Source organism: Paenibacillus sp. FJAT-26967 (assembly GCF_001541095.1).
Lineage (GTDB): Bacteria > Bacillota > Bacilli > Paenibacillales > NBRC-103111 > Paenibacillus_F.
Genome location: NZ_LMXH01000007.1, coordinates 68,062 through 125,732 on the forward strand (window position 1 = coordinate 68,062; position 57,671 = coordinate 125,732).

The following is a 57,671-nucleotide window of genomic DNA, read 5'->3' on the forward strand; positions in this document are numbered from 1 at the left end:
AGTTCCGCCTTTGGCCGTCTCCGACCAGACCAGCACTTCCTCCAGAATCTCGCGCACCCAGAAAGACAACTTCAGTCCGTCCAGTACTTCCAGCGTACGCTCTACATAATCCAGCACCGGATTCGCATTTGCCAGTTCCTGAAGCGATTGAATCCGCTCCAGATTCACCACACGTTCCTCCGCAGAGACGAGATAATGGAGCCACGGAATATCCTTTTCGGATACAGATTCATCTCCATGACGGTAGGCCGAAATAGCAGATAATGCTCTAAGCATAAGAAACACCTCACACCTCTCCACACCAAATTAATATAACTCCACGTACACCAGACATTCATTCTCCTGATATTCTCCTAATCCCCGTCCCCATCGCTGTGATGATCGCCCGAATCTCAAGGTTAAGCAGGATTTTGTCCAGACGTGCCTTTCCGGGCCAAGATCGCCTGTTGGCCTTGCTAAGCGTACTTACCCGCCATCGGTAGAATCAGTTCAGTTTTCTCATCGATAAAAACGACTGTGCTGCCGGCTCTCTCCGAACGGCTGAACGCCATGCGTACGCCCGTACCCACAATAATGCCGAATACGTCCGGCAGAATCAGGCTGGTCAGCAACCCGGCTCCCATGGCCGTGCCGGTCTTGGCCGAGCGTGTAAGAATCGCCGGGAGGACTTGCTGGAAGCTGCGCTTGCCCGTGATGAGATGTCTGCCCTCGCCGACAGCGATCAGCACGAAGGGAAGCCCCGGGAGCAACGCCTCCAGAATATCCTCGCTGACCGAGTCGAACAGGGAAGCCATCGGCGCTTCAACGGCCTGCTCGATATCTCCGTTATATAGGCCGCTTCCAATGATCATATCCGCCGTGCCGTCCACATCAGCCAGCACATCGTCGGTCACGAGCACTGCAATATCCGGATAGCGCTCAAGCGCCTCCTTCACATAGCCGATCGACTCCGTCGCCTTCAGGGAGAGTTCCTCCACAACCGCTCCGCTGTCATCCGTGATGACAAGGTCCCACCCGGGCTGTACAGCGGATTCCGCAAGCTCTGCCGTCTGTCCCGGCTCCAGGTGGATATCCCCTACATATTCGCCTTCGTTGAGCTTGTCCCTTACCAGCACTTCAAAATATTTGCCCTTCCAGGCGCTCACAAGTCCCGCGAGCTGCTCTGCCCCCATCCCCGCTGCTTCATCCAGGCTTGTGGTTGGGAAAGCCAACTGGAAGGCTTCGTCCATTTGCGGGGTGATGAGAGATTCGTCCAGACGATCTCCATAGAAAATCGAAGATAACCCGGTTGCCAGTGCCGCACTGTCGAGCAAGGCCTTCTCGCGTCCTGCGAGGTGCTTTTTATATAAATCCTGAACGGTCTTCCTGCCCTGATGTCCCTCTGACCGGACCTTAGCTCCATAGTAGGAGGATAACTTAATCAGTTCAGCATCCATATCATTCCACCTGCCGCCGCAGCGGATATACATGCCGAAATAAGAACGGCATACAAAATCAGCTTACTGTTCTGCATCCGGCACGCATTCGTCTGCTCCCTCATATCCTTGGTAAAATCAGACAGGGTTTGTTCCAGCTCCGCCGCCTGCTTCTCTAAACTCGCCATCCGATCCCGGATACCACTCAGTTGATGCGAATGAGCGCTCAGGGTCTGCTGTGCATCATCTATACGGCTGCTGAGCTCGGTCAGCCTAGTATCCGCTGTATCGCGAGTCTGCTTCAATTGTCCCCGCAGCGTGTCGATCTCCCGGTCCACACCGATCAGAATCTCACCGTACACTTCACCAAACTCCGCAATTTTTTCTTCTACGTTTTTGCCGGTCAGGCTGTTATAGCCCTTTTTAACCTTATCCAGAATTTTCATGATAATCTTCCTTCTTCCTGCTGTCCTACGGGTCTTAAAGGCCCGATCTTTTTTGCTCTTTTTCGACAAAAAGGAGATGATTTCCTTCTTCCTGTGACTGCCTTCCCCAAGAAGTCTCTATGCAAGGGGGCAGCAAGAGTTCTGCCCTTTTCTGGGAACAGGATTTGTCTTGCACATTGGTGGAATTGCCGCTACAGTTAAACTAATTAGGACATAAGGTCTTACCTATCCGCTCGAAGCGGGAGTTAGGCTTGCTGCCAGATTAGCTTTTCTACAAACGAATCGGAGGGACGCACCATGAATGTACTCATTATGGGCAGTGCCAGCGCAACGGGAAGCAGGGAAAGAGACAATACCTACCTGCTTCTTCAGCATGAACTCGGGGATTGGCTTATTGACACCGGAGGCAATCCGCTCGGGAAGCTTAAGCAGGCTTCGATACCTCTTGACCGTATCCAAGGAGTCATTCTGACTCATTTTCATATCGATCATATCTATGGGCTGCCTTCCTTGCTGTGGGGAATGTGGCTCGGCCAAAGAAAGCAGCCGCTGATCATCTGCTGCCCGCACGACCACCAGGACCAGCTTCAAACTATTCTGGATGCGTACGGCACGGAGAAATGGCCGATTGGTTTCGAAATTCAGGTGCGTCCTTACGACTGCGCAGAGGAAACTCTTCTGCTCCGGCAGGGGGACCTGAGCGTTACTTCGTTTACCAGTCTGCACTCCGGTTCAACAGCGGGGATGAAGATCTGCCAGCAGGACAAGGTCCTCATTTATTCTTGCGACACAGCCCCGAACCCATGGATTAGAGATCAAGAGCAGGTGGATGTCCTGATCCATGAAGCTACCGAGGCACGCGGTTCGATGTCGATTCACACAAGTCTGGAAAACATCTTCCAGTACTATCCGTTAGAGCGGATCGGACAAGTCATCGCGATCCATCTGACCGATGATGAACCTTATGAAGAAGTTATCGAACAGTACAAAGAAAGCGGCACCTTTAACGTAACACTGGCACAAGATATGATGAGGGTGGATCTGTAGAAGATTTACCCAGATTCTCCAGAGGAACATACTTTCGCTGGCAAATAGGTCGGATAACCTTGCTATCATGCAGGTATTAACACATAAGAGGTGGAAACATGAAATTTATCGTGTATGATCTGGAAATGACAGTCACACGCAAAAAGATCCAGGTCTCCGAGATTATCGAAATCGGTGCCGTTCAAATCGAGCTGGTCGACGGCAAGCCGGCGGTCACAGGTACCTTCCAGTCATTCGTCAAGCCCGACCGCTCCCCCGTTATTTCAGCATCGACCCGGGCACTTACGGGTATCACGCAGAGCGAGCTGCAGTCGGCGGAAACCTGGCCGCTCGTGCAGGAGCGGCTGCTGGAGTGGATTGGCGGCGGCGAGTACTACTTGTGCGCCTGGGGGCCGGACGATCTCATTCAGCTCGGCAGCGACTGCCGCATGCATGGGACGAAGACGGACTGGATCCGCAACCACAACAACCTGCAGAAGCTGATGGCGGGCCTGGTCCAGCAGGATAAGCAGCAGCAGATCGGCCTGAAGACGGCGCTGGAATACTGGAACATTCCGTTTGACGGCTCCCATCACCGCGCTCTGGACGATGCCATCAACACAGCCAAACTGTTCGTTCACCTGTATGACCAGCTGACGCTCGAAACCAACGAAATGAGCGATCTTCCGCTCTACTCCACCGAAGTGGTTTATAAGACGGGGACTTTTACGAATTCACCGTTTGAAAAGCTCGCCCTGTTTGCAGAAAAGGAACCTACGGCTTAACGTAGGTTCCTTTTTCTTGTATGCATTTCTTGTATGCAATTATATAGGGTATAACTCCGCGTTACAGCACGGCCTCGATCTCCTGCTCCATATCAAGCGGATCAACCGTGGATTCGAACCGCTGGACGACCTCACCCTCACGGTTAACCAGGAACTTGGTGAAGTTCCATTTCACGTCGTTACCGTGCAGCAGGTGGGGCTGCTTCTCCTGGATAAACGCATTCAGCATTTTACCCGAAGGGTGATTCAGGTCAAAGCCTTCGAACGGCTTCTGCTCCGTCAAGTAAGCGAACAGCGGATGCTTACCCTCTCCACGGACGTCGATTTTCTCGAAGAGCGGAAAACTCACGCCATAGGTAAGCTGGCAGAACGTATGGACCTCTTCGTTCGTGCCCGGCTCCTGCTCGCCAAACTGGTTGCATGGAAACCCGAGCACCATGAGTCCCCGGTCGCGGTATTTGTCGTATAGCTTTTGTAAATCCGCATACTGGGAGGTGAAGCCGCATTTGCTGGCTGTATTCACCAGGACGAGAACCTTGCCCTTGTATTCTTCGAGCTTCGTTTCTGTGCCGCGAATGTTGCGGGCCGAATATTCGTAAACGCTCATGGTATGGGACGCCTCCGTTGGTCCGGGACATGTCGAAGTCGTTTGCATGTCCCGGATTTTTTATATACACAATTTAATTGCGCGCAATATATGTACTTCATTCAATTTAGCATATTCAATTCAAGGAGTCAATTTTTACCGGTATACTCATATAGATAGAATCTTTTCTCCCCCTTCTCCAAAATTTACAATCATCACCTAAACAAGGTATGATAGTATACAAATCGACTCAATAAGGTGGTATGAAGATGACAGGCAAGCGTAGAAGTACAGTAATTCTGATGGCCATGCTCATGACCGTGCTGCTCATCCTGGCAGGATGCGGGAAAGCGGCGCCGGAAGCAGGAACAGGAGGTGCCACGGCGACTCCTCCGGCAACAGCTACACCAAGCCCATCCCCAAGCGATCAGCCGAAGACCGACGGCAAGAATCCGATCGTCACGATCGAGATGGACAACGGCAAGAAGATCAAAGCCGAGCTTTACCCGCAAGTCGCGCCGAATACCGTCAACAACTTTATTTCCCTGATCAAAAAGGGCAAATATGACGGTACGATTTTCCACCGTGTCATCCCAGGCTTCATGATTCAGGGCGGCGATCCTGAAGGCACCGGTATGGGCGGCCCCGGCTACGGAATTAAAGGTGAATTCACCTCGAACGGCTTCAAAAATAACCTGAAGCACACACGCGGCATCCTGTCGATGGCACGTGCGCAGGATCTGGATTCCGCCGGTTCCCAGTTCTTCGTAATGGTAGCCGACGCCGAGCACCTGGATAACCAGTATGCTTCCTTTGGCAAAGTAACCGAGGGTATGGAAGTCGTGGACGAGATCGTCAACTCGCCTAAAGGCGCGCAGGATCGTCCGAACACCCCTCCGGTAATGAAGAAAGTAACGGTGGATACACTCGGAGTTGAATACCCGGAACCGCAGACCGTAAGCAAGTAATTTTACTTTTACTCAAGTGAGAGCCTCATCTGAGAAGGACAAGCTGTCCCCGATTCGTTCGGGTCCGCTTGTCCTTTTGTTTGTGCGGGCGCAGCTACGTTATATCCGCAAGAATAGCCTCGGAAGCCGCTGCCAGATCCGTCCCCTTCACAAATATTTGAAGGCCTCTGCGCCCCGCGCTGATGCTGACCGGATCAACCTGAAGCACCTGCTTGTCGAGATACAGCGGATATTTCTTCTTAGCGCCGAGCGGCGATACTCCGCCCCGTATGTAGCCAGTCAGAGCTTGAATTTCTTTGACAGGCACCATCTCGACCTTCTTATTGCCGCTTCCTGCCGCAAGTGCCTTCAGATCAAGTTCCCGGTCTCCGGGAATACAGGCCATCACAATCCCGGTTTTGTCGCCGCGGAGAACAAGCGTCTTGTATAGATGCTGCACATCAAGCCCGACCTTGCCGGCAACCGTCCCTACGTCGAGATGATCTTCGTCCCATTCATACTCATGCAGCGTATATGAAATGCCGAGCTTGTCCAGCAGGCGGCAGGCATTTGTTTTAGCGCTCATCGATTTCACTCCTTTTTTAGTTGGGTTTTTCGTAGTCCGTCATTAACAAATAAGCTTCTGACTGAATTATAAGAGGAGTCATGATAGAAGAAGGATAGTTTACATTATGGCACATAAGGAAATAAACGTGCAGATCTACAGCCCTATTATAAATACTTATGGTACAAGCGATGTTCTGCGGCCATCAATAAGCGAACGGGCAGTTCTGCGAAGCAAGAGGATTTATAGAATATGTGATAAAATCTGGATTATAGTGAGGTGATAGGATGCTAAACATGCGAAATGCTAATATGTCTGACTATAAGTTTCTGGTTCATATTGACTTAAAAAACGATGGTTACACAGTTACAAATCAGGCTGAAATGACTGAACGAGAAAATGAGGAACATAATAAGAAAATACAAAGGTATCTCACTGATCCAGATAAAGGTGCATTTATTATTGAGGACTCCGTTTATAACAAACCAATTGCTATGTTAATGTATTCCGTAGCAAACAGGGATTCCATGTATCCTTGGAAAACAATTTTCAACGAAATAGACCGAAAATTATTTCAAAGTGATGGTCGATTTATTCAAATATTTCAATTATGGGTTCATCCGAACTATCGTAGACGGGGATTAGCCACAAAGCTAAAACTCAAGTTGGAAGAAGAAGCTCTATATCATCATGTTGATTTAATTTACACTCATACCGAACTAACAAATAGCCACGTCATCGAACTCAATATTAAAATTGGGTATGTAGCCCATCAATCATAAAAAAAAAGCATCAGTAAATATTCTACTGATGCTACCAAACAATTACATAAAACAAGTTTTTATTTTATTTCCGATATCAATATCCATACCGTAAACTTCAAAATACGAAGTATCAAATGGACGAATTTCTATTTCTGCCTCAGGATGTTGTAATCCTTCACCTTCTTCAGTTTCCGGTAATGTATTAGAATCCCATCCAATCTTTTTGCCCTTCTTAATCCCAATGAACACCCCCGAATGGAACTGGATTATTTCTTCTGCCTTTTTAATCAGTTCATATGTGCTTAAAATTTCTGAATATGGATTGGGAAATAACACTTCAGATACTTGATTACCGCTACCAAACACATCAAAAGCAAACCAAGTAAGATTAGAAGTTTCATGTTGTATACAGGTTAGTATTTGAACTAACTGTTTTCCTGAGCAACTTATCTCACTTTGGAAATGCCCCCTACTTAATCTAAGTATAAACGTAGGTTTTTTGAGATTATTGTCCTCCAAATTCCCCACCTCCATCACTTAAAACTCCAGGACCCATCTTGAAAGACTGCGGGATGGTCATGTGGATTGGTATGATTCTGCGGACGACCATGGTCAGTCCAATCTGTACGTTTCACTGGAACACCATTTTCTCCCCACTCAAGGGTTTGAATATAATCTCCTTTTCTACCTTTTTGCCATCCAATTTGAGTATGGGGATTCATTGATTCAGGCACATGAACAGTACCATTTATCATTGTTCCGTCAGTTCTAGGAAGAGGTATGGGGTTGTCGCTAGCATCCTTGGGAACATACTTCGGTGTTGGAACTTTACCCGTTCCCTCACCCACACTCCGTCTACCGTTACCCGGAATAATCCCCAGGTTCATGTCACCTTTGCGGTGGGCTCTGCTGTAAATATTGCGCCAATCCATACTGCCGATGAAATGATATAAGTTCACACCCACATCATAGCAGTCAGACATGTTGCTAAGGGCCTGAGAAAGATTCGATCCTATATTGACGAGTTCGTAGGCATCCTGAGCCCGATCACTCCATTTAGCGGCGTTACCTGCTGTCTTACCGACATAAGAACCTGGGACAAACGGAGTCAGTGCGGCACCCGCATCCCACGCTAAATACAAACCGTTAGACAAGCTCGGGTCTTCATAGAGCTGAAACGCACTATACCCTATACTTGCCATGTCAGCAAGGGTCTCAATCACGTTACCGCTTGGATCATAATATTTTACCGGATTACCTTCCCCGTAGGTGTAACGATTTAAGCTTGCCGGTCTGTTCGTAGAACCCCGGTAGGAATCTTCTGTTAAAAATCTCCCTTTGCCCGGATCGTAATACCTCGCCTTAAGATATTGAAGCCCCGTCTGATCGGTGTATTGTCCAGCATATCCGATAGGCTGATGAATGGATCCTGTCTGCCCGGTTACTTGTCCCCATGGATCATATTGATAGGTGGCTGCAATTTCACCTGCGGGAGTTGCAACACCTCTTACATCTCGATGACCGTCATATAGATAATTTAAATTGTCCTGCAGTGAAGGTCCCTGGGCTCTACCTTCTAATTGGTTGCCGTATAGACCAAATCAATAATAATTTATTGACATATCTAAAAATCTCATGATTAATTATATAATCTGGATATTGTACAAATATGTGTTAAATAATGACTAGTAAATTTATTGATTAATAGAAGGGAGAGATTAATGTGAAATTAAAGAGGATTATTCTTGCTGGCTCATTTTTACTAGCCATAGCTGGCGTATCATTTTTCTTCGGAAATTCAGGTGAAGCGAATACGCTGGCCATACTCCCGGATCAAGCTCAAACTACTGTGAATAAGATGTTAGATTCTATCGATCATTTCAAAACGGTTAAAACGAAAATTAAAACAGAGGGAGTCCATGAACAATCGAATGTGACGGAGATTGAAATAAATACCGTACGGAAATTCACAGCTTCGGCTACAACTACCTATACAGATGGAAAAGTAATAAACGAATATCAGAATGATCAATTTTTAGTGGAGGATCCTGTTAAAAAGGAATTTACTCAACATAAAATTTCCAAAGAGAATAGTGAAAAGTGGAAAGAAAAACCGAAGAAAAGAGTGGAGTTCAACGAACAGGGCGAAATACAATTTCATCCTAGAAAAAATCCTATTTTTGTAGGAACGGCGACCTCTAACAACTTAATATTTCCACAAGATCTGGCTCTAGGTATCATGATGAGAGCAGAAAAAGTGGACTATCTAGGGACGGAAAAACTGCTGAACAGAAATGTGTCCGTTTTGTCTATCATCCCTATGGACATTCAGCAATCCAGCCTTGGAAACTATATTAAAATTTGGGTCGATGACCAAACCGGGATTGTAGTCAAGTACGTCTCCTATAAAGACAACACTCTGTTCCTATCCAATGAAATGCTAAGTCTAGAAATCGATTCCGAAATCTCCGTTAAAAGCTCGCCCGATTTATCCGCCTATAAAAATATAACGAATCAATAAAGGCTCTACGTGTTAAAGGCAATAGCACGATCCTGCCAAATACGAAAGGATCATTCGTCCGATAAAGGACAGAATGATCCTTTCCCTGTAGATTACTCGGGAAGAACGATACCTTGAGCAGAGAACAGTTCCCGCGCCTCGTTCCAAGTCAACTGGATATCTCCGTTTGCATAGGGCAATTCAATATCATACAACTCCTCAGACTTAAACGTATCCGTACGGAAATTTTCCTGATGATATGTTATATCGCCTTCGAAGCTTAATGTTCCTATGGCAACGCCGTTGCTGATTTCTCCCGTGAACAGAATTTCTCTGGATGTATACTGCACATTGTCGCGATCATTGCATCTCCATGTGGCATATACCTTCGACCCTTCAGCGGGCAACGCATATTCCTTGACCCAAATAGTGCGGTATACTTTGCCGTTGCCGTCAAACTCTCCGTCATTGCCCGGCTCCCTGCCCGTACCGTCCCTATTCTCCGAACCGAAGAGAACCGACTGTTTGTATGTATAAAATTTCAGCTGGCTTTTGTCTTCCTGGCCACCGGCCACAACCAGCGTTTCGGCGAATTTTTTGGCTTCTTCACTGACCGCGAACCAAATGTTAGCTAGCGAATCCGCAGGCATCATATAAACGCCATTAATTTTTTTTATCGTCATCTGGCCGTTCAGAGGTATTTCTTCTTCCTGCACAAGCGGACCATCGGGATTGTAATGGACAAAATGCTCTGTCTCCTCTTCTCGGAAAGTGTTTGTTTCCTTCCTGTTCGTAGTCGTGACGCTGCCGTCGCTATTTTCACGGTACCCGATTCCGAATGCCGAACTGATTTCTTTTACCGAGAAGTAAGCAAGGCCTTCATGCATGACGGGCTTTGTACGGAAAACAACAGGCTGATTGTCCAGTTTAATCACGGGAGCGGCATCTTCCACAGACGAATTCTCCGCTTCGGTCCCGGTGAGTTCGCTTGGCGGTGAGAGGATGGGCAACCAGCTTGTGTCGGACACTTCGCTTGGTCTCGCCTGAAGTTCGCCCAAGCCTTGATCCGCCATATTTTTGATAAATTGCACGGCTTCGGCGCGGGTAAGCGTCCTAGCGCCTTTAAATCCCGCTATCGACGGCTCCGCTTCCTCTCCTTGAGCGAGATTTTTGCCGTATAAATACCGGATGGCGTCCTCTCCTTCGTAATGCTCGCCATGTGTCGAAGCTATAAGCTCGGCGACGCGGATACGTGTAATCGGCTCGTTTGGCTCGCGGCCGTTTGCCGTACCCACGGGATAATTCAAGGATGCCGCCAGATTGTAATAAGGCTCCGCCCAGTCGTTGCCCTTGCCGCTCTCCAGATCGGGTTTGTACAAATGAATAAGCAGGGTCAAAAATTCAGCTTCTGTCACAGTCCGTTCCGGTCTGAACGTCCCATCCTCGTATCCGCTGACGATATGGCTGCTTATCGCCCAGGCCACGGTTTCGGCAGACCAGTGTGAATTTACGTCCGGGAACGAAACGATTACCCCGGGATTTTTAGCGCTTGCCGCATGCGGCGGCAAAGCCGCGGTGGCAAGCAGGATCGCCGCTTGCACCGATCCTAACAGCTTCCATGATTTTTTCATCTTCTTCCCTCGCAGTTTATTCATGATGGCATATTTGCAGCTTCAGTGCCCGGAATTCGGGAACTGAAGTTTCTGTATGTAGTATAGCCGCTGACGCAAAAATGCGGAAGGAAGATTTCAACAATTAACTTACATAATGTAAAAAGAAGATAGATTCGACACACTTCTCGCTAGTCCTTCTCAAATTTTCACGCGGTAATAACCAAGCTGTTCTTTTTGGGAGTTTAATAAACCGAAATCAATGCTTGGCGGAATAATTGAAGTATGGGAATGTAATCGGCATCGGACGGATTTAATCGTCAAGCATGGTTTAAGGTTTAGCTTAAAACTCAATCCGTCGTCTCCATCAAATAAACCTTCGCCTTAAATCCGCCTCTCTCCGCTGCTTTACCGTCCCGCACGGCTTCCAGCTCCTGAACGGAGCAGTGGTGTACACCGGCTAGAGCTTGTATCACTTCAAGCAAATCGGCGAGTTCCTCTACCGCATGACGGTCGTCCTGTGCGGAGGCCTCCAGATATTCCCGAAGCTCTTCATGCAGCTTCTTGTGCAGCTCCTGCTTATATTCCGCTTCCGTTAAGATTCGTGTCTGACACGTTTGACCGTTGCCGCGAATCATTTCCGGTATACGATCCCGGACTAGTTTATTGTAGACAGCCACTTAGATTCATCTCCATTTTTCATAATAAGTCTCTGCATGTACTGCATATTTCCTTCGACATCAAGCCTGCTATACACCTCCCGGCTTTACAAAAAATCACTTACAGAACCGTCACAGGTAACGATACCAAGGTGAGCGGCGAATCCGCCCCAATGGTTCATTGCACCTGCCCCGGTGGTAAATTTGCCATGTAAGAATCAACGATAACAAGGAGGCTGAATCATGGCGGATAAACGGCTGGATGGCAAAGTTGCTGTGGTGACAGGAGGCGGCTCGGGGATCGGCAAAGCGGGCGCCATCCGGATGGCGGAGCAGGGTGCGAGGATCGTGATGCTGGACCGCACACCGGAGAAAGCCGAAGAAACGAAGAGGCTGATTGAGAGCGCGGGCGGTCAGGCTCTTGTAATCGGGTGCGACGTATCCAAACCGGAGATGATCGAGCAGGGTATGAAGCGGGCCGTGGATACATTCGGCAGGCTGGATATCGTATTCGCCAATGCCGGATTGAACGGCAAGCTGGCCCCCATTGAGACGATGGAAATCGACGAATGGGACTACCCGATGAACATCAATCTGCGCGGCACGTTCGCTACCGTTAAGTATGCCATTCCTTTTCTGAGAAAAAGTGGCAGCGGCAGCGTCATCATCACCAGCTCGATTAACGGCAACCGCGTTTTCTCCAATATCGGATTCTCCGCCTATTCGACAACCAAGGCCGGGCAGATCGCTTTTATGAAAATGGCCGCGCTGGAGCTCGCGAAGTACAAAATCCGTGTCAACGCCATCTGCCCGGGAGCGATTGCCACTAACAGCGCAGACAATACCTACCGGTCCGATGACCTGAAGCAAGTGGAAATTCCGGTGGAGTTTCCCCAAGGAGGACAGCCACTCAAGGGTGAATCCGGGAAACCCGAAGAGGTCGCCGATCTTGTCCTGTTCCTTGCCTCGGATGAGTCCTCTCATGTGACCGGAACCGAGATTTATATTGATGGCGCGGAGTCGCTGCTGGTCGGCTGAGTCCGCAAGAGACAGACGTATAGGATCTCCAGCGCACTTATACGGCAGCACGTTAGGCCCTTCACCTGTGCATAGCAGGATAAATGAAGGGCTAATTTCTTTTATAGGATAAGGAGTCACGCTATGTCTCTGCTGCTATGCATCTACTCCGTATGCTCCATCCTCGCCTTGATCGACCTTGCATACTCGGTTGGACTCATACCGGCCGCTTGCTTGAACATCCGGGAAAAAGAATGTACACTCCCGTATCCGAGCTGCTGCGCGATTTGCGAATAGTTGCAGGTTTCTTCCCGGATCAGCCGCTTCGCCCTGTCGATTTTCAACCGGGTCCAATATTTCATGAGAGTCATTCCTGTCCGAGACTTAAACAACTCCTTGAGCCGGGTCGGGCTCAGATGAAACTGTCTGCTGAGTGCCTCTACCGTCAGAGGTGCTTCCAAATTCCCCTCCATATAGCGGACAATCCTGTCCGTCAATTCGGCTTGGCTGCGCTCCTGGGCAGGTGTGGACAACTGCTTGCTGGCAGTGGAATGCCCACACTCCAGCAGAGCACGTCTTATCAGTCTCAGCAGAAAGATTTCCAGGTAACAGCGAAGCAGCTGTTCCGCGCCTTCCGGAGCACTCTGCTTTCGCCTCAGCGGATATTCGAACGGAAACTCGAACGCGTTCTCGCCTTCTTGTATAAGCTGAGCCAGGACATTCCGCTCCTCATCCTCCAGCCGGATGACTTGTCCGCTCAAGATGTCCATAGCTGCTGAATCGCAATCAAAGGTCAGCACGATGACATTGGGAGCTGTGCCCGGGGCCGCCCGGAAGCGGTGAAACTCATTGGGACGGTGAAAAATAACCGTTCCCTGCTTCAGCAGATGGCTCGCATGATCGGTCCACACTTCAATTTCACCTTTATCCACATAGAGAAACTCCCAGAAATTATGGCGTTCCCCCTGAAATACATAATCTTTGCCATGCTCAAAATAATACATCGTAATGATCCGGCTGATCGTCAAAATCTGTTTCAGATATGTTCTCTGCATCCCGTTCAGCTTGGCCTCACGCTCATCCATTTTCATCCCCCCGGCTGTCTAAATCTTTAAACGTGATGATTCAGGATGGTTTCCTTCGTAAGCCTTCTATACTTCTTATTACCACCCTATCGTTTGTTAAGGACAAAAAAACCGTCGTTTGAGACAAAGATAAAAATAAATCCCTCTTTTATACTAACGGTAATAGCTTCACATTGAAAAAAAGGGGGACGCACGTCATGAAATTAGGTGTTATCGGGTACGGAGCCCGGATTCGTCACGTCATCGCAGAAATAATCAGACAGGACCCTGCCTGCCGGGTCACCGCAATAGCCGATATCCGGATGGAATCAATCCGCAGAGAACTTAGCAGCAGCGGCCCCACAGACATCCGTTTCTACGAATCGCCAGCCGCCATGCTGGAAGCGGAAGAACTGGATGGTGTTCTCATCGGGACGCGCTGCTCTTTGCATACGGTCATGGCGCTTCAAGTACTGGCCCGCAGCCTGCCGCTCTATCTGGAAAAGCCGGTTGCCACTACGATGGAAGATTTGCTCCGTCTCAAGTTGGCCTATGAGTCTTCGCGTTCACCCGTCGTAGTCTCTTTCCCGCTGCGCGTTACTTCTATAGTAAGCGCTGTGAAGGAAATTATCGACTCCGGCAGGATCGGAACCGTAGAGCATGTACAAGCCGTCAACAATGTTCCCTACGGATCGGTCTATTACCAGAACTGGTACCGGGACGAAGCCGAAACCGGCGGACTTTTTCTTCAGAAGGCCACTCATGATTTTGACTATATCAATTATATCCTGGGAATGCGGCCGACTGCCCTGTGTGCCATGACCTCCAAGCAAATCTTCAAAGGCACAAAGCCTGCGGGACTGAAATGCACAGTGTGCAGCGACAACAAAACCTGTCCGGAAAGCACCGCTTTCCGGGAAGACCTCCCGCCGGAATGGGAATACTGCTGCTACGCGGAAGACACAGGCAATGAAGACTCCGGCAGTGCCCTGATCCGTTATGAGAGCGGCATGCACGTCGCGTATTCCCAGAATTTCTTTGCCCGCAGAGAAGCAGCCGCACGCGGTGCGCGTTTTCTCGGGCATAAGGGGACGGTCGAGTTCGATTTCTATACCCGCCTAGTAAAGGTGATCATGCACCATATACCACGGGTAGAGACGATTGAAATCGGAGCCGGTGAAGATCATTTTGGCGGGGACGCCTACTTAGCCCGCAATTTCACTGAGGTTATGCGGGGCGAAGCCGCCTCTGCCGCTACTTTAGATGAAGGAATCACCAGCGCGCTCCTTTGCCTGAAAGCCAAACATTCCGCGGAAACGGGCACTTTTCAGAACATTTCATTCGATTAGGCCGGATCACACTTATTCAATTAAATGGCCCAAGTTGTCTAGTATTTTCCAGACATTGCGAATATAATTGGAATAAATATTCACTACTTACGAAGGAGTACGAAAATGAACGCCATCCAGAAAAAGATCCACGATCTTCACCACAACAAGCGTCCGCTGACGCTGGAGCCCGAATCCATTGACCGCTTCTGGGATGAGACACTGGCTAAATTCAAGGACAAGCCCCTAGAAGCCGAAGCCGTTCAGCGGGAAACCTTTATGGCAGGCGTGGACGCCTATCACGTTACCTTTCAGGGGTATGATGATACTCCGCTCAAAGGATGGTTTCTGGTCCCGTCTTTTCTGCGAAAGGAAACCTATCCCTGCCTCGTTTGTTTCCCCGGTTATACGGCCGATAAGGGAATTCCTGAGAGACATGCATCCTGGCTGCTCCAGGGATTCGCGGTTTTTGCGCTGGATGTAAGAGGCCAGGGGGGAGAAACCGGCAACAACCTCGACTACGATGCGGGGACAAGTGTAGGCTGGATCACCCAGAATATTCTGGACAAAGAACGCTGCTACTACATGGCGATTACGATTGACGCATTCAAAGCCGTGGACTGGGTGATGAGCCGCCCCGAAGTCAACAAGGACAAGATCGCCGTCATGGGAGGAAGCCAGGGAGGCGGCCTGTCCCTGATTACAGGCGCGCTTCATGACAGCGTCTCCCTGATCATCGCCGACATCCCGAACATGTGCTATCTGGATTACGGCGTGCTCAACTCGGTCGGCTCGCTCAAAGAAGCGGCTGATTACGTTAAGCGAAGTCCGGACCGGATGAGTACGGTCCTGGATACGCTCGCTCATTTTGATATCATGAATCTGGCTCACCGAATCCAGGTTCCCGTCCGCATGAGCGCGGGTCTCAAGGACATGGTCTGCTGGCCGGAAACGATCTTCGCCGCCTACAACCGGATCGTCTCGGAGAAGCATATCGACGTGCATCCGTTCTCCGGGCACGAAGTCAGCGAATGGCAGAAACGGAGCCATATGCGTTATCTGGAGGCATGGAAAGAGAGCTGATTCACAGCGCTCCTTAGTTAAAGCAGCACATAAAAGGACCTTCAAAACCACTCCAAAAGTGGGATTGAAGGTCCTTTTATCTTTGCTTATCCATCCGCTGCTGGATTTCCGGCTCTCCATCCGGGGAACCGCAGCTGTTTTTACACGACCTCGCCTCTGCTCTGAAGCGACTCTGTGTACAAGGCAATCTGGTCGACCGTACGAACGAGTTCTCTGGTTAAGATGTCCAGTTTCTGCAATGCGACTGGTTCAATGGTCCCGCTTCCCGCATCAATCTGAGCTTTATCAATCACAAGCTGATCCGCGAGCACATTCGCATAAACACCACGCAGGACGGTACGGAGATTATTCAGCGCATTAATGCCCCCTTTGCCGCCCCCGGCAGCCGCAACGATTACCGATGGTTTTCCTTTGAAATGCGGGAATCCCAGAAAATCGAGCGCATTCTTCAAAGATCCGCTGATGCCGCTATGGTACTCCGGTGTACAAATAATAAATCCGTCTGCCTGGTCCGCGTAAGATCTAAGTCTCTGCACTTCCAGATGGCTCTCTTCGGATGGGTCTCCCGCATATAAAGGAAGCGTATGAACCGCCACGTCAAAATTCAATACTTCTATAGACGGCCCTTTAAGCAGGGTACGGATATTCGAGGCAATAACCCCTGTGCTGGATTGTTTTCTTGCACTACCGCTAATAACCAAAATACGCATATCTATTCCTCCTTGAAATAAGTCTTTATTTGTAATGCCGAACAGGAAATATTTGCCTTATACCAACAACTATAATAAAATTGAACACAGATTAATAATATCTATTTCGCTATGTATACATATACTCCAGTATATGTATTAGGAAGGTGATTTCTATGGAAATGCTTCAACTCCGTTATTTTCTGACCGTTGCCAGGCTTGAACACATCACCCGGGCAGCGGAGGAGCTCCGAATTGCGCAGCCTGCGCTTAGCAAAACCATCGCAAGATTGGAGGAGGATCTGGGCACGCCTTTGTTCGACCGTCAAGGCCGGAATATACGCCTCAATCCTTACGGCCGGGCTTTTCTGGCCAAAACCCAGGCAGCGCTGCAGTTACTGGAAGAAGGCCGCAGAGAAGTGGCGGACATGGCAGGCCTTGAGCAAGGACGCATTCATCTGGCCCTGACCAACATGGAACAGATCAGAGAACCCTTGAAAGAGTTTCTCTCCAGACACCCGCAAGTTCATTTTCACATTCGTCAAGCCTCAATGGAGGAGATGGATCAGCTTATCGAAACGAATGAAACGGACTTCTATATGACTGCGATGGCTCTTCACCATCCCGGCATCCGTCAGATGCCTCTCTTAAAAGAGGAAGTGTACCTCGCTGTGCCACCCGGACATCGTCTGGCTGGTAGAGGGAGTATTAACTTGATCGAAGCCGCTGACGAATCGTTCGTGGGCTACAAAGAAGGGCATCCGCTGAGAAAAATGAATGACGAGTTTTGCCGCCATGCAGGCTTTGTCCCCAAAGTGGTGTGCGAAGTGGAAGATCCCGCCAGCATTGCGGATCTAGTCCGTTCCGGGTTCGGCATCGCGTTCATCGGATCGTGTAGAAGCAGCGAAGATCTGAAGCTTATCAAACTATCCGTCAACAAACCTATCTGTCAAAGGACCTTCCATATCGCCTGGCTGGATAACCGTTATTTGTCCAAAGCGGCCATTGCCTTCCGTGAGTTCCTCCTGCAGCATTTTGAGGGTCCATCCCGGCAAAGCCTCCGGACAAGTGAAAGCTCATGCTTTCTTGAAACGGGGGCGCTGATCTGATAACAAATCTCCGGCAGCACAGCCTCTCATGAGAAGACTTCCCGGGCGGATGACGTCCGGTCCTTTTTAACTGGTTCAGACACCTTGCCCTAAGGGTAATTTCATGAAAGATCAACTGAACTTGCACAGGCTAAAGGAGGATATCATCATGTCAGATAAACGCTTAGAAGGTAAAGTTGCTGTGGTATCGGGAGGCGGCTCAGGAATCGGTCAAGCATCGGCGATCCGTCTTGCGGAGCAGGGCGCTAAGGTCGTTATGCTGGACCGGACGCCCGAGAATGCGGAGAAAACCAGACAAACGATCGAGCAAGCGGGCGGCGAGGCCATCGTGATCGAATGCGATATTTCGAAACCGGAGACGGTTGAGCAAGGATTCAAGCAGGCGGCCGAGAAGTTCGGACAGATCGATATCGTCTTTGCGAATGCCGGGATCAACGGTACCAAAGCCCCCATCGAAACAATCGCAGTGGAGGAATGGGATCAGACGGTTAACATCAACCTGCGCGGTACTTTTGCCACTGTGAAATATGCCATCCCTTATTTGAAAGACAATGGCGGCAGCATCATCATCACCAGCTCCATCAACGGAAACCGTGTCTTCTCCAATATCGGATTCTCTACGTATGCGTCTACGAAAGCCGGCCAAGTCGCTTTTATGAAAATGGCCGCTTTGGAGCTCGCACGGTATAAAATCCGCGTCAATGCGATTTGTCCGGGAGCCATCGAGACGAATATTGATGACAACACGTATCCATCGGATGATTTGAAAGAAGTGGAGATTCCCGTTGAATTCCCTGAAGGCGATCATCCGCTGAGAGACGCTCCCGGCAAGCCGGAGCAGGTCGCCGATCTGGTGCTGTTCCTTGCGTCGAACGAATCGACTCATATTACCGGTACCGAGATTTATATTGATGGCGCGGAGTCTTTGCTGCGCGGATAAAGATATGTAGAAAGCCCTGTCCGTCTGCGGACACGGCTTTCAGGCTGCACTCCTTATGCGGGAGCGCGGCTTTTTTATTTCTGCGTCTTGGTGCTCACCGGACGAATCTGCTTTCGGACTGCTTCCGGTAAAGGCCGGACATAAGCATGGTTGCCTTGGGGAGCAGGCCCTTTACTCCCGCCTGCTTTAAATGTGCCGCCTGGGGCCGGTGCGGCTACGCGTAATCCGAATGCAGATAAGACACTGGCAATCGGTGTGCTGATCGAGCGGTTTCCGCCGCCTGCGAAGTTCAGCGCCGCTGCAAATCCGTCCCTCGTAATCCATACGGAGCCCGAATCGCCGCCTTGCGAGACAGGACTGCTGCCCACAATTACCGTCTGGTTGCGGAACAACAGAGTTGCATTACCGACCTCCCTGTAAGGCCCGACCATCTGGTCTGTCCCGATACTTTCGACGACACCGCTGACAAATCCGGTCGTGCGTCCGGATTTAACCAAGCTCGTTCCCACGCGGTAGCTGAGCAGATGGCCCCGCAGTGTAATGAGCCGGCCTGAATTAATCAGATATCTCGGATTCAGAAAACTGTTGGTGATAGGCTGCGCGATAGCAGCGTCCATGAAGTTCACTCCGCCGACACGGAAAGGAACAAACCTCACTGACACACCGATCCGGTCGCTTGCCTGTCCTCCATCCAAAGGCCCCGGCTGCAGAATATTAGCTGCGAAACGGTTGGCAGCCACAATCACATGATTGTTGCTCAGTACATATAATTGTCCATTTCGGATAGTGATAAGGCCTCCCGTTCCCGTAATTCCAAGCGAGCCGGTAATCCGGCCGATACTGACTCCTCCCGGAACCGGACGCAGACGACTGCGGAAGAACTCCGCCTTCACCCTTTTGCGGGGTGCCGCCCTGCGGCGGGATACACTGCCGGATTGAGCCTTGGAATGAGGTTTGAACGGATCGGTGTTAATCAGACGGAAAGGATAGCTCACTCCCGCCTTTTTTAACATCGTGCTTTTAATTTCAGCCGCTTTAACATTGGGATGCGAATAGACGATAATGGCCGCTCCGCGGTCCGGTTTGTCCGGGTCCGCATAGCCTACCCCCACTCCATAAATACCAGGTTTGCGCAGCAGAGTGAGTGAAAGCTGGTTTTTGAGCCGCATCGTTTCATAGAAATTCGCCATGAACAGTCCCCCTATTCTAGGATGCTATCAATCTATGTCGATTGAACTGAGAGGGAACTAGCTTCCGTCTATGAAGCAGGCTGAAATCGGCTGGAGCCGGGCCCTTTTCTTGATATAATGCAGTGTCCATACTGACATTGGAGAATATCTGACTGATTTCAGTGCTTTCAGGCAAAGCTACTGACAAATTGAATTGGCAAGTATGGAAAATAAGCGAGCCCTTAGTCGCATTGCGGTTTAAACAACTCAACTTACAGAATTTTAAATTTGTATTGGAATGCAGGACACCAGTAAAAAGCATCCACATTCGGAATCGCCTCATCAAATTCATCTTCCCTTTGAAACCACGGTTTATTAGGATTCAATTCCCTTACCTCCCTAAAGCAAAACCAACTATGACGCAGATCTTCTCCACCGTCGGACTTAAAGTCGGACCGTAGGCAGTACGCGCATATGTGAAATTCTACCTGTAACTGATTTCTCAAATCTTGTAAGGCTATCGAGAAATCGTTTACCGCCGCCGTATTATAGTGTATCCCCTTGTAATTACACCCTAAACTAAAAGATAGCGTTTCCTCTCCCAAATCATCTGTTGATAAAAATAACTTTTCCTCGATAATTATTTTCTCCAACGACGCTTGGTTTGTTCGAATAAATAGGGCATCTTCTAATAGCAACGTAGAGTTTGTTTTCTTCAATAACTTCGTCATGCAATCGCAGTAATCAATGCCTTCAAAACAAAAGATTTGAGTATTTATCGCGAGATGAAATTTAAACCCATCCTTGTATTCCTGAAATAGTCTTGCGTCCTCTACCTGCCCATCTGCAAATATGATCTTTCCGCAGCGAGATTTTTCATGATTCATATTCCCTTCATCCCTATCAATAAAAATAATCAACTATTTTCGTAACCGTTTGATTTTTTGCAGCTCAGTAGAGTAAGTTTTACTATTAAAAACTGGCTCATAAAAGATTCTATTGTTAAATTTTTTTACTCTCTCCTTACTGTTGCCTGTGTTATAAAGGTTACGATCTTCTTCTCTTCACAACCAGCAGCACCGTCCCCACAACAAGCACGCCGGCAACTGAAAAGCCTGCATAAGGATGCTTTAACAGCCGGTGGTATGCTCCGGTTACAGAAGCGAATGCATTCGTATACCTCAGCCTGCTCATATCATCTTGATAGTCTGCTTCTACTAGCGGCTTCTCCCCTTGCCCGATTTGCTCCAAGACGGCACTCGCGCCAGACCATTCCGCCGTCAATGAGCAAGTGCTCGTCTGTAAGAACGGCAGTTTGTCATACCGGTTAGCAAAAACAAGATACTTCCGGCCCACTTCGTATTCATTGCCGCAAGCGTCTGATCCGCCGTAACTCGTGTTTACGATCACCTGATTCTCGGAAATCCCTTTCCACGCAGCGTGCACCTCAAATAAAACAGCGTTCTTATGCTCAAGAATACCGGCGCTTTCTATAACCTGTTTGCTTACTTCTCTTACTTTTCCCGAAAACACGGCATCCGATTTTTCCAGCGCTTGAGCGGGGTCCTGTCCTGTTCATATTCGCAGCTGCAACCGTAAGTTCTACCCGGAATAACAACCATCATAGAGACAAACCCGAATACAGTTAAAAGCAGGAGTAAGGATACTTCTTTAATAGATTTTCTCATATTAACCAGCCTTCCATATCTAGCAGTTCTACCCAATAGACGTGTGCCCGTTTCAAAAGTTTCATGGACTTCAAAGGGGTACTGCTAAATACCAGCCGCGGGCCCCTTGAAAATGACTAGACAAATTCAGCAGATAGATGAAAACACCCGTCCTTTATTAAAACGAGTGTTTTCACTTACTAATCTATTTAATTCGCTGGAATATCTAACTCTTTACGTAATTCTTTCACTGTTTTTCCTGGTTGTTCTTTGTTTAGATATGCCCGTTGTTCTTTTTCATACCTGGCAACTTTCTTCTCCAGCTCTTCAGCTTTCTTCAGATACTGACTATCTTTTGTCTCTTCCGCCATGTGTTTTAGTTCACTTACCGAATCTTTCATACCAGCTATATAACTTCTAAGTTGATTCGCAAATTCTTCTTCACGATCGGGATCAACAATTCGCTCTACTTTTGCCACTTCCTTACCCAAATCTTTGAGCTCTTTACCAGCTTTAACCGTAGCCTCAATTTCTTCTGGTGTTTGATTCGGCATCTCGTTTAATTTCTTTTTCTTTGATTCAAATTCTGACTTTAACTCATTCAGATTTTTGATGTGATCTACGTCCCCGAAAGCTGCTCCGGCTAGAATACTGCTTCCAATAATACCGACAACGATCATGATAACAGTTAATTTATTTTTCATTTTTGGTCCCCTTCATCTAATTTGAAATTAACATGCGGCTTGTTTAACGATATACATAGGAAACCGTGCCTTCATCCATTTTTCCCGCATGTACCACCCTTCCATATCTAGCAGTTATACCCAATAGACGTATCCCGGTTGCAAAAGTTTCGAAGGGATACGCCTAAACACCCAGCCGCAGCGGGTCCATTCCTGTATCACCACAAAAATGAACAGGCCGCCGGGCATATCCCCGGCAGCCTGTTTTCATTCTTTTGATCCTAACCTAACGCTTAAATCGCTTTCTCTTGAATTCTCTATCTGGTTATCCGGAATCAGCATCCGTAAGTCCATACAGCAACAACCAGCCGCAGCAGCTCTTACGGCTGCCTAAGATGTACATTCTCCCACTTATTCATCATCACCTCGTACACCTCTTCCAGAGGATAAGGCAGACTGGCTTGCGTAATATTGACTGTAGCCTTCACAAGTCCACGGTTCGCCTTCATCAGCATCCTTGTCATGCTTTTCTGACGGGCCAGATAGGCTTCCGTGTCGTACAGGTTCAGGCCGATAAATCGCTGGCCCATGTAGTCATACAAAATAATTTCCTCGATATCCTGCCACGGGATCAAGCCTCCGCTAATGGCTGAAGAATTGTCAGTGACTCCTTCATCGTTAACGATCAGGGACGGCTTCTTGTTAAAAAGCTGGAAAACCAGATAAAGCAGACACAGACCGAAGAAGACAATACTTATGATTCCCACAACCATTAGAACCGCCGATTCTTCTTCATCGGTAAGCCCTACCCAGAACAGGAATCCTCCAGCTACTACAAAAGCCAGTGCAGCTAATACGAGAACGAATACTTTCTTGGGACTGGAATGAATGACCAATTCATTCTCATTATACGCCTCCAATATTCATGACCCCCTATAATTTACCTTTAAAAAGCGTATAAACCAAAAAGGGTGAGATTGAACCAGCCTATACTTTTATTCACCATATGGAATCAGGATAAATACATCCGGCTTTCGTATAACCGGGCGATCTGCCTGGAAGTTCCCTCCAGCACATCCTCATCCAGCCCCTCCAATTCATGAAGGTGTCTAAGCCTCTCCTCCAAGGTAATATCCTGAAAGGCATACAGACTCCAATTGGTCAAATTCTCGATGGTTTCTTCGAGTTCAAGACGGCTGTATTTCAGGTAGGCTCTGTACAGATAGCAGCTGGCAAATCCGGGATCCAGCTCAAGGGCCCGGTTGAATGCCTTCAGAGCCGTCTCTTCTTCCCCCTCCAGACGGAAACAGGCAAGCCCGATATTATAATGGGCTGACGGACTGTCCGGATGAAGATGGCTGTACGCCTCCGCATAGTCCCGCGCCGTATCATAATCTCCCATCAAATAACGCACATAGCCCCGCATGCTGAGCAGGTCGGTATAAGAAGGGTCCTTCTCATATCCCCGGATGCAGTCTTGCTCCGCTTTCTCGAGCTCTTTCAGATCAATAAAACACTTCGCCCGGCTTTCATAATAAACCGCATAGTCCGGCGTAAGGTCAATCGCCTTCCCGAAAGAGGCCGCAGCCATTTCCAGCTCTCTCATTTCCTGCAGAACGTGCCCCATGGCATGGTGGTAGCTGCTGCTGTCTTGAACAGATGCATCCAGCTCGGCCGCATAATGCAGATCCATCAGCGCTTCATCATAGCGGGACTCCATATAATAGGCGAAGCTCCGCTTGGAGCGTAAGTCCGCCCGGTCCTCCCGCTCGATGGCTTTGCTGTAAGTTGCCGCAGCCTGCCCGTATTGTCCCATCTCGGAGAGAATGGCAGCGCGCTGCATCTCATTCAGCGGGTCATCTTCCTCCAATTCGAGAAGATGTCCGTTCACATCCAGCGCCCGCTGGTATTGGCCTGTCTTGGCATAGGACTCGGCCAGCCAATAACAGATAAGCGGATTATCCGGGTCCTCTTCATACAACTGCTCCAGCATGGGAAGTGCTTTCTCCTCTTGCTGCCGGGACCGGTAAATCAGTATTTTCTCGAAGGAGACATCGGGCTCATCCGGATCTAACTCTGCAACCATGTCCAGATCCGCCTCTGCAAGTTCCCATTGTTCCGTATACCGGTATAGGACGGCACGCTGCAAGTACAAATCGGATCTATCCGGAAATAATTCCATTGCAAGATGGATAATTTCCAGTGCCGCTTCATAATCTTCCATCTTGATATAGATTCCCGCCAGATCTTTGCGGAACCCGCACGTACGCTCCACTTCTTCCCGGAAAGTACGGAAGGCTCCCGATCCGAATCCTGTCCGGAAGTAAACCTCACGTTCACCCCGGTCGGAGATGTACTCCCATTCGGCCTGCATATCGACGGCTTTTTTCATATAAGAAGCAGCCTCTTCCGCCTTGCCTTGAGCCATTAGAGATTTAGCCATCCGGTAGCTGAAAATCGGAATTTCCTGATTCTCGTAGCTGAGTACTTTCCGGAACGTCTCTTCCGCATTCCCGTAATCCCCATGATCCAGATAACAGACACCCAGCTCATAGTACGTCGATACGACTGAATTTGCAGGCTCCCTGAGCACACATTCCTTCAAATCCCGGATTGCTTCTTCATACCGGTTCAAATCCAGGTAACACAATCCTCTTGTATACCAATACATATAGGGATCGGGATTAATCCGGATCGCCTCGTTCAGATCCTCTATCGCCTCTTCTTCCCGGTTAATTTCTCTTAGAATATGGGCGCGGCGTTCATACGCATGATCGGAACGGGTAGATTGAATGATTCCACTCAAATACGTCAACGCTTTCTCGATATGTCCCAGTTCATAATACAGGTCTGCCACCTTCACCTGCTCTGAAATCTCCAGTGAATCGTACTTCACCTTCTCATAAGCTTCGAGAGCTTTGGGCAGATTCCGATCCTTTAAATACTTCCTGCCATTCCTCAGATGAACAAAATCAAAAATCCCCACCCTGCAGCCTCCTTCTATTTATCTGTCTCTTTATCTAACTGCACATACGGCACCGCCTGGAGCAAGTTTCACATGAATTCTTCAAAACAATGGATAAAGTAGGGAGCAAAGACTCCCCCGAAGCGGGCGTGTAAAAGAACGTTAGAAGACAGATGTCCCCTAACGTTCTAAACTATCCGGTTCTGAGTTAGACGAAGAATAGACAACCCTAATCTTAAGGTGAATAAAACTCTTCAATTAATATGTAATTTTTGTCATATCCCTCTTATACCATACCGGAGAATACTAGATGACGTCAATCCTAAGCTGATCCGTAAGAGATTCACACTTCAACTCGTTTCCAAACGCCTTTCCTGCAGCTTTACACACTGCTTAGATAGCGATAACCTAGAATAAGAAAGTCTGGCATTCCACATTCGAATATAATCAGCCTTTAATTAAGGAGACACCACTCATATGAATGCACACTCACCTCAGCCGGATCAATACCAGCCTGGTCCTGCACAAAGCAGCCGTATCCTGATCATGACTCCGGTTGCAGCCGAACAGGAAGCCGTCCTCCGCGGCCTGCAGGGCGAGCCCCGGTTCGACGTGGCGATAGCCGGCGTCGGTCCTGTTGCCGCTGCCATAACTACCACGTCCGCACTGGCTGCAGGCAGCTATGGTCTCGTCATCAACATGGGCATCGCCGGAGGCTTCTTGGGCCGGGCGGAGATCGGCTCGCTCGTAGTAGCGAGCGAGATCATCGCCGCGGACCTGGGAGCGCAGAGCCCGGGCGGGTTCATCAGCCTGGACGAGCTCGGCTTCGGCACGGCCCGCGTCCCCGCCCATGCCGGTCTTGCGGCCCGAGTCGCGGACGCGCTGCGCGCGAGCGGACTTACCGCCGGCATGGGCGCCGTGCTCACACTGTCCACCGTCACGGGGACAGCAGAGGCCGCGCGGGAGCTGGCCGCCCGCATCCCCGAAGCAGCCGCCGAAGGGATGGAAGGCTTCGGCGTAGCCAGCGCCGCCTATAGCCGCGGAATCCCCGCGCTCGAAATCCGCTCGATTTCGAACGCGGTAGGTCCGCGCGACAAAGCCGCATGGCGGATCAAGGATGCTCTCGCAGCGCTCGAACAAGCAAGCTCAATTTTACGGGAGGTCCTATAAATGAAAATCGCTTATTCTCCATGTCCGAATGACACCTTCGTATTTCACGCGCTGGTTCATGGCCTGGTGCCCGGTGCACCTTCGTTTGACGTGACTTACGCTGACATTGATATTACTAATACTCTGGCGGCTGAGCCGGGCGGCCCTGAAATTATGAAGATCTCTTACGCCGCCCTGCCTTGGGTGCGGCCCGAATACGCGCTGCTCCCGTGCGGAGGAGCGCTTGGCCGGGGCTGCGGACCGCTGGTACTGTCCAAAGGCTCGGCAGACCCCGCATCGCTGTCCGGCAAGCGGGTTGCCGTTCCGAGCGAGCGGTCGACCGCCTACCTGCTGTTCCGGCTGTGGGCCGCGCAGCAGGTGCCCGGCGGCGTAGGCGAGATCGTCGTGATGCCGTTTCACGAGATCATGCCCGCCGTCCGCGACGGCAAGATCGACGCGGGCCTCGTCATCCATGAGGCCCGCTTCACCTACCCGTCGTACGGCCTCGACCTGCTGACCGACCTCGGCAGCTGGTGGGAGTCCGATACGGGGCTGCCGATCCCGCTGGGCGCGATTATCGCCCACCGCACGCTGGATCTGGCGGCCATCGCCGGATGGATCCGTTCCTCCGTCGAGTACGCATGGACCCATCCCGCAGCGTCGCAGGAGTACGTGCTCCGGCACGCGCAGGAGATGTCCGCCGAAGTGGCCGAAGCTCACATCGCGCTGTACGTCAACGAATTCACCCTGAACCTCGGTGAAGACGGCTACGCCGCAGTCGAAGCTCTGCTCGGCCGGGCGGCCAGGGAAGGGCTGGTGCCTGCCATGGATCTGCGGGCGCTGCGTCTGGATTCACCGGCTGGGCAAGGATGAGTTCAAGAATGAGTTGCAGGATGAGTTTGGTCATTGCCTGAACTCACAAATCCGAGAAACGAATCTTCAACAAGGAATTCACAACAAGGAAAAGGATCGCCCTTTGTCATATGGAATGACTTGGGACGATCCTTTTTTTGTTATATGATGTGCACTTGAACTTGCACATCCACTAGCATTCTTACCTCTTAAACAACCGGGAACCATCCTGGCGTATGGATAATGCCATTCCACAGCGGCCCTGGAATAACCAGGCGTTCCTGGTCTTCTCTGCTTACCGTTACCCGGATTTCGGATTCCCGGCCTTCTTCCACCTTCTGTACCCAATCCGGCTCCATAATCAGTTCGCGGCCCAGCGCGATAAGAGGAACGCCCGTTGCTAATGCTTGCAGCGCCTCATCCGCACTATGAATCGAACCCACACCGATTACAGGCACGCGGTCTGCCGCCAATTCCTTAATAAGCTCTATGCGGGGTCTGTCCGTGTCCGCACCGCTTCTCGGAGTCGACCAGAAGTCCATCAGGGATACATGCAGGTAATCGAGGTTTTTATCCGCCAGAGCATCAACCAGTTTGAGCGTATCGTCCATGGTAATGCCCGGAGTCTCTACTTCTTCTGGCGAGAAACGATAACCTACGAGGAACGGGTGCTTCGCATGCTCGGCCACAACGCGGTTCACTTCATCGACAATCGCAAGCGGGAACGCCATCCGGCGCTCCACGCTGCCTCCCCACTTGTCTTCTCTCCGGTTGGAGTGCGGGGAAAAGAACTGCTGGATCAGATATCCGTTAGCGCCATGAATCTCAACGCCGTCGTAACCCGCCTCGATAGCACGCCGGGTCGTCTCGCCGAAGTCCCGGATAATCGCCTCGATCTCCGACTCGGCCAAAGCTCGGGGAACCGGGCTTCCGGCCTTTTCCTCCGCGACGGCACTAGCGCTCACGATGTCACCGCCGGGTACCAGTTCCGGAGGGCAGGAACGGCCGCCATGGAATATTTGAAGGACTGCCTTCGCTCCCTTCTTCTGGATAGAAGAAGCCAGCCGCTTCAAGCTTGGAATCATCTCATCCCGGTCGCCCGCGAATTCACCAGGGAAGCCTTGGCCGTTAGGCGTAACAAAGGTACAGGCTGTAATAACCATACCGGCTCCGCCGGATCTGCGCTCATAATAAGCAATTTCCGCATCCGATACCGTTCCGTCTTCATTGGATGAATAGTTCGTCATTGGAGCCATGACCACGCGGTTTTTAAGTGAAATTCCTTTGTTGAATGTGAAGTTCTCGAATAAAGGTGCATATTTGGTATTCAAAGTTTGGCCTCCCTCAATCTATGTGCAAATAAGTCGGATCTTAGAATGTAAAGCTCTAGACACCTTCCAGCCAGCCCGTATCAACTACGTTTCTGAAATATATGGCTTTGCGGATGCGCTATGACTGTTATTTTATTGATAACAGTTCGTAATGTCAAGAGAAGTTCCCGTCCTGCACTTCAAATGCCCGTAATTAAGCCGATATGCCTTATCGGCTGTTTGCTTTCATATACCCCGGTCCGTATAATAATGGTTGGAAAGACCGTTCTGATTGTAAGAATGATTTCTGCCCGAAGCGGTTCCACCGGAGCCTGCCTGATGGCTTTACCTTATATAATTAACCACCCGGAGGTGCTCATCTATGAAAGTTGAAATCTGGTCTGATTTTGTGTGCCCGTTCTGTTACATCGGCAAACGCCGGTTTGAAGAAGCGCTGGAGCAATTCGCCCACAAGGACGAAATCGAAGTCGTGTACCGCAGTTATGAGCTGGACCCGAATTCCCCGCGCGATACTAACCGTAGTATGGCCGAAATTCTGGCTTCTAAATACGGAATGAGTATTGAGCAGGCAGAGGCCACCAATGCCAATATTACAGAACAAGCTGCCGGAGTAGGTCTGACTTACCGGATGGACAAGCTTATTCCTACGAATACGTTCGATGCTCACCGCTTGGCGCATTACGCTGGCCAGCACGGCAAAGCGCATGAAATGACCGAGCTTCTGCTCAAGGCTTACTTTACCGATAACAAACATATCGGCGACAGGGATACGCTCGCAGCACTGGCTGCGGAAATCGGACTGGACAAGAATGAAGCAGCCCAGGTTCTCGCAAGCGACCAGTTTACGCAGGAAGTCCGCGCGGACGAGCAGGAAGGCGCCGATCTTGGAATCAGCGGTGTTCCTTTCTTCGTGATCGACCGCAAATACGGCGTATCAGGCGCACAGCCTGGCGAAGTGTTCGTTCAAGCTCTGCAAAAAGCATGGGATGAAGTAAAACCATCCCTTACACTGGTAAATGATGCTTCCAGCGAAGCGGCTGATGATGCTTGCTCAGACGGCGTCTGCGGCGTTCCTCCGAAGAAATAACGGCACGTAAAATTTTAATAACGATAAATGTCACGTAAACTTTACTTGCACCCGATCCGATCGCAAGCTTCACAAGTAAGCTCTCTTGCTGCTTTAACGGCAAGGGAGCTTGTTTGTATGTATCCGCCTGATCCGCTAAACCTCTGACATTTGCATCTTCTCCAATTCAAATGTTACATTTATTAACAGATCTAACGAATTCATCTTCTACTTTTAACTTGCCGAAAGGATTGGAAGAATGCATGGAACGAATAGAGACAAAAACACCTGCACCTACAAAGAAGAATGAAGTTTGGGAATGGACACGGGCGATTCTTATTGCCGTCATTTGCGTAGTTGTCGTCCGCTGGTTCCTGTTTGCCCCATTTATCATCAACGGGGACTCTATGGAGCCTAATTTCTCCGAGGACGAAAAATTAATCGTGAACAAAGTTCTCTATAACTTTGCAGAGCCCAAGCGCGGAGAAGTGATCATTTTCCATGCGAATGAGCGAGAAGATTACATTAAACGGATCGTTGCCCTGCCTGGCGAGAAGGTCAAAGTCGAAGGTGATCAGGTTTACATCAACGGCGAACCGCTGGACGAGCCTTACCTGAAAGAAGCCGTTGCCAGCGCCGCAGCCAGCGGCAAGACTTATAACAATCTGAATTACCCGGAGCAGACGGTACCGGAAGGAACTGTCTTCGTACTGGGCGACAATCGTCCGGGCAGTAAGGATAGCCGCAGTAGCAGTATCGGTTTTATCCGGAACGATACGATCATCGGCCGAGCCGATCTCGCTTTCTGGCCGCTGGGCAAATTCGGACTGATCTCCCACGAGTAGGTGAGTCTCACAGGACCCGTGCCGAACTTCAGCCGGGCTTCATTAATTTAAGCTCCGTTAGGCTCGATGATCGAATAGGCTCGCCCTTCTTAGAACCAACACTCCCGGACTCAAAGAAGACACAGAAGCCGCTTGGCTTCCTGTGTCTTCTTTGGGTCTTGGGCTTCAACAGCAGCTGTTAAGCACTCACGCCATTGTTCATGCCCCTTAACCGTTAGCAGGAACGATATTTTTCCCATAAAAAATCTCGTCCATTTCCAGCTTGAGACTTTCCGTAATTTCCTGCTGCTCCTGCGGAGTCAGTTTATCCTTGGTGTATCCGAACAAATAGTTGTTGAGATCAAATTTACGCAGTTTACATTTCGTATGGAAAATATTTTCCTGATACACGTTGACGTCAATCATGTCATACGTATCTTTGACGTTATCCGGAATATAATTCTGGATCGAAGTGATTTCATGATCGATAAACAGCTTGTGCCCGTGAATGTCTCTCGTAAAACCGCGTACCCGGTAATCCATCGTAAAGATGTCCGTATCGAAGGAATGAATCAGATAATTGAGCGCTTTAAGCGGAGAAATCTCTCCGCAGGTCGATACATCAATATCCGCGCGAAACGTACTGATTCCTTCATCCGGATGATACTCGGGATACGTATGCACGGTGATATGGCTCTTATCGAGCTGCATAACGACGTTGTCAGGGAGCGGTCCCGGTGACTCGTCGAACGATTCCGTCGGCACTTCTATCACAGGGCCTTCCGAGACGAGCATCGTCACACTCGCTCCTTGAGGCACATAGTCCTGCTGAGCGGTGTTCAGTACATTCGCGCCGATAATATCGGTTACGGTGTTCAAGATTTTCGTCAGCCTCTCGGCACTGTACTGCTCGTCAATATATTCAATATACGCTTCCCGCTCTTCCTTCGTCCGCGTATAACAGATATCGTACATATTAAAGCTTAATGACTTTGTAAGATTATTAAAGCCATGTAAAGTAATCCGCTGTTCATGAGTTAACTTCATTCTAATTCCCCCGATCCCTAGGTAATGGCTTTTGTCTCCCGTAATAAGCTCATGTGATAAAAATCGACAAATTCGCGTATAAAGAGCTATTTTTATTTTTACCCATTCTCATTAATAAAAAACATCTGTGCTTGAAAGGACCGCCCGAACCCCTGACTCCGGTTCTTCGATCCATACCAAAAACGCCGCAATGTCCGATCACATTGCGGCGTTTCCCATTACAGCAGCATCTTACGAAATCCACAGCCCCTGCTCTTTCAAAATTCTCTCTTCATAGTAATCAAACACATTGCGTATAGCCGCTGCCCGGCCATTCATTTCTTTGCGTTTGGCAAAATATTGTGCCGCCATTACGGTGGAGTGCTCCATATACGTTCTAATCCGTAGTTTGGATACCTCCTGCAGTTCGCTCTCATGTTCGATAAGCTCAAACAACTCCCGAGCGTCTTCCTTTTCCCCCGCCAGGCTGAGCAGCACGATTTCTTCACACAAGATAAGCATACCCATAATTCTTTCGCGGCGCTTTAAAGTGTTTTCTTCGAATCCGTCCCTGATCACGGCAATAAAATTAATCCGGTTAATTCCATTCTCCCCGCTGATCTGACTGAAATATTTGGCATAGTAAAGAACAGCCAGATCGTCGAAATTGTCGGCGATAGCCTTTTTGTCGGGAATATATTTATTGAATAAATACCTCTCGGACTCTTCCAGTAAATAGGCCAGACTTTTCTCGCGGGGCACGGGTACCGAGTACAGCACATTCCAGTAAAAAAGCAGCGCTTTGGACGGATCAGACATTTTGCGTGCCATTCTGCCATCTGAGAACAGCAGAGTCCCTCCTCCGTAAATAAGAGACAGTATCCCGAACATCGTGACGAATAAGGTATCGTAGCTTGCTTTGATGACAGTCAGAGCCAACACTCCCGTCAGGATACTGGCAACCGGCCCCAGAATGAAAATGATAGACTGCTTCGCATTATTCTCCCTGTAAGATTCATCGTCTTGGAATTCCGCTACATCGACCAGCACGTGGCCTATCCAATAGAAATTTTTCATCGAAACGTACATTTTCTTATCCAAGACTGATAGAGTAAACGGCCCTAACCGGAAATAAACCACCTTCCTGCATGTAATAAAAGCTCCTATGACGTGTCCCGCCTCATGGATGAACAGCGCGGCAGCGGCAGCCGCGGCGAAGGCGGCAACGGCTAACAGCGCTTCCATTAAATCTACCCGGAATAATAGAAGCAGTACGATAATGACCGCTAGGAAAATAAGAAGTTTTGTTGATTTTTTAGTCATAGCTCTCTCCTTTGCGTATAGACAAGACCTGCGCCCTGGGGATCGGCAGATTCCTGATTGTACAATAGCGATATTTTACCATATGTTGAAAAAGCATTTCAAAGTTTGGAAGCAAAAAACTTTATCGCGTTAATTAATTGTAGTACAAAAATACCCCGAGTCACTTTGTTCAGTGACCCGGAGCAGCGGGATAGATAAACATGCGCTCGCAAGGAAACGGACCTATCCGATAATCACCATCGTTCGAATTAAATGTCTTAATTCCAGCCTGATTAGTTGTTAACGTTAACTTCCTCTGCCGTCATGAATCGGAGATACGGACCGGTGATCTCCAGTATCAGGCACCGCTGACCTCTGCGCCCGCTTCAACCAGCAGCTCCCTCTTCATAAAGTGCCCGGCTGACGGCCTCTCCAGTCCCAGATGCTCGCGCAGCGTCCTCCCGCTGTAATCGCTTCGGAACAAACCGCGGTCCTGCAGAATAGGCACGACCTTGTCCACGAAATCATCCAGATGTCCGGGAAGCACGGGCGGCATGATGTTGAAGCCATCGCAGCCGTACTCCTCGAACCACTGCTCCATCAGATCCGCCAGCTGCTGCGGCGTGCCGACGAACTGGAGGTGGCCTCTGGCTCCGATGAGCCGCTTGCCGATCTCGCGGATCGACAGCCGCTCCCGCCGGGCCGTGTCCATAATGAGCTGGACACGGCTTTTCATCCCGTTGGAGGCGCCTACGGGATCGGGGATCTCCGGCAGCTGCCCGTCGAGCGGATAACTGCCGAGGTCGAAGTTCAGCAGACCGGACAGCATCAGGACAATCGTATCGTCCGGGATGAGATCCTGGAGCTGCCTGAAGCGAAGCTGCGCTTCTTCTTCGGTGTCGCCTATGACCGGCGACAAGCCCGGCATGATCTTCAGGCTGCCGGGCTGCCTGCCATACTCCGCCAGCTTGCCGTTTAAGCCGGCGTAAAACTCCTTCGCCGCAGCCAGCGACTGCTGTGCGGTGAAGATTACTTCGCCGAAGCTGGCGGCGAAGTCCTGCCCCGGGCCGGAAGACCCGGCCTGGATGAGGACGGGATAGCCCTGCGGAGGCCGCGGTACGTTGAGCGGCCCGCGTGTAGAATACCACTGCCCGGTGTAACCGGCAGGGGTGATCCGCGCCTCGTCGGCGAACTGCCCCGACTGGCGGTCCAGGATGAGCGCGTCATCCTGCCAGCTGTCCCACAGCCGGGTCGCCGCTTCCGCGAACTCGCGGGCCATCTCATAGCGGAGACCGTGCTCGGGATGCTTCTCGCGCCCGTAGTTCTGCGCCTCGACATCCAGCTGCGAGGTGACGATGTTCCAGCCTGCACGGCCGCCGCTGATGTGGTCCAGCGTTGCGAACTTCCGCGCCACATTGTAAGGCTCATTGTATGTCGTTGACACTGTAGCCGTAAGACCGATCCGATCCGTCACGACCGAGAGGGCCGACAGCAGCGTCAGCGGCTCCAGCATTCCTGCCGCGGCAGGACCGACGTTCTGTGCGTAAAGCAGATCCGCGAAGAAGATCATATCGAATTTGCCGCGCTCGGCAGTCTGCGCCAGCTTCTTGTAGAAGCCCAAATCGAACATGCTCTCGACGCCTGAGTCAGGCTGACGCCAAGCTGTGTGATGATGGCCGGTGTAGTACAGAAATGCACCCAAGTGAAGCTGTCCCTCTCTCCGGCCGGCACGTTCAGGAGAACTGTGCCCCCCTGAATCCCCCGTTGTACTAGCGATTTCATCGCTCTCCCTGCTTTTTTTCCATTCGTGCATCCCATTCCATCTCCCTTGTAGTAATTAACTTTACTTTTCCAACCGGTTTAATAGACTTTAGGTTATAAAAAAAGAGACCTAGCGGCTGCCCCAACAGGCACAGCGCGCTAAATCTCCAGTGGTCTGGTAGAATTACCGTCTATTCAATATACGAAGTTTCACATGACGTTATTGTAACGAGACTTGTGAAAAGCTGTCAATTCAATTTTGCGCTTGCTGCCTTCCTGTCCCTCTCCCAGTAAAAAAACAGTTATCCGGGACGGATATGTCCCGTTAACTGTTCTCGCGCTCCATTACCCTGCCCTTATGTCCAAGCCCAGAAAAAACCGTCTCGTTCCCAGGCCACTTTGCCGCCATGCAGTTTGCGGAAAGCTTTTATCACATCTTTGGATAGGGATGCATTTCCGTTCTCATTCACATGTACGAAGTGTTCGCCAAAATGCGATTTGATATAGGCTATCGCCTCTTCTTGTCTGAGAATTCCTTTGAATTTCGTTTCGTTAACCATCCATTCCGCAACCTCTTGAGGTGTAATTTCCACGGCTACCCACTCCTTATCTGTATCTAAAGTAACAGGTCATCCGCTGTAATGCAAAAGTCCGGATTTACCTGCATCACTTCCACTTTTGCACAATGAAGATGCTAATAAGCGTAATCATCGTCCGAACGATTCTGAAAATACCGCTTTTGAATATCCGCAGGACTAAGATGCTCCATCAGAGGCAGGCCTAACGAATTAACCGGACACCCCTTACCTGTTCGTCACAAACTTCTTTACGTCCGCGACTTCATTTCGGCCAGCATATGCTCCGCAATTTCCTGTACGCTCCTGCCGCCAAGATCACCCTCGCCTCTTTTGCGGATCGAGACAGTACCCTGAATCCGCTCATTCTCACCGACAATCAGCATGTAAGGGACTTTCTCCATCTGCGCTTCGCGGATCTTGTAGCCGAGCTTCTCGCTGCGGCCGTCTACCTCGATGCGGATACCTGCATCCAGCAGCTCTTTCCTCACCTGCATAGCATAGTCCAGGTAATTATCGGACACCGGCAGAACCTTGGCCTGTACCGGTGCCAGCCAGAGCGGGAATTGCCCGCTGTAATGCTCCGTCAGGATTCCGATAAACCGGTCGATGGAGCCGTACACGGCGCGGTGAATAACCACGGGCCGGTGCTTCAGGTTATCCTCGCCGATATAGGACAGCCCGAACTTCTCGGGCATCTGGAAGTCCAGCTGGATTGTAGCGCACTGCCAGCTCCGCTTCAGCGCATCCCGGATATGGAAATCAATCTTGGGACCGTAGAACGCTCCGTCCCCTTCGCTGAGCCGGTACTCCGCTCCGCGGCGCTCCAGCACGCTCTTAAGCGCATTCTCGGCCTGATCCCACAGCTCTTCCGAACCCATGGAATCTTCGGGACGAGTAGACAGCTCCATCGAATATTCGAAGCCGAACACCTGATAGAACTGGTCGATCAGCGAGATGACGCGGGAAATTTCCTCTTCAATCTGATCCGGCCGTACGAAAAGATGTGCATCATCCTGACAAAATGTGCGGACACGCATCATGCCGTTCAGAGCGCCTGACAGCTCGTGCCGGTGCACCTGGCCGAATTCCGACAGGCGGATCGGCAGCTCCCGGTAGGAACGGAGGCTGTTTTTGAAAATAAGCATATGTCCCGGGCAGTTCATCGGCTTCAAAGCAAACTTCGTCTCATCGACATCCGTAAAGTACATGTTGTCGCGGTAATGATCCCAGTGTCCGGACTGCTCCCACAGCCGCTGGTTCATCATGAGCGGAGTGCGGACTTCCTCGTAATCCTCCTTCGCCTGAAGCTCCCGTGAGAAGCTCTCCAGCTCGTTGCGGACAGCCATCCCGCCCGGCAGATAGAACGGCATTCCCGGCGCTTCCTCCGAGAACATGAACAGGCCCAGTTCCTTCCCGAGCTTGCGGTGATCCCGCTTCTTCGCTTCCTCGAGCATATCCAGATGCTCATCCAGCTGAGCCTTCTTCGGGAACGCCGTTCCATAGATGCGCTGCAGCATCTTGTTGTCCGAGTCGCCGCGCCAGTAAGCACCCGCCACATTCAGCAGCTTGAAGGCCTTGATCCGGCCGGTCGAGGGCAAATGCGGTCCCCGGCACAGATCCAGAAACTCACCCTGCTCATATATCGTAAGGACCGCCTCTTCCGGCAGATCACGGATCAGCTCCAGCTTGAGCGGGTCGTTCTTCTCTTCAAAAATTGCGGCTGCTTCTTCACGGCTTACAACTCTGCGCTGAATCGGGAAATTCTCCTGGACAATCTTCCCCATCTCCTGCTCGATGGCAGTGAGATCTTCGGTAGAAAGCGGCTTTTCTATATCCATGTCATAATAAAATCCATCGTCAATGACGGGCCCGATTCCAAGCTTTACCGACTCTTCCCCGTAAATACGCTTGACCGCCTGGGCCATCAGATGCGCCGTACTGTGCCGGTAAATCTCCAGCCCTTCCTTGCTGTCCAGCGTTATGATCTCCAGCACGCAGTCCTCCTCAACGGGACGGCTTAAATCCGTGGGAACACCGTTCACCAATCCCGCCACGGCTTGCTTCTTCAGACCGGAGCTGATCGATCCTGCGACTTGTTCAATCGTCGTGCCGTGCGAGAACTCCCTAACATTTCCGCTTGGCAGCGTCACTTTGATCCACATATCCATTCCTCCAGATTAGGGTTATTTGAACGCAAAAAAAACGCATCGTCATCCAAGGGACGAGTGCGTTCAGCTCGTGGTTCCACCCTAATTCGACCCCTTTGGTCCAGCGCCGGCTAGCCGGGCTTCTGCATCCAATAAGGGTCCTCATCAAGCATCCGTTAACGGGGATAAGGCGGCGCTGCTTAATTGCTCTGCTTGCACGAGCAGCAGTTTCAGCAGCACGGCTGCAAAGGGGTAATTCCGTTATCAGTCGCTGAAGGGGTTCGCAGCTTGTGCCCCTCTCTCTGTGCAGCCGGATAACGGAATGTTGTCTCTGGTCAATGCCGGGTTGATCTATCTTGGGGATCATTATATAGTTCCACATTGTGTCAGGTCAAGAGCAAACAAGCGGATTATTTGACCGGCCTGTCACGAATGAGCCGCATCTCGGCCGAACGCCTCAACTTCATTGGGGGCCGGAAGTGAGGTCTGCGCAACCAAGCGCGTAACCGTGATGGCTCCTAACTTGGAGGCAAAAGCGAAAGCTTCCGTGAACTCCGCTCCCTCTCTCAAGCGTACAACCCGGTGGAATTCTTCTTCATTCTTCTCTTTACAGAATTTCCAGTATCCTTCAGAATCAGGATAAGGGGAAATCTCACAGGCTTGTTTTCCCCCTGAGACTATATCTGCTGGAGGAGTGATCCTATGTCCAAGAAGATCCTTTTCATTACAGGCGATGCCGTCGAAGCTCTGGAAATTTATTATCCTTATTATCGTACACTGGAAGAAGGTTATAGTGCGGTCATCGCTTCACCGGCCAAAAAAGTACTGAACACGGTCATTCACGATTTCATCGGGTGGGATACATACACCGAGAAACAAGGATATTTGCTCGAATCCCATGTATCCTTCGCCGATGTGGACCCTGCCGAATTCGATGGTCTTATCATACCTGGTGGCCGGGCTCCCGAGTACATCCGGCTGGATGAGAACATTCCGCGCATCTTGAGTCATTTCTTCGAGAACAACAAACCCGTCGGCGCGATCTGCCATGCAGCGCTTGTTCTTGCCGCTTTGAAGGACAACCAGTACTTCCAAGGGCGTACGATGACGGCCTATACGGCCTGCCGTTATGACGTGGAAAGTCTGGGTGCAACCTACACGACGGATACGCTGCACGTCGACGGCAACATTGTGTCAGGCCACGCCTGGCCGGATCTGCCGGGATTTATGCGGGAGTTCCTGAAGTTGATTAGAAGTTAAATTATTACATTAATTAGTCTTCATACATTAAAAAAACAGTGCCCGCCGCAGGCACTGTTTTTTATTCAAATTTTGCGTAAATATAGGAAATCTCGCGATCGTCAAAATATACAATCTCTCAAAATTGTGATAAATAATAAGCATATTCAATGGGTCTGCTATAGATAAGTTTCATATGTTTAAATCGTTTCATATCATGATAAATAGTTTTTTGGGGTTTTCCGTTCATTTCAATAATCCATAACTTCTTCTGTTCATCCAGGACAAAATCCACACTCAGTTCTCCCAGTAATCCCGTAATAGTTTCTGCTTCTTTAGCAGCTTCCACACTTACCTCCGACAGAGATTTGAGGGTTTCGTCCATTTTTTCCGCTGAAAATAATTTAGAAAAAATTTCTGCAGCATCGCAGACAGTTTTGCACATGCTCGTGTTAAAGTAATCATCGTAAGCCACTCTTGATGTCAAGGCAGAGACCGTCCATTCTCCAAGAATGCCTTTCTGGACAAGGACACGGATATCAAAATACTGACGATCAAGCCGACCCGCACGGATTCCTTGCTGGACCATATATTTCCCCGTACTGAGCAGTTCATTTAATTTAGCCTGAATGTCTTCATTTTTCCTGCAAATAAATCTTGGAGCCAGAGTGTGCATAGAGATGTGAATATCCCCATACTCCATTCGTTCAAGCCGGTAAACGGACTCTCCCTTAGATCCATACAAAGGCTTAATATACAGAAGTTTATATTGCTCTAATAGTTTTGATATATTCACTTCATGATATAAAAAAGAATCGGGTACATAAGGATAAATAGCGGACTGTTTTAACAGGTGATAGAAGTCCCATTTATTAAATGAATTAATACTGTTAAAACATTTATTCCTTCCGATTGTTCTCTCCAACCGTTGTATGGTTATTAATCTATCTTTGTTAAAACAACGGTTATAGACAACATGCGGAAAAGGGAAGGAGCTTTGTTTCCATTTGCCCTTTGTGAAGCTAAATCCAATAATCTGCTGTTCTTCCCACACAATATCTTCCGGAGTAAAAGCGTAAAGTTTAAGTTTTAAATGGTGATACCGTTGATAAAGCTCCAATATTCTCTTCCGGCTGCTCCTCTTCTCTACCAAAATACCTATTAAAGGGCGTTTCTCCACTCCCATCACTCCCTAGACTTTCTTACCTTATCAAATGCAGGCAAAGGAATAATGGTATGGGGCTCCGGCATAGCTGAAAGATATTCAGCCAATGTACGCCTCTATTAGCCTATTTAAAATTTGATAGGTGTTTGTTGTGTCTATCTTTCCAGGCTTTTAATAGGATGAATTACGTTTGCTAAGGGGAGATGAGCATATGGGAAAATGTAATTGTCCACCAGGACCTCCAGGACCAGAAGGGCCAAGAGGCCTCCAAGGGCCGCAAGGAATCCCAGGACCTACTGGACCGGCAGGAGGTCCGGTTGGCCCCACAGGGCAGGCGGGACCTCCCGGGCCGGCAGGTGCTACAGGTCCTGCGGGACCCGCGGGAGGGCCTCCAGGACCCGCTGGTCCCGCAGGACCGACTGGTGCCACAGGACCGGCAGGAGGTCCGGTTGGACCGACAGGACCCGCTGGTCCCGCAGGACCTGCTGGAGCCACAGGGCCCGCGGGAGGTCCGGTTGGACCGACAGGGCCGGCAGGCGCCGCAGGATCGGCAGGACCCGCAGGCGCTACAGGCGCTACGGGACCGGCAGGACCGGCAGGTGTTACGGGTCCAACAGGTGGAGTATTAGGCTTTGCTGATTTTTTTGCATTGATGCCGCCGGATAACGCAGCTACAGTCGCCCCCGGTACAGACGTAAGTTTCCCACAGAACGGACCTACTAGCGGGGCCGCTATCGTTCGTACGGGCCCCAGCACATTTAACTTGGCTGCAATCGGCACATATCAGGTTTTGTTCCAGGTAAGCGTGGCCGAAGCAGGCCAACTCATCTTAACCCTCGGCGGTGCTGATCTGGCTTATACTGTAGTCGGGCGAGCAACAGGCACTTCTCAGATCGTAGGAATAGCTCTTGTACAAACAACAGTCATCAACTCCATTCTCACCGTACGAAATCCTGCGGGCAACTCCACGGCATTAACCATCACCCCTCTTGCCGGAGGAACAAGGCCGGTTTCCGCACACCTTGTTATCACACAAATCGCATAGAGAGAAATGGATCGGCTCATTCGTACCAATCTGCATTTAACGCCTGCTGCTATCCATCTTCAAAATGGATGATGTAACTGCGGTAGACACAATAATTTTAGTGTTTTAAAACAGCAAAGAGGGCAGCCTGTGACGGCTGCCCTCTTCTTTTTGGCGGACGATAAACTAAACCTCCTGCCGCTTCTTCCCCAGAAGAGCTGCAGGTGCGGACGATGAAGAACCCGCCGCGCCTCCCTATTTCAAAAGCCCCGCTTTCGCCAGATAATCCTTGGCGGTCTGTTCGGTCGAAGCTCCCTCTACATTCACCTTGTAATTCATTTCGCGCATCTCATCATCGGTAATTTTACCGGCCAATTGATTCAGCACATCCCGGAGTTCCGGATGCTTATCGAGTGTTTCGGTACGGAGTACCGGAGCGCCCTGATAAGGCGGGAACAGCTCCTTGTCATCCTGAAGCGTCGTAAGATTGTACTGTCTCAGTTCGCTATCCGTAGAGTAGGCGTCCACCATCGTGATATCTCCTGACTGGATCGCCTGATATCGGATTTTGGGCTCCATTTTGCTCAGGTTAGGGAAAGTAAGTCCGTAGAGCTTCTGGATACCCTTATAGCCGTCCTCACGATCGGAGAATTCGAGGGTGAAGCCCGCTTTGATGGTGTTCTGCACCTTCTGAAGGTCGGAGATGGTCTTCAGGTTCTGCTTCTGCGCCAGGTCCGCCGTGACGGCTAACGCATACGTATTGTTATAAGCCATAGGCTCCAGCATCTCCATGCCGAACTTATCCAGCATTCCTTGGCGCGCCTGGTCGTAGACCTGCTTGCGGTCTGTGCTGACCGGCGTTTCTTTAATAAATTCCGAGATCGCCGTCCCTGTAAATTCCGGATAAATGTCGATCTCGCCGGACTTAAGAGCATTGAAGACGAACGAAGTCTTGCCGAGCCCCGGCTTCAGTTCGACCGTAAGGTCCGTGTCCTGCTCAATGAGCTGCTTGTACATCTGAATGAGAATTTCCGGCTCGGCGCCAAGTTTCCCCGCGATCACCAGATTCTTATCCTTGCCTCCCGTGAAATACGGAATTACGATCAGCAGCGCAGCGACCAGTACGGCCGCACCTGCGACTGGCAGGAAGCGGCGGAAGGACAACCGTTCGAAGCCGCGCAGCAGCAGGTCGAACAAAATCGCCAGCAGCGCTGCCGGTATTGCGCCGAGAATAATCAGCGCCGAATCGTTGCGGTCGATTCCGAGCAGAATCAGCTCGCCGAGGCCGCCCGCTCCGATCAAAGCCGCCAGGGTCGCGGTGCTGATGATCAGGACCGTAGCGGTCCGGATGCCCGCGAGGATGACGGGCAGCGCAAGCGGCAGCTCTACCTTGAGCAGCCGCTTGCGGCTGTTCATCCCCATGGCCCGCGAAGCTTCGATCAGAGACGGATCGACTTCCTTGATCCCTGTGTAGGTATTGCGCAGAATCGGCAGCAGAGCATAAATGACCAGCGCAATTACAGCCGGCACTCGGCCTATGCCGAATAAGGGAATCAGCATCCCGAGCAGCGCCAGAGACGGTATCGTCTGAAGTACGGCCGTAACGCCGATGATGCTTTCAGCCGCCTTGGGCTTCCGGGTCAAATATATTCCCAGCGGAATAGCGATTAGCAGGGCAAAAAAGAGAGCAATCACCGACAGGATCATATGATCTATAATGGCTCCCAGCAATTGCGATTGTCTTTCCTGGAACACCTGGAAAAATGTATTCATTGGACAGCACCCGCCTTGACCCGTTCCGACATGAATTGCAAGAGAGATTGCCGCGTAATGCTGCCGAGTATCGCGCCATTCTTCTCCACGATGATGCTGTCATCCGCCGCAAAAAGCTCCAAAGCATCTTCCAGCGTGGTGTCCGCGCTCACAACCGCAGCGGGCGCCGGGGTCCCCGCTATGGCGCCAGCTCCCGCGTGATCCGCATGGACCTCAGTGCGGCCGGCTGCCCGCAAGATCTCTTCGAGCGTCAGATTCCCGCTGAACATCGACTGCCTCGATGCTCCGCCGACGAATTGCCGGACGAAATCGCTGGCCGGATGCTCCAAGAAGCCCTGCGGCGTATCGAGCTGCTCGATTCTGCCTTCGTTCATGAGGCAGATGCGGTCTCCGAGCTTCAGCGCTTCTTGAATATCGTGGGTAACGAACACGATTGTTTTCTTAATGCGATTCTGAAGCTCGAGCAAATCATTCTGCAGCTTCTCGCGGCTGAGCGGGTCCAGTGCACTGAACGGCTCGTCCATCAGAATAATCCCAGGATCTGAAGCCAGGGCCCGGATCACTCCGATCCGCTGCTGCTGTCCGCCGGACAGCTCGGCCGGCTTGCGGGAGCGGTACTCGGCCGGGTCCAGCCCGACCATCTCCAGCAGCTCATCCACCCTTTTGCTTATGCGGCTGCGCTCCCATTTCCTCAGCTCCGGAACGATGGAAATGTTCTCTTCGATTGTCATATGCGGGAACAGCGCAATCTGCTGGAGTACATAACCGATGTTCCAGCGCAGCTCATGGATGTCGTACTCGCTGATTTTTTTACCGTTAATCCACAGGGTGCCTTCCGACAGCGGGATTAGTCGGTTGATCATTTTTAGCGTAGTCGTTTTACCGCAGCCGCTAGGACCGATCAACACAAAAAATTCACCCTCCCGGATCGTCAAATCCAGAGAGTCTACGGCTGTCACATTACCTGCGTAATGCTTGGATACATTCTCAAAACGGATCATAAAGTTCTCCTTTACCGGCGGCTCAATTCCTTCCATACATATGCGGGTGTGTCTGTTCATAAGCTTATTTTGTATGAGCCCCATAACGGCCTGTTTGTTTCTTCTATATAATAGCCGCTAAACGCATAAATGAATCTCTTCCGTACCTGTCTAGGCGGGGAAACTATTGGTAAAACAAAAATACGCGAGGACCGACAAAGCATCGATCGCCGCGTATTATTCAGATAATCATCTCTATACAACATAAACAGCATTGACTATTTCTTCATTTGAAATATAGTCAATGTTGTTTATATATTGAATGAAGCCAAAAGCGTATTAGCCTTGACTCTTGGCAGCCAATTCCCGAAAATCGGGAGCTGTAGGGTTAGAGAGGTAGTGACCGCCCTCTACCTGCAGAGTTTGACCGGTAACGAATTTGGATTCATCCGAAGCAAAGAACAGAACCGCGCTCGCAATATCATCCGCTTCGCCATGATAGGGAAGGGCGTTGTATTTTCCGAAAATTTCCAGCATTTGCGGAGGAATGTTGTTCTTCGCAGCCGGAGTCAGTATGAGTCCGGGCGCTACGCCGTTGCAGCGGATATTCTGGCGGCCGTATTGAGCCGCTACGTATTTGGTCACATTTACAACCGCAGCTTTGGAAGCTCCGTATGCAAGACGGATCACGTCTCCGGCAAAAGCAGCCATGGAAGCCGTATTAATGATGGACCCGCCGCCCGCTTCGATCATATGAGGAATGGCATATTTGCAGCCGATAACCACACTCTTAAGATTTACATTCATCAAACGGTCCCATTCGTCCAGATCAATGTTCACTACATCCAGATCTTTCTGAAGATTCGTTAAGCCTACGTTGTTGAACAGCACATGAATAGCACCGAACTTCTCAACAGTTAGGTCGATCGTCGCTTTAATGGATTCTTCTTTGGAAGCATCCAGGAATATACCGATAGCTTCGCCGCCCTGGCTGACGATTTCCTGCGCCGCCTGCTCGGCTCCGGCTTGATTGAAGTCGGCAATTACGACTTTAGCGCCTTCTTTGGCAAACATTTGAGCGGTGGCAAGACCGATGCCCGATGCTCCGCCTGTTACAATAGCTACTTTACCTTGTACGCGTCCCATAGATGTCTTCTCCTTTAAGTTGGAAGCGGCTACCGGCGGCATTACCGCCGGTAGCCGCTTGTCCTATGTTGTATTGTATAACCGCTTATATTATCGCAGCATAATGGAGCCGCCGTCCACCATCAAGGTTTGACCGGTCATGTAATCGGAATCGGAGCTTGCCAGGAACACCGCTACACGGCCGATATCCTGTTCAGGATCGCCCATTTTGCGGAGCGGAATCTTGTTCACCGTAGCTTCATATTCCGCCGGGAAATGCTGCTTCCAGTTCTCTACGCCCGGTGTATAAGCGATAGGGGAAATCAGATTGACATTGATCCCGTCCGGACCCCACTCGTTCGCCACGACACGGGTAAGACCGCGGATCGCTTCTTTGGCAGCCGCATAGGAAGCCTGATTCAGCATACCATTGAGACCGGCGCCGGAAGCGAAGTTGATTACTTTGCCCTTCGTCGCTTTCAGATGAGGGTAGCATTCCTGCATGAAATAATAGGTCGGATAGAAACCGGTATTGAATGACAGGGCCAGCACATCATCCGTCGTATCAACAAAAGGCATCTGCTTGGAAACATGGGCATTGTTGACCATAATATCCAGCTTGCCGAATGTTGACACGGTTTCTTCTACGATACTTTTAATGACCGCGCGGTCCGTAATGTCACCTTTGATGAATTTACCCTGGCTGAGCTCGTTGAGTTCTTGCTCCGTAGCTCTGCCCTTCTCTTCGTTGACGTCAACGATCACAATTTTCGCGCCTTCCTTGGCCATCGCATGGGCCATCCCTCTGCCGATTCCGGAAGCGCCGCCTGTAATAATCGCGACTTTATCTTGTAATCTCACAATAACTCCACCTCTCATAAGATGTTATATTTTTAAGCCATATTTCTAACATACGCCTTTTAATCGGCAAAAACAATTTTCTCCCCAGCCGTTCAACAGACTGACAAAAAGTGAGTGATTTGATGGGCAAATTTTACTGGATACATTGGACAAAACGCTATATTCCACACCCTTGGGAACTGTTCCAGTATTTGCAGGAAAGACCGCTTTTAGTCATAAGATCTTTTATACAGGATGCTTCCAATTTATAAAATAGGTGCACCCTCTTGCACCTCCCGGAAATAAAAAATATGCCTGATTAGGCACGGAGCTTCATGTTATAGGAGACAGAGCGTTATCTATGCTGCCTTTGCTTCGGAATTTGCCGGTAATAATAAAAGGCCCCTCCCGGGGCCCTTTATATTCCCTTACTTCCCGTCCGGATAAAACTTCATCGTCATTTCCCCTGCCGGAAGTTCGTAACTTAAATCAGCTTCGGCATAAGTAATCCCCTCGTAAGTAACCCGGGTGTAACAATGATCGACACCCAGCACATTCCCCCAGTGCTCCTGCACGTAGCTGTTCATCCATTCCTTCTTCGCTTGTTCGGGCAGCTCCTTGAACTGGACTAAAGCTTCCCGGGTCGGCATATCGAGAATCATGATGGCCTCATTCGGATTTAAGCCGTACATGTTGCCCTCGTCGATTCCGTCTATTACTTGCTGGTTGATTTCCTTCTTCAGCTTCATAGCTTTATAGTAAGTCGAATTCATGTCAGGCTCGGAAGTTTTATAAGAGTCTTGCTCATAGTAGCCGCTCGATATGACTTTACCCGAAGAATCGGACCGCTTGCCGATTCCCTCCGCCCGGCCGTCATATACTTCTCCTTCATAGATATCACCGTTCTCGTATAGGATTCTGCCCTCCCCTGATTTCATGAAATATTTAAACTGACCTTCGTAGTTTAATCTGCCGTCAGGCCCGTACCACTTCCCGGCCCCATGGGGAATGTCGTCCAGAAAATCTCCCTCATACATCACTTGACCCTGCATCAAGGAACTATAGAGCTTCCCCTTGCCCTGCTTGAGGCCATTCACGAACTGCCCCTCGTAATTGAGATGACCGCCGCTGTACGTTTTACCAATTCCGTTAGGGGTACCATCCACAAATTCTCCCGTGTAATACAAGCTTCCATCTTCGAAATAATATTTTCCGCTTCCTGTCCGGATATTATCTGTATAATTGCCTTCGTACTTTACTTTTCCATCTTGGTAATAGAGCTTACCGGTCCCTTCTCTAGCTCCGTCAGCAAATTCTCCGATATAGTATGAACCGTCATCGTAAATCATTTTCCCGTGCCCGTTTGCAAGATTGCCGCCAAATTGCCCTTCGTAATACGAAGATGGATTATCCAGATCAAACTGTTTGCCCATACCTTCCATGCTGCCGGACTTAAAGTCTCCTTCGTACCATAGTTTACCTTGATAAAAGTAACTTCCTTTCCCTTCTTTGATCCCGCCTGCCCGATCACCCTTATACACAAGATCGCCTGAATAGAGCAGATCGTTGGTATTGGATTTAAGCGTCGAATTTATATGAATCATTTGGCTGACATCAGAATCCCCGCTCCAGGCTACGGCTCTTCCTGTTGCTTCTCCTACAAAGCGCAGGGGAATGAAGGTCGTGCCGTTTGTTAGTCTAGCCGGGACAGCCAGTGTCATCGTTTCGCCATTGACAACAGCCGCAGGCTGATTGATGGCAAGCGAAATCGTCCACCCGCCCTTTTTACCGGAAACCGTCTGTGTATCTGCATCCCAGAGAACCTCAATCCCGAACTTTTCAAAAAGAGGACGGAAAGGAACCAGTGTGACTCCATCCTCCACATAAGGCTCTTCATCAAAATTCATTAATTCGGCGTCCACAAACACGAGGATCTGAGGTGCCTGGGCATACATGTTGGCTGGCATGCACAGCAATAAAGCCAAGACCATTGCAGTTAACCATTGTTTCTTCAAGTGATTGTTCTCCTTTGGATATGGTGTAGTTGTTTACTTATTTTTCCTCCCGATTATATTCGCTGTATGCAGGGTCAAGTTCCTCCGGAATTCGCTGTCTCAATAAAAAAAGCCGAGGCAGTTAAATACTGCCTGGCTTGTGGTATGTCCCATTTATTCAAATCCCCTTATGTTCTCTTCATCCGCAATGTTCTGCACATCCTCCGGGGTGATAAGCATGCACACGTAACCTTCGTCCTCCTGCTTCTTGAGGGCACGTTCCTTCATGAACTTCGGACTTCCCTCTCCCGCTTCTTCGTCATAGAACAGCAGGATCCCATCGGTTTTGCGCAGCAGCAGATCATCTCTGGCTTTCAGCTGCCACACTCCGCTGTAAGGCTGTTTGCTGACGGCCGCATAATAATCGACCCCTTGAAGAATCCGTCTGTAAAAGTCCTGTTTATCCTCTTTCCACTTCTCTTCCGGATTCTCGTAAGCCGTAATGACCGACAGCTGCAAGTGCGGATACAGCTTCTTCAGCTCAATGACAACCTCGCAAGCCCACAGATCGACGCCGTACTGGCCGGCCGTAATGACCCATTCGAGCCCTTCCTCGATAAGGGGAACGAGCTTGCCGGCGATCGCTTTTTTGATATAGGGAATGCCTTCATGCTTCTCGTTAAAAATATTCAGCTCATGCGCCCGGTAGCCGGTGACGAGGAGGTTCTTCATGCTCGGTAACTCCTTCAAAGCAGTTTATGTGCCAGAATAGCCGGCATCTCATACTTGGATATGGATTATATCAGAAAGTCCATGTATTGGATACTATCGCCATCCCCCGGCCTCAGCCTCCCCCATGTCTACAGGCGCGGATCGATTTCCTTCTCCTGCGCCACCTCGAACAGCAGCCCCGCGGCCGCTTGCTTGTAGGCCTCATGGTCCGGCGCAATATCCGCAAGCGGGATTTGCAGCATGAGCTGCCCGAGCCGGTGCTCATTCAGAGAAGTCCTCAGCTTCTGCCGGATGCTCTTCTGCTTCATCAGCTTGCTGTACTTGTGCGGGAACCGGTAATCGTAGCCGTAGATGATGGACATGTACTCTGCATTGCGTACTTTCATGTGCGGGACCGCCTTACTTCGTACTGCGTCCGCCCCGGCCTGTTCCGGCTTGATGACGACGCCTTCCATACCGTTCTCCGCGGTAAGCTTCGCAAAATACGCCCCCGCTTGCCCGTAAGAATCCGCCGAGGTCAAATCCAGCAGAAGGGCCTCGTCCTCCGACAGGAAACGGTACATGTCGGAAGTCTTCCATACCGGCATTTCCTCACGGCCGTCCGTGTAGATCATTTTCAGAACGGCAAATGGCTTGTAGGCCAGCTCGCCATCGCCCGCATACAGATCCAGCTGCTTCTTGTAGGTCTCATACGCGGCCCGATGCCCCGCAAGCGGAACCTTATTCTCCAGAATGCCGCGCAGATTCTTGTAATTCTGGTACACGCTGGACCCGTATTTCTCGCTGAGAGCCGACTTGTTCAGATGAAACTGATCCTGCTCGAAGCCGCTCTCGCGGTACGCTTGCGCCAGCTGCCCGAAGGCCTGCTCGAAACCGCTGGTTTCCAGGAAGGCCAGCTCGGTTTCCAGCGCTTTCTCAATCGGCCGGAACTGCTTGTCGATCAGTCCCTCGCCCAGTACGCGCCATGGAAGCAGCTCTCCATCCAGAATCAACACGGCGAGATCATTCTCTTCCATGTAAGCGCCGAACTTATCCAGCAGCTTCTCATAGACAGGCGTCAGATTCACGCCAACGATCTTGTACCCGTTCCGGCTGACCGCATAGCTCCCGGCCGGGTCGCGGTGCAGGTACACATTGCAGCGCGAGCCCATGTATTTGGGCTGGAGTATAACTTCGGTTACACCGTGCTCCTTGTAATAATCCAGTCCGCGCCTTAGCGACTCCAATTCACCGGACGCCTCATCCTTGTCCGCCGGGGACATGGTGCCCGAGATGAAGTTAATCCGGTTGTGTGAGCAATAGTTCAGTCTGCGCAGATCCTCCGCATCCAAGTCGTGAAGCGACACGTTTCTTTCCAGCTGGAACAATGCCTGAAGCTCTTCATGCAGAACTGTTCCCCGCGCCCGGCGGGATTTATAGACCGGCTTATACGTAATGCTTACGGCTGTCAGCGCATTCCCCTGCACAGAGCCGGTATCCAGATGCAGCTTGTTGCGGATGCGGAAGGCCTGCTTGGCCGCCACATGCCCGAAGATGTGGAACGGGTGATTCTTAACCGCTTCCTCCTGCAGAAAAGCAAGCTGCTCCTCCAGCGGAGCGCTTCGGTCAATGCGGAAGTTCCGCTGGTGGCGCGCCGAGTTCGCGTCAAGCTTGCCGATGTACTTATTGCGGCAAGGAGCGTGTGTCACGAAGAACGACGGCCCCTGCACTCCGATCAGCCGGTAGAACGGCTTGGAGCGCTCCACTAGCGCATTAAACTTCGCGAGCAGCTCCTGATCGCCGGCTAATACCTGCGTCGAATCGAAATACGTATGCAGCAGTTCCCGGTCGATCCCGCTGATTTCCCCGCGCAGGTACTTGTACACGAAGTTCTCGTGATTGCCGAGCACCAGCAGAAAATGCTCCCGGTTCTCATACAGAAACTCGACCGTTTCGCGGGTGTTCCGGCCCTTGTCGATCCAGTCGCCGACGAGGATAATCTTCGTGTCCTGCATCCGGCCTGTGGCAATCAGGCGGCTGCCTTCGATTCCGAATCCGTAATCCATGAGCAGGCCTTTCAGCTCTCCGGCACATTCGTGGACATCGCCCACGACGATGTATTTCCGGTCCTGCGGCAGGATGGCCGCCATATACTCCGCTTGATCATCCACCATGATTTTATAAGCTTCATTTGCCCGCCCCTCTTCGGGCAAGTAGAAATCCTTGGCGCGAATCTTATGAACTTTCGTATACCCTTCCCGTCCAAGCGATCCGAGCACTTCTTTGCGCAGCCGGTTAATGTGGCTGGTGATCAGTTTCTTGGAGCGCTCCGATGCATAATAGTCTTCTCGTTGGCGGTAATCGAACAAGATGACTTCGAGGTTGTAGTTATGGTCGTGCGCGATCTCCCGGACTGCTGCCCTGAAATCTTCTGCGAGCCCCGTTGTATCCACGATGACGAACTCCGCATTAACCGGGAACGAGGTCGCCATCTTGAGACGGGTATACAGCAACTGAAAAGCCTGCTCGCTCGCCTCCAGCATAACTTGATCGTACTTGTCGTATTCGAACCCGAGTATTTCCTGGCGGATACTGTCCGAAGACAAGTACTGGACATTCGCCTTCAGAGCCCTGGTGTCATCCTGAAACCGGAGCTGGGGAATCAGAACCTCCCGGGCAAACGTCGTTTTACCGCATTCCGTTGATCCTACCAGCATATAGATCGTATGGACCTTCGTTCTAATCTCCACCTGCCACCGCCTCCTTTTTCTTCACAATCACGCCCTGTGTCGTCTGAATACCGTTCACTCCGTCTCCGATCGCAACGTATGTATAATCCAGCTTCAGCCTGCCTTCCGGACCGGCTTCTTCTTCCAGTTCACGGGCCAAATCTGTAAACCACCGCCGGAATTCTTCCAGTCCCATTTCCCATTTGTGATCGGCATGCCGGAATCCGTCCAGCTCATAATACTCGTTAAAATCCGCATTAGGCGTCGTTATGACGAATGTATGAAAATCAACCCTTGTGCATACTTGCTTAATCAGCTTCCGCGCTTCCTCCAGGCTCATATGCTCGATAACCTCCGTCAGCAGCACATCCACCTGCTCGCCGTTATACCCCTCCAGGAATGCTTCTATGGAAGCCAGCGCAACCAGATTATCCAGCTCCTTGGCACTGGCCTTGCGCTTCACTACTTCCAGCGTCTCCTCATGGATATCCACCGCATAGTAACTGCCTTCAATTTTCCCGGCAAAAGGAATCGCATAGAACCCTTCCCCGCAGCCCAGATCGAGGATGGACTTGTCAAAGGGGAGAATACCGCGGATGTAATTCCGTCTCTGATGCGCGGTGCTGCCGAAATCAAACCGGATGCTGTAACGGTCTGTTTGTTCCAGTTCCGCCTTGTACTCCTTAAACCGTTCCTTCGAGGTCAGGAAATTCCTTACGAACAAGCTGCGAATATAGAACGGCGCGTTTATAACGTGAATACTGCTAATATATTTGCCCAGGATGTTATCCGAAATGTCGATATATTCTTCTCCGAACTGAGCCAGGAACAGGCATAATACGCTCACCACATTCAGCAGTTGATACAAGCTTCTGCCCGTCGTCACGGTCAGCGAGTAGCTTTTGTGTGTGAGATGGGTCAGCGTGAAGGTGAAATCGGGCAGGTGCTTTTCAAAAAACTCCACATACCGGACCAGCTGCACATGAATCACCGGAATCGTACAGGTATTCTCGTAACCATCCGTATCCCGTGCATCCCGTACCTTCAGCGGAGCGGAGAAAAACTCATTCAGAGCATTCAGCGGGAACAACGGCGTGTTGTAACGGGACACGTTCAAATATTCAAAATTCTCATCCTGATGTTTCTTGTAAGAGATCTCGTTGTCCGCATCTTTGAAATACACGTTAAAAGTGGAAGAGTCCGTATACCAGCCGTAGGCTGTTCCTTTACGGACCGACCTCAGCATCATGCCGGAGCCCGGATTTTTCTTGATGATGAAGGACAAATCCGGATTGGTGGACTTCACCTGAAATATAGCCATGTGTATCAACTCCTTATCTAATGTTCTATTCGTAAAAAAACGCCTATCCCCACACTTCATGCAGCGCCGAACGGAAAAGCTTATCCAGCTGCTCCTGACCCGGAAGATCCGCATCATCCATGGCCGCTGCCGTTTGCTCGAAATGCGCGATCCGCTCTTCCAGAAATTCATTCAGCTGGGTCAGTTTTGGCTCGTAATCCAGCTCTTCGCCCGCTTTTTTGCGGGATAGAAGCTGCTGGATTACGCCGTACAGCTCGCTCTCCTTCGGTATAAGCGCATCGACCAGCGTGCCGAATTCCATCGGAGGCATGCTGTTGCGGGACTCAATCCAGGTGCAGGCCAGAAGCGGCCTCAGCACGTAGAAGTACTTTTTGATCTTCACCCGATCCCCCTGCAAATACTGCCGGTAGTTCCCTTTGGCCATATTGAGGTAATGGTACGTACACGACTTCGGGGAGAAAGTTAACGGAGATAAGCTCCGGATCTGCTCCGCCACCGAGTATTCCTCATAATAACGGATCGGGGACTGAAGCCACTCCAGCAGCGGCGGATTCGATTTGCGGAACAGGTAGAGCGCTTTGCGCAGATCCCAGCCGCTCAGATCCAGCAGATCGTGGATCGGCTTCTCGATCACATCTCTCTTTTCAAATACAGACAAGTACCATGAGAGAGGCCGCACGTATATAAAACGGACGTCATAGTCGCTGTCGCGGGAAGGAAATCCCCAGGCACGACTTCCCGATTCGCAGGCATATAAAATACGCACGCCCTCTTGCTGCTCGATATGCTGAAGCTCCGTTCGTATAGTCGACCGGTAATCTGACATATGATGTCACTCCTTTGCTTGTTCACGATATGGTTCAGGTTCAGGTTCAGGTTCATTGGAGCGTCCGGCATGATATAAATCAGCTTCGGCCGATTCCGTCCAATCATTCCCACGCTTAGGGATATAAACGAAATAGGCCACGGACTCAAGAGTCCATGACCGGATTTCACACTGTATCAGGAGGCACATGGCAGACTCCAATTTAAATAGAGTCCGAATAATCCCTCTTATGAATACAATTCCGGCAGGCCGCTGAGCGTGCACTGCTTCTATGAAGATGTGGCGCGATAATAAGACGTTCATCCTGCTGCTGATTAAGCCCGCAAATATCCTGATGCAGATTTAGCATGGTCATCGGCCTCCTTTGAATTAGTAGTGAAAGTATACTTTATGTTCCAAATATTGTAAATCATAACCTTTTATATAACGTTATGCGCCTGCTTATCCCGCGCTACTCTTGGGAGCTATCCAGGCTCATCGCCGACACCAGGCACAGACTGCTCTACCAGTCTGTGCTATCCTGCCTTGCGGCAGGAGTGGGATTCGAACCAACGGCAAGTCGCTTAAAAGGTGAATTAACCCGTCGGGGCGCCTCAATGATCTGATCGTAAGGCCGGCACCGGGATGCCGATCTCGCCCTCTTATCATCGCTCATTCCGGCCGCAACGAACATGGCGAAAGTATTACGAAAGCCGAAAAAGTTTGGCATTCCGCCCAGATGCTCCCCTTTTTGATAGAATGAAAGAGACGGGTATACAAAAAGCAGCGAGAGGGCGGCCGGGCCCTGCTAACGGGAGACAAAGAAACGGGGAATGTTCAGTGGCTAGAGAAAGTTTCGATAAAGAAATCCAGTTCCTCCGTCTGCTGGCTTTGACTAGCGGAGCCTACAGCCGGCAGCAGTTTGCGGAGCGTCTGGGCATATCTGTACATACGTTCGATAAAACACTCCGGCGCCTGAAGGAAATCGTTAGCGCCGTACATAATCAGCTGCCCGAAACACAAAGCAAGGAATTCGCGGAGATGCTCCGCTTCAATTATTATGAATCGGCAGATCCGATGCTTCTTTTCCTGTACCGCGCCAAATCTCTCAAGGAATCCGAATCCCGGCGCCTGTCGCTCATTCTGACCGCGATTCAGGACCGGTCCCTGACTGCCTATGAACTGATGGATGCCTGCTGCCGGGGTCTCCCGGAGGACTTGTCTCTGCCTGATGAGAAAACAATTCGCTCGGATCTCAAATATTTGGAGGAGGTCGGCGTCATCCTCCGGGAGCCGGGAGGACGCCCTTACCGGTATCGCATCCAGCATGATCTGGTCCGGGAACTCAGTAACGAAGAGCTGCTTGATCTGTACGATTACGTGGATGTAATGGCGAATACACAGATTCCTTCCGTCCAGGGTTACCTGCTGCGCGACAGCCTGAAGAAAGCACTCAAGCAGCAGGGGCTGCAGGCTGAGATCGCGGAGCCCTTCCTGTACAAGTACCACTACTATTCCCGTATTCTGGATGAAGCGCACTTGTACACTCTCCTGGAGGCAATCCGGCAGCGCAGGAAGCTTTCCTTCCTTTACTTCTCGCCGAAGTCGCGCAAAAGCTATGCCTCACAGAATACCAATCCGCTGTTCGAGCGCGACATCGCAGGCCGGCAGGAGCTTATTCTCCCGCTCAAAGTCGTGTACGATCATCAATACGGCCGGTGGTATCTGCTCGGCCACACTGCCCGCCAAGGCATCATCAAATTCCGGATGGAGGGCTTGACCCAGATTCAGGAGGGCGCTCCCGTAACCGAAGAGACTTTCCGGCTTAGGCTGGGAGAACTGGAAGCGAAGACACGCTACAGCTGGCTGATCGACACCGGCAGCCCCGTCCGGGTGCGGGCGCGTTTCTACAAGCCGGAAAGGGCTCCTGCCGATTTCGTCAAAGAACGGGTGCTCCTTCAGGGACAGTGGGGCGAAATTACCGAAGAAACCGCAGAATCATTCGTGTACGAGATCACGGTTAACGGAATGACGGAAATTAAGCCGTGGCTCAGGAGCTTCGGGTCCAGCTGCGAAGTTCTGGAACCTGCCCGGCTGAGGCGGGAATTTATTGCGGAGTGGAAGGAGATGCATGCGTACTATGAACCTGTTCGAGAAAATCTTTAACTATCAGATCATCTCGCGTCTGGATGAATCGGGCCTTTACACCCTGACTTCACACGAACGGAGCTGGCTCAAAAGCATGCTCGCCCACCCTTCGGCCGCCGCAGCCTTTTCACCCGGGACATTGGAGAAACTGCGGAACCTGCTGGAGCCGGAGCAGACCGCGGATGTATCCTCCAGCTTGACCGAGAAAGCCAAAAGCCGTGAAGGCGAGGCGTTCCCTCCCCTTCTCCGTCAGCTTCGCCGCTTGCTGAGAGCCCGGCAGGGCTTCCGGCTGACGTACCGGGTCAAGAACGGGCGCATCCAGCAGGACCGATCCGGACTGCCCTACAAGCTCGAGTATTCCATGGTCAAAAGAGAGTGGTACCTGCTCTGGTACAGCCTCCACAACCGGACCTTCATGTCCACCCGGCTCCAGAACATCACCCGGGTAAGCGAAGAACCCGTAACCGCTGAGGTCTACAGCAGTGTGATTAGAAGACTCGAGGGGGCGCTGCTGTCTCGTAAAGATCAGATTGTCATCGAGGTGATCTGCCGGTACAACGCGGAATTGTCGAGAATCCTCTATGCCTTCTCCTGCTTCGAGAAAGAGGTAGACTACACGACTGATACGGATACGTATCGGATCCGGCTTACCTACCAGCGCGATGATGCGGAGTACATTCTGTCCAAGCTCCGATTTCTCGGGATGCGGGTTAAGGTCGTAGAGGGAGCGGAGCTTCGGGAGAGGATGCGGGAGACATCAGCGAAGGCACTGAGAAGGTATGAGATTGAGCCCAATACGGCAGAGCTGGATAAATTTACGGCGGATGGACTTGCTGCTGAAGAGGCAGCTGCCAGTACGGCCGAGGAGATATAAGCCGCTGGTGCCGGGCCCGGGTTGTCGAGCGGACGGACTCTCTCGTTGCCGGACTCGGCAGGAGAGGCTCCCCCCATACAAAGACCAGAAGAACAGGATAGCATGCCGCCGTCATATATACGAACCTTGGATCAAGCATCCGCTCACTTGAGCAAGCGGTCTGATTCCCCGCGAACAATGAAAATGAGAAGCCGGTTTTTACCTTTGGCTTCTCTTTTTAACGAAGTAGCTGAAGAACTTGTTGAGGGGCTTGATTAGCCTGCGCAGCCATGGCTTGCGCGGCCTGGGTCAACATACGGATTTTGGTTAATTCCGCTATTTCTTTGGCCATATCGGCATCACGGATGCGAGACTCCGCCGAGATGAGATTTTCTGAAGAATTGCCGAGATAGTTAATGGTATGTTCAAGGCGGTTCTGATAAGCACCCAGACTTGCACGCTCAGAAGATACCCGGTCTACCGCTTCACTTATCTTTGTAATCGCCTGGCTGGCGCCTGATTGCGTAGTGAGGTCAACCTGATGAATGCCCAGTTTATTCGTACGGATATCCGGAAGGCTGATTTTCATGATTTCACCTTGGTTTGCACCCACCTGCAAGATTAGACCATCCTTGATTCCCGACATTTTAAAATCCGTCAAAGAGTAGCTGCTGCCGTTCATCTCTCTGGCAAAGACGATTTTATCTCCTTCATTTAAGGCTATAACGCCTGCATTCCGGTCGCTCAAGACCTGGTTTAAAGTGGCGATTATACTGGTAGAGGTATAGGTGCCGGACGGGACCGTCACCTTTCTTACCTGGTTGCCCTCTACAGTAAATTCCCATTCATTGTTGCCGTCTTTAATATCAATGCCGCTGGCGATATCCAAGTTGGTCACAATTTTACTCGTTGATGAGGGATTCCAGGTAGCTCCCGGTTGCGTGGATCTCAGAAACAAAGGATTGAGTGCATTGCCCGACAGCAGCTGAATCGTATCGTTAGCCCCGGACCGGTTATGCTTCAGCGCAAGAATATAATGATTATTCCCCATTGCGGGTGAATCATTAACTCCGACAGACCCGGAGAATGAAGCGCTTATATCGGCTCCGGTTTCCCCGAATCTTTTGTTCAGTTCAGCGGCAAGCTCATTGCGAGTATAAGATCCTTCCTGCAGTACGATGGTTTTATCCACACCGCTGACTCTGATGTTTAAAGTGTCGTTAACACCTGCTTTAACCGTATAACCGGTAGAAAAGTCCGCTTCCCTTCCCCAGACTTCATAATTACCGAAGTATTTCTGAGTCTGTCCGAAGAGATCGGCAAAGCCGCTTCCTTCAACTTCTATGCGGTGTTCTCCGGAAATCTTACTCTCCAGGATATTCTTCATGTGGGTACTGTCCCATGAACTATAAACCGAATGCAGCTTAACGGGAGCTCCGGCAGCCTGCAGCTTATCATTAATATCTTGATACAGGGCCGTAGTCGAACCATCGTAAGTGCCGGCTGTGATCTTAATCGTATAGGCCTGTCCGTCGAACTTAACCGTTAATTCGTCGTTGATCCCGCTTTGAATTTCTAAACCGCCGCTCATATGTATGTTGTGGCTGTTTCCGACTATGGCGGCCAGGTTTAACGTGTTATAATCCTTGCCTGCAATTTTAGTGATTTCTCCGCCGCCGATATCTCCATTCAACAAATGGATCGTGTTGAACGTTGTCGTATTGGCGATCCTATCAATTTCTTCCTTCAGCTGGTTCATTTCCGCTTGTATTTTCATCCGATCGTTGTCCGCGTACGTATCCGTAGCCGATTGAACCCCTAACTCATTCATCCTCTGCAGGATCGCATGAATTTCCCCCAGAGCGCCTTCAGCCGTTTGGATCAATACGATGCCATCCTGTGCGTTTCGTT

53 protein-coding genes and 1 pseudogene (2 of these 54 only partly in view) are annotated in these 57,671 nt (G+C 50.5%); 18 read left to right on the plus strand and 36 right to left on the minus strand.

Going from position 1 to position 57,671, the window contains the following annotated elements:
* The 3 genes from AR333_RS20805 to AR333_RS20815 all read right to left on the minus strand — a co-directional run.
* Positions 1-276: the 5' portion of a class I SAM-dependent methyltransferase gene (locus tag AR333_RS20805; RefSeq protein ID WP_068777385.1), read on the minus strand. 1,965 nt of this gene lie to the left of the window's left edge; only the first 276 of its 2,241 coding nucleotides appear in the window; it begins with the start codon at positions 274-276; the stop codon falls past the left edge of the window.
* Between the two features lie 179 nt (positions 277-455).
* Positions 456-1,436: a hypothetical protein gene (locus AR333_RS20810; RefSeq protein ID WP_068777291.1), complete on the minus strand. Its 981-nt coding sequence runs from the start codon at positions 1,434-1,436 to the stop codon at positions 456-458.
* A complete protein-coding gene (locus AR333_RS20815) occupies positions 1,421-1,861 on the minus strand; it encodes a hypothetical protein (RefSeq protein WP_068777292.1) in 441 nt (146 codons plus the stop codon). The genes AR333_RS20810 and AR333_RS20815 overlap by 16 nt, the downstream gene beginning before the upstream one ends.
* A gap of 297 nt (positions 1,862-2,158) precedes the next feature.
* Here AR333_RS20815 and AR333_RS20820 point away from each other — a divergent pair, with 297 nt between their 5' ends.
* Both AR333_RS20820 and AR333_RS20825 read left to right on the plus strand, forming a co-directional pair.
* Positions 2,159-2,908: an MBL fold metallo-hydrolase gene (locus AR333_RS20820; protein WP_068777293.1), complete on the plus strand. Its 750-nt coding sequence runs from the start codon at positions 2,159-2,161 to the stop codon at positions 2,906-2,908.
* A gap of 98 nt (positions 2,909-3,006) precedes the next feature.
* Positions 3,007-3,672: a 3'-5' exonuclease gene (locus AR333_RS20825; protein WP_068777294.1), complete on the plus strand. Its 666-nt coding sequence runs from the start codon at positions 3,007-3,009 to the stop codon at positions 3,670-3,672.
* Positions 3,673-3,733: 61 nt separating this feature from the next.
* Here AR333_RS20825 and AR333_RS20830 read toward each other — a convergent pair whose 3' ends face one another.
* Positions 3,734-4,279: a glutathione peroxidase gene (locus tag AR333_RS20830; RefSeq protein ID WP_068777295.1), complete on the minus strand. Its 546-nt coding sequence runs from the start codon at positions 4,277-4,279 to the stop codon at positions 3,734-3,736.
* 248 nt (positions 4,280-4,527) lie between these two features.
* On the opposite strand from AR333_RS20830, the gene AR333_RS20835 reads away from it, so the two are divergent.
* On the plus strand, positions 4,528-5,226 hold the full coding sequence (locus AR333_RS20835) for a peptidylprolyl isomerase (protein WP_068777296.1): 699 nt from the start codon (positions 4,528-4,530) through the stop codon (positions 5,224-5,226).
* 94 nt (positions 5,227-5,320) lie between these two features.
* On the opposite strand, the gene ybaK is transcribed toward AR333_RS20835, so the two are convergent.
* The gene (gene ybaK, locus AR333_RS20840) at positions 5,321-5,791 is read right to left on the minus strand and encodes a Cys-tRNA(Pro) deacylase (protein WP_068777297.1); all 471 of its coding nucleotides are present in this window, start codon (positions 5,789-5,791) and stop codon (positions 5,321-5,323) included.
* Between the two features lie 275 nt (positions 5,792-6,066).
* On the opposite strand from ybaK, the gene AR333_RS20845 reads away from it, so the two are divergent.
* Positions 6,067-6,552, plus strand: coding sequence for a GNAT family N-acetyltransferase (locus AR333_RS20845; RefSeq protein WP_068777298.1), 486 nt, complete (start codon positions 6,067-6,069; stop codon positions 6,550-6,552).
* A gap of 42 nt (positions 6,553-6,594) precedes the next feature.
* Here the strand turns inward: AR333_RS20845 and AR333_RS20850 are convergent, their stop codons facing one another.
* From AR333_RS20850 to AR333_RS25820, 3 genes and pseudogenes are all read right to left on the minus strand, one after another.
* The gene (locus AR333_RS20850; RefSeq protein ID WP_156430976.1) at positions 6,595-7,053 is read right to left on the minus strand and encodes a hypothetical protein; all 459 of its coding nucleotides are present in this window, start codon (positions 7,051-7,053) and stop codon (positions 6,595-6,597) included.
* 14 nt (positions 7,054-7,067) lie between these two features.
* Complete coding sequence (locus AR333_RS25500) at positions 7,068-7,688, minus strand: hypothetical protein (RefSeq protein WP_172798914.1); 621 nt, start codon at positions 7,686-7,688, stop codon at positions 7,068-7,070.
* Between the two features lie 84 nt (positions 7,689-7,772).
* Positions 7,773-8,087 (minus strand): annotated as a pseudogene (locus AR333_RS25820) (RHS repeat-associated core domain-containing protein); the annotation flags it as partial.
* 170 nt (positions 8,088-8,257) lie between these two features.
* On the opposite strand from AR333_RS25820, the gene AR333_RS20860 reads away from it, so the two are divergent.
* Positions 8,258-9,055: a hypothetical protein gene (locus tag AR333_RS20860; RefSeq protein WP_068777301.1), complete on the plus strand. Its 798-nt coding sequence runs from the start codon at positions 8,258-8,260 to the stop codon at positions 9,053-9,055.
* A 92-nt stretch (positions 9,056-9,147) separates the two neighbouring features.
* Here AR333_RS20860 and AR333_RS20865 read toward each other — a convergent pair whose 3' ends face one another.
* Together AR333_RS20865 and AR333_RS20870 are read right to left on the minus strand one after the other, a co-directional pair.
* Entirely contained in the window at positions 9,148-10,665 is a 1,518-nt protein-coding gene (locus AR333_RS20865; RefSeq protein ID WP_068777302.1) for an S-layer homology domain-containing protein, read from the minus strand.
* A gap of 329 nt (positions 10,666-10,994) precedes the next feature.
* Positions 10,995-11,324: a nucleoside triphosphate pyrophosphohydrolase gene (locus tag AR333_RS20870; protein ID WP_068777303.1), complete on the minus strand. Its 330-nt coding sequence runs from the start codon at positions 11,322-11,324 to the stop codon at positions 10,995-10,997.
* Positions 11,325-11,546: 222 nt separating this feature from the next.
* Between AR333_RS20870 and AR333_RS20875 the strand changes: the two genes are divergently transcribed.
* Entirely contained in the window at positions 11,547-12,341 is a 795-nt protein-coding gene (locus tag AR333_RS20875) for an SDR family NAD(P)-dependent oxidoreductase (protein ID WP_068777304.1), read from the plus strand.
* Positions 12,342-12,484: 143 nt separating this feature from the next.
* Here AR333_RS20875 and AR333_RS20880 read toward each other — a convergent pair whose 3' ends face one another.
* A complete protein-coding gene (locus AR333_RS20880; RefSeq protein ID WP_253735931.1) occupies positions 12,485-13,405 on the minus strand; it encodes an AraC family transcriptional regulator in 921 nt (306 codons plus the stop codon).
* 197 nt (positions 13,406-13,602) lie between these two features.
* Here AR333_RS20880 and AR333_RS20885 point away from each other — a divergent pair, with 197 nt between their 5' ends.
* Together AR333_RS20885 and AR333_RS20890 are read left to right on the plus strand one after the other, a co-directional pair.
* Positions 13,603-14,733 (plus strand): Gfo/Idh/MocA family protein, encoded by a 1,131-nt coding sequence (locus AR333_RS20885; protein WP_068777306.1) that lies wholly within the window; start codon positions 13,603-13,605, stop codon positions 14,731-14,733.
* Positions 14,734-14,838: 105 nt separating this feature from the next.
* Complete coding sequence (locus AR333_RS20890) at positions 14,839-15,795, plus strand: alpha/beta fold hydrolase (protein ID WP_068777307.1); 957 nt, start codon at positions 14,839-14,841, stop codon at positions 15,793-15,795.
* 140 nt (positions 15,796-15,935) lie between these two features.
* Here AR333_RS20890 and AR333_RS20895 read toward each other — a convergent pair whose 3' ends face one another.
* Entirely contained in the window at positions 15,936-16,505 is a 570-nt protein-coding gene (locus AR333_RS20895; RefSeq protein WP_084783908.1) for an NADPH-dependent FMN reductase, read from the minus strand.
* 155 nt (positions 16,506-16,660) lie between these two features.
* Between AR333_RS20895 and AR333_RS20900 the strand changes: the two genes are divergently transcribed.
* Together AR333_RS20900 and AR333_RS20905 are read left to right on the plus strand one after the other, a co-directional pair.
* Entirely contained in the window at positions 16,661-17,593 is a 933-nt protein-coding gene (locus AR333_RS20900; RefSeq protein ID WP_068777308.1) for a LysR family transcriptional regulator, read from the plus strand.
* 148 nt (positions 17,594-17,741) lie between these two features.
* Positions 17,742-18,533, plus strand: a complete 792-nt coding sequence (locus AR333_RS20905) for an SDR family NAD(P)-dependent oxidoreductase (protein WP_068777309.1) — start codon at positions 17,742-17,744, stop codon at positions 18,531-18,533.
* Positions 18,534-18,607: 74 nt separating this feature from the next.
* Here the strand turns inward: AR333_RS20905 and AR333_RS20910 are convergent, their stop codons facing one another.
* The 6 genes from AR333_RS20910 to AR333_RS20935 all read right to left on the minus strand — a co-directional run bounded on the left by AR333_RS20910 (position 18,608) and on the right by AR333_RS20935 (position 25,038).
* Complete coding sequence (locus tag AR333_RS20910; protein WP_068777310.1) at positions 18,608-19,723, minus strand: hypothetical protein; 1,116 nt, start codon at positions 19,721-19,723, stop codon at positions 18,608-18,610.
* A 251-nt stretch (positions 19,724-19,974) separates the two neighbouring features.
* A complete protein-coding gene (locus tag AR333_RS20915) occupies positions 19,975-20,589 on the minus strand; it encodes a hypothetical protein (protein ID WP_068777311.1) in 615 nt (204 codons plus the stop codon).
* A gap of 160 nt (positions 20,590-20,749) precedes the next feature.
* On the minus strand, positions 20,750-21,235 hold the full coding sequence (locus AR333_RS20920; protein WP_068777312.1) for a hypothetical protein: 486 nt from the start codon (positions 21,233-21,235) through the stop codon (positions 20,750-20,752).
* 343 nt (positions 21,236-21,578) lie between these two features.
* On the minus strand, positions 21,579-22,073 hold the full coding sequence (locus tag AR333_RS20925) for a hypothetical protein (protein ID WP_068777313.1): 495 nt from the start codon (positions 22,071-22,073) through the stop codon (positions 21,579-21,581).
* A 359-nt stretch (positions 22,074-22,432) separates the two neighbouring features.
* Complete coding sequence (locus AR333_RS20930; RefSeq protein WP_253735932.1) at positions 22,433-22,972, minus strand: STM3941 family protein; 540 nt, start codon at positions 22,970-22,972, stop codon at positions 22,433-22,435.
* A gap of 92 nt (positions 22,973-23,064) precedes the next feature.
* On the minus strand, positions 23,065-25,038 hold the full coding sequence (locus AR333_RS20935; RefSeq protein ID WP_068777315.1) for a tetratricopeptide repeat protein: 1,974 nt from the start codon (positions 25,036-25,038) through the stop codon (positions 23,065-23,067).
* Between the two features lie 456 nt (positions 25,039-25,494).
* Here AR333_RS20935 and AR333_RS20940 point away from each other — a divergent pair, with 456 nt between their 5' ends.
* Both AR333_RS20940 and AR333_RS20945 read left to right on the plus strand, forming a co-directional pair.
* A complete protein-coding gene (locus AR333_RS20940) occupies positions 25,495-26,187 on the plus strand; it encodes a futalosine hydrolase (RefSeq protein WP_068777316.1) in 693 nt (230 codons plus the stop codon).
* The gene (locus tag AR333_RS20945) at positions 26,188-27,039 is read left to right on the plus strand and encodes a 1,4-dihydroxy-6-naphthoate synthase (RefSeq protein ID WP_068777317.1); all 852 of its coding nucleotides are present in this window, start codon (positions 26,188-26,190) and stop codon (positions 27,037-27,039) included.
* 188 nt (positions 27,040-27,227) lie between these two features.
* Here AR333_RS20945 and AR333_RS20950 read toward each other — a convergent pair whose 3' ends face one another.
* Positions 27,228-28,349, minus strand: a complete 1,122-nt coding sequence (locus AR333_RS20950; RefSeq protein ID WP_068777318.1) for an NADH-dependent flavin oxidoreductase — start codon at positions 28,347-28,349, stop codon at positions 27,228-27,230.
* Positions 28,350-28,710: 361 nt separating this feature from the next.
* On the opposite strand from AR333_RS20950, the gene AR333_RS20955 reads away from it, so the two are divergent.
* On the plus strand, positions 28,711-29,436 hold the full coding sequence (locus AR333_RS20955; protein WP_068777319.1) for a DsbA family oxidoreductase: 726 nt from the start codon (positions 28,711-28,713) through the stop codon (positions 29,434-29,436).
* A gap of 242 nt (positions 29,437-29,678) precedes the next feature.
* Positions 29,679-30,260, plus strand: a complete 582-nt coding sequence (gene lepB / locus AR333_RS20960; RefSeq protein WP_068777320.1) for a signal peptidase I — start codon at positions 29,679-29,681, stop codon at positions 30,258-30,260.
* Positions 30,261-30,467: 207 nt separating this feature from the next.
* Here the strand turns inward: lepB and speD are convergent, their stop codons facing one another.
* From speD to thrS, 5 genes are all read right to left on the minus strand, one after another.
* Positions 30,468-31,286 carry an adenosylmethionine decarboxylase gene (speD, locus tag AR333_RS20965; RefSeq protein WP_068777321.1) on the minus strand — a complete coding sequence of 273 codons (819 nt, stop codon included), beginning with the start codon at positions 31,284-31,286 and terminating at the stop codon, positions 30,468-30,470.
* A 231-nt stretch (positions 31,287-31,517) separates the two neighbouring features.
* Positions 31,518-32,588 carry a hypothetical protein gene (locus AR333_RS20970; RefSeq protein ID WP_068777322.1) on the minus strand — a complete coding sequence of 357 codons (1,071 nt, stop codon included), beginning with the start codon at positions 32,586-32,588 and terminating at the stop codon, positions 31,518-31,520.
* 337 nt (positions 32,589-32,925) lie between these two features.
* A complete protein-coding gene (locus AR333_RS20975; protein ID WP_084783910.1) occupies positions 32,926-34,380 on the minus strand; it encodes an LLM class flavin-dependent oxidoreductase in 1,455 nt (484 codons plus the stop codon).
* A 304-nt stretch (positions 34,381-34,684) separates the two neighbouring features.
* Positions 34,685-34,921 (minus strand): hypothetical protein, encoded by a 237-nt coding sequence (locus AR333_RS20980; protein ID WP_068777323.1) that lies wholly within the window; start codon positions 34,919-34,921, stop codon positions 34,685-34,687.
* Between the two features lie 233 nt (positions 34,922-35,154).
* On the minus strand, positions 35,155-37,068 hold the full coding sequence (gene thrS, locus AR333_RS20985; RefSeq protein ID WP_068777324.1) for a threonine--tRNA ligase: 1,914 nt from the start codon (positions 37,066-37,068) through the stop codon (positions 35,155-35,157).
* A 687-nt stretch (positions 37,069-37,755) separates the two neighbouring features.
* On the opposite strand from thrS, the gene AR333_RS20990 reads away from it, so the two are divergent.
* Complete coding sequence (locus AR333_RS20990) at positions 37,756-38,313, plus strand: DJ-1/PfpI family protein (protein ID WP_068777325.1); 558 nt, start codon at positions 37,756-37,758, stop codon at positions 38,311-38,313.
* Between the two features lie 118 nt (positions 38,314-38,431).
* On the opposite strand, the gene AR333_RS20995 is transcribed toward AR333_RS20990, so the two are convergent.
* Positions 38,432-39,472: a YheC/YheD family protein gene (locus tag AR333_RS20995; protein WP_068777326.1), complete on the minus strand. Its 1,041-nt coding sequence runs from the start codon at positions 39,470-39,472 to the stop codon at positions 38,432-38,434.
* A gap of 196 nt (positions 39,473-39,668) precedes the next feature.
* Between AR333_RS20995 and AR333_RS25670 the strand changes: the two genes are divergently transcribed.
* Entirely contained in the window at positions 39,669-40,502 is an 834-nt protein-coding gene (locus AR333_RS25670; protein ID WP_301336133.1) for a collagen-like protein, read from the plus strand.
* 234 nt (positions 40,503-40,736) lie between these two features.
* Here AR333_RS25670 and opuFB read toward each other — a convergent pair whose 3' ends face one another.
* The 10 genes from opuFB to AR333_RS24790 form a co-directional block, all read right to left on the minus strand.
* A complete protein-coding gene (opuFB, locus tag AR333_RS21010; RefSeq protein ID WP_068777329.1) occupies positions 40,737-42,254 on the minus strand; it encodes an osmoprotectant update ABC transporter permease/substrate-binding subunit OpuFB in 1,518 nt (505 codons plus the stop codon).
* The gene (locus AR333_RS21015) at positions 42,251-43,255 is read right to left on the minus strand and encodes an ABC transporter ATP-binding protein (RefSeq protein ID WP_068777330.1); all 1,005 of its coding nucleotides are present in this window, start codon (positions 43,253-43,255) and stop codon (positions 42,251-42,253) included. Before AR333_RS21015 ends, opuFB begins: the two co-directional genes overlap by 4 nt.
* Before the next feature lie 318 nt (positions 43,256-43,573).
* Entirely contained in the window at positions 43,574-44,380 is an 807-nt protein-coding gene (locus AR333_RS21020; RefSeq protein ID WP_068777331.1) for an SDR family NAD(P)-dependent oxidoreductase, read from the minus strand.
* Positions 44,381-44,470: 90 nt separating this feature from the next.
* Positions 44,471-45,220 (minus strand): SDR family NAD(P)-dependent oxidoreductase, encoded by a 750-nt coding sequence (locus tag AR333_RS21025; protein ID WP_068777332.1) that lies wholly within the window; start codon positions 45,218-45,220, stop codon positions 44,471-44,473.
* A 407-nt stretch (positions 45,221-45,627) separates the two neighbouring features.
* Positions 45,628-47,214, minus strand: a complete 1,587-nt coding sequence (locus AR333_RS21030; RefSeq protein ID WP_068777333.1) for a stalk domain-containing protein — start codon at positions 47,212-47,214, stop codon at positions 45,628-45,630.
* 153 nt (positions 47,215-47,367) lie between these two features.
* A complete protein-coding gene (locus AR333_RS21035) occupies positions 47,368-47,925 on the minus strand; it encodes a DUF1273 domain-containing protein (protein WP_068777334.1) in 558 nt (185 codons plus the stop codon).
* Between the two features lie 128 nt (positions 47,926-48,053).
* Positions 48,054-50,654: an AAA family ATPase gene (locus tag AR333_RS21040; RefSeq protein WP_068777335.1), complete on the minus strand. Its 2,601-nt coding sequence runs from the start codon at positions 50,652-50,654 to the stop codon at positions 48,054-48,056.
* The gene (locus AR333_RS21045; RefSeq protein ID WP_068777336.1) at positions 50,644-51,954 is read right to left on the minus strand and encodes a bifunctional 2-polyprenyl-6-hydroxyphenol methylase/3-demethylubiquinol 3-O-methyltransferase UbiG; all 1,311 of its coding nucleotides are present in this window, start codon (positions 51,952-51,954) and stop codon (positions 50,644-50,646) included. Before AR333_RS21045 ends, AR333_RS21040 begins: the two co-directional genes overlap by 11 nt.
* Before the next feature lie 43 nt (positions 51,955-51,997).
* Positions 51,998-52,780: a nucleotidyltransferase domain-containing protein gene (locus AR333_RS21050; protein WP_068777337.1), complete on the minus strand. Its 783-nt coding sequence runs from the start codon at positions 52,778-52,780 to the stop codon at positions 51,998-52,000.
* A gap of 202 nt (positions 52,781-52,982) precedes the next feature.
* Entirely contained in the window at positions 52,983-53,135 is a 153-nt protein-coding gene (locus AR333_RS24790) for a hypothetical protein (protein WP_172798915.1), read from the minus strand.
* A gap of 464 nt (positions 53,136-53,599) precedes the next feature.
* On the opposite strand from AR333_RS24790, the gene AR333_RS21055 reads away from it, so the two are divergent.
* Positions 53,600-54,925, plus strand: a complete 1,326-nt coding sequence (locus AR333_RS21055) for a YafY family protein (RefSeq protein ID WP_068777338.1) — start codon at positions 53,600-53,602, stop codon at positions 54,923-54,925.
* Positions 54,900-55,781: a WYL domain-containing protein gene (locus AR333_RS21060; RefSeq protein ID WP_084783913.1), complete on the plus strand. Its 882-nt coding sequence runs from the start codon at positions 54,900-54,902 to the stop codon at positions 55,779-55,781. The genes AR333_RS21055 and AR333_RS21060 overlap by 26 nt, the downstream gene beginning before the upstream one ends.
* A 217-nt stretch (positions 55,782-55,998) precedes the next feature.
* On the opposite strand, the gene AR333_RS25825 is transcribed toward AR333_RS21060, so the two are convergent.
* Positions 55,999-57,671 carry the 3' portion of a flagellin gene (locus AR333_RS25825; protein WP_068777339.1) on the minus strand. The gene runs 187 nt beyond the window's last position, so only the last 1,673 of its 1,860 coding nucleotides appear in the window; its start codon lies off the right edge, out of view; its stop codon occupies positions 55,999-56,001.

Bases quoted from the DNA above. Each gene is read 5' to 3' on its own strand.
- AR333_RS24790 (WP_172798915.1), bottom strand. From the start codon at position 53,135: ATGACCATGCTAAATCTGCATCAGGATATTTGCGGGCTTAATCAGCAG.
- AR333_RS20990 (WP_068777325.1), top strand. From the start codon at position 37,756: ATGTCCAAGAAGATCCTTTTCATTACAGGCGATGCCGTCGAAGCTCTG.
- AR333_RS20940 (WP_068777316.1), top strand. From the start codon at position 25,495: ATGAATGCACACTCACCTCAGCCGGATCAATACCAGCCTGGTCCTGCA.
- AR333_RS21045 (WP_068777336.1), bottom strand. From the start codon at position 51,954: ATGGCTATATTTCAGGTGAAGTCCACCAATCCGGATTTGTCCTTCATC.
- AR333_RS20925 (WP_068777313.1), bottom strand. From the start codon at position 22,073: ATGAAAAATAAATTAACTGTTATCATGATCGTTGTCGGTATTATTGGA.
- lepB (WP_068777320.1), top strand. From the start codon at position 29,679: ATGGAACGAATAGAGACAAAAACACCTGCACCTACAAAGAAGAATGAA.
- AR333_RS20885 (WP_068777306.1), top strand. From the start codon at position 13,603: ATGAAATTAGGTGTTATCGGGTACGGAGCCCGGATTCGTCACGTCATC.
- AR333_RS21050 (WP_068777337.1), bottom strand. From the start codon at position 52,780: ATGTCAGATTACCGGTCGACTATACGAACGGAGCTTCAGCATATCGAG.
- AR333_RS20820 (WP_068777293.1), top strand. From the start codon at position 2,159: ATGAATGTACTCATTATGGGCAGTGCCAGCGCAACGGGAAGCAGGGAA.
- ybaK (WP_068777297.1), bottom strand. From the start codon at position 5,791: ATGAGCGCTAAAACAAATGCCTGCCGCCTGCTGGACAAGCTCGGCATT.
- AR333_RS25670 (WP_301336133.1), top strand. From the start codon at position 39,669: ATGGGAAAATGTAATTGTCCACCAGGACCTCCAGGACCAGAAGGGCCA.
- AR333_RS21060 (WP_084783913.1), top strand. From the start codon at position 54,900: ATGAACCTGTTCGAGAAAATCTTTAACTATCAGATCATCTCGCGTCTG.
- AR333_RS20875 (WP_068777304.1), top strand. From the start codon at position 11,547: ATGGCGGATAAACGGCTGGATGGCAAAGTTGCTGTGGTGACAGGAGGC.
- AR333_RS20825 (WP_068777294.1), top strand. From the start codon at position 3,007: ATGAAATTTATCGTGTATGATCTGGAAATGACAGTCACACGCAAAAAG.
- AR333_RS20815 (WP_068777292.1), bottom strand. From the start codon at position 1,861: ATGAAAATTCTGGATAAGGTTAAAAAGGGCTATAACAGCCTGACCGGC.
- AR333_RS20865 (WP_068777302.1), bottom strand. From the start codon at position 10,665: ATGAAAAAATCATGGAAGCTGTTAGGATCGGTGCAAGCGGCGATCCTG.
- AR333_RS21035 (WP_068777334.1), bottom strand. From the start codon at position 47,925: ATGAAGAACCTCCTCGTCACCGGCTACCGGGCGCATGAGCTGAATATT.
- AR333_RS20835 (WP_068777296.1), top strand. From the start codon at position 4,528: ATGACAGGCAAGCGTAGAAGTACAGTAATTCTGATGGCCATGCTCATG.
- AR333_RS20910 (WP_068777310.1), bottom strand. From the start codon at position 19,723: ATGGCGAATTTCTATGAAACGATGCGGCTCAAAAACCAGCTTTCACTC.
- AR333_RS20970 (WP_068777322.1), bottom strand. From the start codon at position 32,588: ATGACTAAAAAATCAACAAAACTTCTTATTTTCCTAGCGGTCATTATC.
- AR333_RS20830 (WP_068777295.1), bottom strand. From the start codon at position 4,279: ATGAGCGTTTACGAATATTCGGCCCGCAACATTCGCGGCACAGAAACG.
- AR333_RS20955 (WP_068777319.1), top strand. From the start codon at position 28,711: ATGAAAGTTGAAATCTGGTCTGATTTTGTGTGCCCGTTCTGTTACATC.
- AR333_RS20945 (WP_068777317.1), top strand. From the start codon at position 26,188: ATGAAAATCGCTTATTCTCCATGTCCGAATGACACCTTCGTATTTCAC.
- speD (WP_068777321.1), bottom strand. From the start codon at position 31,286: ATGAAGTTAACTCATGAACAGCGGATTACTTTACATGGCTTTAATAAT.
- opuFB (WP_068777329.1), bottom strand. From the start codon at position 42,254: ATGAATACATTTTTCCAGGTGTTCCAGGAAAGACAATCGCAATTGCTG.
- AR333_RS20845 (WP_068777298.1), top strand. From the start codon at position 6,067: ATGCGAAATGCTAATATGTCTGACTATAAGTTTCTGGTTCATATTGAC.
- AR333_RS20890 (WP_068777307.1), top strand. From the start codon at position 14,839: ATGAACGCCATCCAGAAAAAGATCCACGATCTTCACCACAACAAGCGT.
- AR333_RS20975 (WP_084783910.1), bottom strand. From the start codon at position 34,380: ATGCACGAATGGAAAAAAAGCAGGGAGAGCGATGAAATCGCTAGTACA.
- AR333_RS21015 (WP_068777330.1), bottom strand. From the start codon at position 43,255: ATGATCCGTTTTGAGAATGTATCCAAGCATTACGCAGGTAATGTGACA.
- AR333_RS20905 (WP_068777309.1), top strand. From the start codon at position 17,742: ATGTCAGATAAACGCTTAGAAGGTAAAGTTGCTGTGGTATCGGGAGGC.
- AR333_RS20915 (WP_068777311.1), bottom strand. From the start codon at position 20,589: ATGAATCATGAAAAATCTCGCTGCGGAAAGATCATATTTGCAGATGGG.
- AR333_RS20880 (WP_253735931.1), bottom strand. From the start codon at position 13,405: ATGGATGAGCGTGAGGCCAAGCTGAACGGGATGCAGAGAACATATCTG.
- AR333_RS20895 (WP_084783908.1), bottom strand. From the start codon at position 16,505: ATGCGTATTTTGGTTATTAGCGGTAGTGCAAGAAAACAATCCAGCACA.
- AR333_RS20810 (WP_068777291.1), bottom strand. From the start codon at position 1,436: ATGGATGCTGAACTGATTAAGTTATCCTCCTACTATGGAGCTAAGGTC.
- AR333_RS20900 (WP_068777308.1), top strand. From the start codon at position 16,661: ATGGAAATGCTTCAACTCCGTTATTTTCTGACCGTTGCCAGGCTTGAA.
- thrS (WP_068777324.1), bottom strand. From the start codon at position 37,068: ATGTGGATCAAAGTGACGCTGCCAAGCGGAAATGTTAGGGAGTTCTCG.
- AR333_RS21020 (WP_068777331.1), bottom strand. From the start codon at position 44,380: ATGGGACGCGTACAAGGTAAAGTAGCTATTGTAACAGGCGGAGCATCG.